We start from the raw sequence: 57,671 nt of genomic DNA, 5'->3' as shown, positions 1-57,671 counted from the left end.
CGCTGTTGCTGGGCATGGATCAATATACATTCCACACTCCATTAACGACTTTTGTCCCGGTTACGACAGCAGCTGTATCCCACATCAATTTCCATTGGTCTCCAGCACGAGAGTCTTGATTGGAAGCACATCTTTGCCCGTTGTCTCAAACTATCGATATGGCGACGGCCGCTTCCATCGCGGTGGTCGAGGATGGCTCGGTTTCTCAGACTTTGGAGTTGAGAATACAGGAACAGGACAAATCTGGGAGTATCATTTCGACAATGATTATTTTGATCAAAGTATTCACGACTTTCCGCATTCTCGTCTGCCTGCTATCGTGACAACGAAAACACAACTTACGCCCACGAAGAAACGAATCCATTCACTTGAGTCTAGCTATGTTTTACATAAAGTAAATAATGGTAAGTCCTATTTTGTGGTACCGAATGTACAAGTAGACTCCGTACGAGAAAGGGATCACGGTGACCAGACTCTCGGCAAACTCTTGAGCAAGACAACCACGCAACTGACTTACGACGATTTCGGAAACATGACTTCATCGTCCATACGATCACAAAGTTCCATAGATATGGGCGTTTCAGGATCTGTGACGGGAGCATGGGTCAATGCCTTACTTCACAACGAGTTCGTGGGGCACGGACTAGTAGTATCAAAAATATATGACGTTGTGGAAAGTGAATGGTTAGTGAGTCGCCTAAAGCAACAGACAGTTCAGGCGACGTCTTCTGTTTGCGAGACAATTCGTACTACGGGAGTTTATCCGGATTGGTTAAGCCGTGGGAGTCCTTGCCCAGCGGGGGGTGACGTATCAAGTAATGTTTTATATGAGTACAACCCCGCTACGGGGAAGCACGACTTAATTGAAAGGATTATCTACGAGCCTGCATCGGCTTTACGAAGGCAAGGACAGTTTGAATATGACCGATACGGTAATGTAACTGCAGTGACATGGTCCGGCATCGCAAACCTCCAAGGACGAACCGAGAGAAGGCGAACAGAATTCCAATATGACTCCGCAGAACGAATATTTCCTGTTCTAAAGATCGACGCCGAGCGTCACGCCACAAGGTTCATTTTTGACCGCGATTTCGGATTACTCACAGGTCTTCAGCAGCCTAATAATGTCATATCTACAATCATCTTGGATGGTCTCGGGCGAGCGTCTGCCGACGTTACATCTGGCCAAGCGTCTATGGCGCGCACGTGGATCTCTGGTCCGACATATGGCCGTCCGGATCTGAGCGCGGTCCTTCGTCTCGCCTCATCGGCGGGACCAAAAGCGGAATTCGACTTCGACCGATTGGGCCAACTGGTAGCGTCACGCCGTTTTAGAAGCTTCAAACCAGTCGTCGTTCGTACGCGCACATATGACGCTCTCGGACGGCTATCGACTGAATCCGTTCCCTACTTCGAAGGAACAACTCCCGCACACACAGTCGCCTATACGTATGACGCCTTGGGGCGGCCACTCTCGGCTAGTAGCATAAACGGTAACTTTGGGTATACGTATGATGCTCTGGACCGAACGACGACGGATCCGCTAGGAAATAAATTTCATGATCTGGTTTTACCTGACGGTACAACGCTAGCGCGAGTTGACCAGCAAGGAGGTGTTACCCGGTACTATCACGATGGCCTAGGCCGACTCTCCGTCATTGCGGATCCGTCAGGTCACGCGACGGGAGGGAACCGAGACTCAGCATTAACTTACAGCACGACAACGGATGGGTATGGACGTATTACTGCGATCACTGGTCCGGATGTCCGGTCCACTACCTTTTCCTATAACGCCTTTGACGATGTGATGCAGATTGTTGACGCAGTATCTTCAGTTGCGTTTGAGTATGACCGATTGGGTCGCTTGCGGAAACGCATCGATGGTGACGGAGTCACGTCATGGACGTGGGACAGCGCTCCTGGAGCCGCTATCGGTAAGCTTGCATCCACTAGCAGTCCCAACGGTACTCAGGAGGCTCTCACATATGACCAGAGCGGACGTGTGGCATCCTACTCGATCGTTTATAACAATCCGGTTGCGCAACTAGAAACCGATTTTGGATACGATACCCAGGGACGTATCAGTTCTGTGACCTATCCGACCGTCGGTCCTGTTGTCCGTCGTGCGTCTGTTTCACACACTTATGCACCTTATGGTGAGCTAGCAAAGGTAAGTCGAGCCGATGTGGGTCATGTCGGCGAGCTAGTCTGGTCTGCCACTGATTTCGATGCGTGGGGACATACCACGCATGAGACGTTCGGAAACGGTGCAACCACAGACAAGACATTTGACGCCAAGAGCGGCCGGTTGACATTAAGCACAACGAACTCTACCAATGGTCTGGTTGATTCCGTCTCATTGTCGCGCGATGCTCTCGGGAATGTGATTACGTTAACGCGCAGCGGTTCGGCTCCCTTTGTAGCAGATTATGCACACGATGAACTCGGCCGACTCACATCGATGACATATCCTGACACCGCAGCGACTCCGGTCACGATTACGTACAGTGGTGCTGGCTCCATCAGTTCTAAGAGCGATGTCGGCAGCTACGGCTATGACGATCCTGTTCATGCCAATGCCATAACGAGAGCCGGCATCTCCGATTTTACCTACGATGCGGGTGGCAAGCAGATCTCCAGATTAAGCTTGGGAATCCGCTATAACGCTTTTTCCGCACCATCGCAAATTTTAGATCCCCAAGGATCCCCGTTGGTTACATTCGGCTATTCGGCATCGCAAGAACGAGTCTCTCGCAAAACTCCAGCGGAGTCTCTGCTGAATGTGCATGAGGTATTTCAGGCGCGCGTCTCGGGGAGCTCCACTCAGACACGAGCGTTCATAGCTGCGCGTGACGGGTTGGTAGCCGAAATTGTTGATGACGACAGCGGAAGCAATTCGCGGGCCTACTATCTGCATGGGGATGCGCTCGGGTCAGTTACTTCCATTACAGATTGGAACGGCGCGATTGCTGGAACTCGGCAGTATGACGCGTTCGGCAAACTTGTCTCTCCCATTTCCAACTATGCTCCCGATGTGAACATCGGCTTTACTGGGCACCGTGATGAGCTGGATTTATCCCTCATTGAGATGGGACCGCGACTGTATGACCCTAAGATTGCGGCGTTTCTGTCACCTGACGAATCGAACTTGGACACAACGGATTCGCAGACACTGAATGGATACTCGTATGCGCGAAATTCGCCGACCATCCTAGTGGATCCCACCGGTCTAAGGACGTGTGAGTGCGGTGGCGGCTGCGGCCATGGAACATCCGGCGGAGGCCACGACTACAGCGGTGGAGGCCAGGGCTACAGCGGTGGAGGCAGCTCGGGTGTGGTTTCTTCTTATAGGTCCGGTAGGGGAGGTACGGCTAGAAGTATCGGCGGAGTTTCCGCACATGACGACGATCGTGGGGGACACGGGGATGCGCGCTACTCAATACCGCATTACAGTGAAAGCGAGCATAGCCCCAGTTCTCCGAAAGGGTTCGCGGGTGCCGGACCTGCGGCTCGACGACATACGAGCGAGCAGTGGGCCGCAGCAGCAGGGTCGAATTCTAAGCCGAAAGATGCCGCTCCTTCCCCGCGTTCGCAGCACACCGATGAGACCGGAATTGAATGTCCCTTTTATATATGTTTCCCTGTGAACGATGATCCGCTCGAGTGGGTACCAGCTCCCTTTGCGCTAATTCATGGGCTGCCTTCGCCTGACGATCCTTGGGGCGCCCTTCTCCCGCACTGGATTCCACCAGGTGTTGACGTGCGCGACAATATTGCGGAAGCGCGAGGAAGATATAACCCGTGGTGGTTTTTTGAGCAGGTTAGGAATAAGGGCCCATGGGATTATAAGCAGAGTGGTAAGGAGCTTCAGGATTTCGGTAACTTCAACTTTGGAGCGACCGGTGGTGCTTTTGGGTTTCCGCTCAACGCATTGCATCGAGGAGCTGGCTGGGCCCAGCAGCAGGCGGGCACAAGCCTACCCGAGTGGGGCAGTCCCTTCGGTGAGTGGCCATATGGCGACGATCCACGCGATTCGTATTGGATTACAGAAGGCTACTATTACTTTCTCTTACAATCGAACTAGGCCGAATAGATGCCTTCGAAGTCGTGCTCACACGCAGGTGGCCAGCACCAATTCATCCCCTATAAAAAATTAAGTCAGACTCGTTGCGTCCGCGCATGCCAAGGCGCAATCGTCCAATGATCCATGTCAGGATCATTGGCGCGCTCGCATTCGAAGAGTTCTTCGCGGGCCGACCGATTGCCTATAGTCGGTATCGCGATCTTCAGCCATTGCGCGCCGCTGATTTTTGACATTCGGCGTTTCGCCCCGCTGCATAGCAAATCGCAAAAATTGTTTTTGAGGTTTTTCCGGAACTCTGACTCTTCTCAAGTGATGAAGGATTCTGCTCGTCGCCTAATCGAAGGTTGCGCCCCCTTCCGATCACTGATCCCAAATTCCGGATTGGTCCGTCAAGCGCTCCTTGCAGCTCCTTCGTCAGGAGTACGGTTCAATGAACAAGGAGAACAATTGCACATGTGTTGTATGTCAGGTTGAGCAGAGTCTGCTCGACTCGCTAAGCACACAAACAGCCCGAACCCACTTCCAGGCGCTTGCCCGCAACTACCCAATTCTGAGCCACTTCGATTCGCCTGCTGACGTGATCGCGCAATTGCACGAGCACGAGGACGTCGAGATCGTGAACCATATTGCTTGGAACGCAATCCTGCACGCATTGGTCGGTTCCATTGCCGACGGGGTTGCCGAAGAAACTGGGCAGCAATTGCTTCTCTTGGCATACGCCCCAGCTATCCACAAGGTTTATCGAGAGGTTTGCCAAAAATTTCCGGGCTTGTGTCATGACGATGTCGCACAACAGGCGGCACTGTGCTTCCTGGAAACCGCGAGATCACCAGAGATTCAAAGCCTCAACGGTCACTTGCCTGCCGCATTGGCGAGAAGATTTCGCCAAAGCCTTTTTCGGTGGGCAATCGGCGAATTGCGGCAGTCTCGTCCCTTGCAGGAAATTCCTCCCGATATTCCGGAACTCCAAGCAAGCAATTTCGAGGAAGGCGTGGTCTTAGAACACTTTCTATCGAAGGCGCAGCGCCTGGGCGTCCTCTCCGCAAGCGAATGCGAACTGGTTCGCAAGTTCCATTGCGAGGGATTTCAGCCGGAAGAACTACGACAGGGCGCTAGTGGGCCTACGGCTATCGCTCTGTACCGCCGTATCCAAAGGGCTGTTCACCGCCTGCGTCGAATTGGCGTTCCTTCCTCACATAACGCCAATAAGACTCAATGCTCACACCAGATCAATCCCACTGAACCAAAAAATATTTTCAGGAACGCGGTCGAATTTTCCGGGGAGATGTGCACTAGGAAGAATGAGAAGGGATTCTCACCGGAGCTACCCAACGTTGTAACGCAGCTCGAACCCGACATCATGCACAGCTCGGCCTGATGTCGTCACCGATGCATTGCGTTATGGAAATCGGACGCTGATCTAACAAACCGGGAGCAGGATTCTCTCAGCACAATGCCGCCTACCTGTTGCTGATCCTGCTCCCAACTTCTTCCGGTCTGGAGAATCCCGATTTGGTTCTGCAAGGAGAACACCGATGTTCCGGATCATCAGCAGCGAGCGACGAATAGCAGCGCGTCGGTCCGCACGCTCAGTGGCAGTAGTTGTCGTGGCCTTGCTGCTTGGTTCGCCGGCATTCGCGCAAGTTGGCGGCGACCGGGTCACGTCATTTCTCTCCAACTCTCTAAGCTATGCCCAGGGCCTTGGCATCTTCGGTGCCGGATTCCTCGTGATCTGGGCAGTAGCGAATATCGCTCGTGAACGGCCGAGCGGAAAGCAGTGGGCTGGTGCAGGTGGCGCTCTGCTTCTGTCGTCAATGTTGCAACTCCTACGCACTTTCGCGGGGTGACTTGTGCCGCTTCGACTTAAACCTGTCGCACGTTCTCTATCAGTTCGAGCTGAGTTCTTTGGCTTGGAATTAGAGGATTGGGGATTGGTAATCGCCTGGGCAATCATGATGCGGCTGATCGGCGATCACATTCACCGCGTGTTGATCGGTTTCCTACCGGTTTCGACAGTGATGACCTATGGTTCCGCTGTCGTTTTGGTCGTGCTGATCCGCTGGGCAAAGCACGGCAAGCCGCGCGGATACCTGGTCGCCTGGATTCAACGCCAGTTCCGTCCAAAGGCTCACTGCGCACGCTTGGGTGCTCAGGCGCAATACCTCTTCGAGGATGAACAATGATCGAGGCTTCGACAATTCATCTCGTCGCCGCACTGGTGGGCGCGTTAGCGGTTCTGACGCTTGCTCTCGCGGTTTTCTTGCCGCAGATCGAAGCACATTCCCGCAGGGGCAGTAATACCGCCAACCAGAGAACGCTTTCCTCATTGGCCGCTCGAATTCCCATTTCTGAAATTCGTGACGACCTAATCGTGCGGCGTGATGGCTCATTCTGCGCTGGATGGGAATGCGCCGGAATTTCAACTCAGTTCGCCGACGCCGAACGGCTTGAGGCACTCTGCAGTTCGCTCGATGCTTTTATCAAGGGAATCCGCCATCCCGAGGTTGAGCTTCAGTTCCGATATGTCATCGACTCTGAGACCCCACAGGTTCTCGAAGAACGAAAGGCTCAGAACAATTCGATCAATTCACCTGCTGCGTGGCTGGAAGAAAACCGCGTCTCTTTCTGGCGTTCAGCAATTGATTCGCGCCAGTTGCGCTCAGTCCGGCTCCTAGCATTTCTCTCTTGGAAGCCAACGCACGCATGGGAGGCGCGCTCCGCGGGTTCGCGGTTTGCAGCGGCTCTCTGGCAGGGACTTGCGCAACATGGATCGGGGAACCTGCCCACCATCTTTCGAAATGCTCTGAATGAGGCGCGAACGAAAGCACTCGTACAGCGCAATCGAGAGGAACACAGCCGTCTGGTTGCCGAATTCAATCGGATTCTCGAAACCTACCGCATCGGCCTTGAAGCCGTCATGCGAATGCGCCGGCTCTCAGAACGCGAGTTGGTCGAGCTGATCTATTGCGCGCTGAACCCGACAGACCTCAACAGCACGAGCGGGAAAACAGATAGCTCGTTGCTTAACACCGACTGGTCAGAAGGTATTCGTTATCTTGATCTCGGCGGCGTCCTGAAGACAGTCGTTACACTGTCGGAACTGCCAGAAGCAACTTTTGCTTCCTTGCTACGCCCTCTAATGGCGCTCGATTTCTCTACAGAGGTCGTTCTGAATGTTCGCGTTCCGAATCAGGCCGCGAAAGTCCGCAAGTTGCGGAGGCTGCTCAAAAAGAGTCTGGCTTTCCAATTGCGGAAAGACGGCAGCCGTCGTCGGGATTTCCAGGCTGCGGCTCTTGAGAAGGACGCGGTTGACACGCTGACCTCAGCGATCACGTCATCTCAGCGGATCGCGGAGATCGAATTGGCAGTTGTTGTTTCGGCTTCAACAGTGGCGCGCACCTCGACCGAGCGCGAGAAAGCGGAACAAGAACTGGCGCAACGCGTCGAGTCTGTTCTGCAGGCGTTTGGACAGATGAACGGCGCCCGAGGATACCGTGAAGACACGGCGCTTCTCCCTACTTTCATTTGCTTCCTGCCCGGCGTGCATGGAGTGCGTAAGACGAACCGTGAGTTCACGCTGCTCTCCGCCCACTCAGCGGATTTTGTTCCGATAGAGGTCCCGTGGAGCGGTACTCGCGACGATACGCCTGCGTTTCTGAGCAGGACTCGCGAAGGCACTTTGCTGCGCTTTAATCCGTTCAGTTCTGATCTGACGAACGGAAACGTTTTGGTGAGTGGCAAGACGGGCTCAGGAAAGTCCTTCCTAATAAGACAACTACTGCTGCAGATGCAGGTGCTGAATCCTCGAATCGCGATTGTCACCAAAGGGCCTGACTATCGCGCCCTAGTTGAGCTGCTCGGCGGCCAGTACCGCGAAATCAGCCTTCGCACCAAGCTCGTAAAGAACCCCTGGGATCTCCGCGACAACAACGAAGAACCTGACTCGACGCAGATCGCTGGCGTCGCATCGCTGGCTTTTCACATGGCGGGGAAGACTGGAACAGATGATGCTGTCATCCTGAACTTTCTCGAGAAGGCGGTTCGCATGACGTATGAGCGCCTTCTCGCCATCGGCAAAACGCCGCGTTTCTCTGATCTGAAATGGACGCTGGAGCACTATCCGTTCGAGAACGCAGTTATCGAACAACTCGCGCACATGTTGGTTCTGAAGCTGAACCGCTGGACTGGCGAGGGAGTCTATTCGCAACTTTTCGATCAAGAGACGAGCCTTGAACTCGACAAGACTGAAGACATCATCTGCTACGACATCGACGGGCTCAAAGATTCCTCTGAACTCCAAACTGCGGTTGCGTTCACGATTGCCCGCGCCATTGACCAGCAGATTGGTCGCAAAGACGCGAATGGCAGCCTGCGTCCGACAATAGCTGTTTTCGATGAAGTCTGGGCGATGCTGGCCGATCCGGTTTTGGGAACTCAGATTCTCAATTCTTTCCGCACCGCTCGGAAACGCTATGGCTCAATTATCGCCGCCAGTCAGGGCATCGAGGATTTTGTAGGCACAGCCGAATCGCCGCACACGGTTGGCCTGGCGATACTGCAAAACACCGAGGCGAAGTTCATTTGTGCTCAATTGGGCGAGCTCTCGCGCTTGCGCGACGTACTCCATCTCTCCGAACCGGCCGTCGAAGCGGTGAAAGAGCTGCGGAACGTAGCAGGGCATTTCGCGGAGAGCTATCTGCTCGTTGCCAACCAGCCTGAATCAAGCACCGTGATTCAACTTACAGCTACGCCGTTTGATTACTGGGCGGCCACGAGTCAGCCGCTCGAAACCGAGTTCCGAGAGAAATTCGCGAGAGAGCATCCCGAATTATCCGCTTTGGAAATTATCTATCGGCTTGGAATGGCGCACCCAAATGGAACGGCGTCCGCTCCAGTAGCAAATCGAAAGGGGATTTATGCGACCGCTTCGTAGAAGGATTGCATTCGCCGGCGTGGTACTGACGGCGACGCTTCTCATTCCCGTCGCAGCGCACGCGATCTTTGCCACTATGCCCGTGATTGACTGGACGGCGATTGCACGCATTGGTGAACAGATTGGCGTTTCGCGCGACACATTGAACACATTGGGCCTCTACGTCCAGCAATACAACCAGATCAATTACGGAGTTCAGGAAGGAGTCGCCTTGGTTCGTGGCCGGCAGCTTCGTGGAGTCCTGAACGAGGTTGTTGGAAGTGAGTTTCCCGAATTCCAGCAACTGCAACGTGATTTCCGCAACGTCGTGGCCGATCCTTCAATGATCCGCCAAGACATTGAAAGCTCTTACGGTGTCACGTCCGGCAATTTCCCGCTGATTCGCAAGAAGAGGATCGATGCCGCTGATGCCACAGCAACACTCGGTCTATTCGATGCTTCGCGCATGGAGCTTGTGTCAGAACAGGAAGAAATGGACGCGAATGACATTGAGGCAAGGGCCTTAGCCGCAAGTCCTGGAGGTGCAGCGAAGTTGTCTGCTGCCGCAAATGGGGCGCTACTGAGATCGCAAGCCTACAACCAAAGACTGTTAGCGCGACTGATGCGAATGCAGGCGCTCTCCATCGCCCGCGAAAGCTCAATTGAAAAAGAACAGGAGCAGAGTCGGCAGGATCAGGTGGCAGCAGTCACAAGCATGGTCGGGAGTATGCAGTTGTCTTACGGGATCGGCGATAGGGTGCGTTAATGCTTGACATTGGCAGCATCGGTCATTTTTTGGCGGCGCTCGGCGGACTGTGGGACCGCTCAGAGCAATACCTGCCTCTCATGATGGGAATTGCCTTTGCTCTTGCGGCCCTTGTCTTCACATTCAGCATGTTGCAGGCGTTTCTCCAAGACAACACCGAAGAAGATTACTTCCGAATAATGGCCCGGTTTGGAATCACGCTGGCAATTCTCGGCGACTACCGAGATATCTTCTCGAAATTCAACATCATGAGTTCCGATCTGGCACATCGCTTTGCCGATCCGAACAGCTTTCAGAGTTTCTTCCAACAGATCCAGGCACAATTCAACAGCCTTAGCGGGATTTTGTTAGCGGCGGCAAATTTTACTGGGAGCATTGTTGCGTTGCTGACTCTAGTCTCTGCCGTGATTCTCGTCATCGGGTACCTGGCGCTGGTAACCGCGCAAGCATTGGCTGTCATTCTTTTGTATGTCTTCGGGCCGCTGCTGCTTGCCCTATTGCCGAGTCGCCAACTCAGCACGGTTACCTATGGCTACTTCCGAGCACTTCTCCAGGTGTTGCTGTGGCCGGCGATGTGGAGTCTGGTCTTTGCACTGTTCACAGGCGCTCTAGTGCAAGCGTTCACGTCTGGCCCAATCGTGAACCTCATTCCGGCAATCTTTCTAGTTCTGCTATCGGTATTGCTGACTCAAATTCCGCGGCTCACTGGGTACCTGACCACAGGCGCTTTGAGTGCAACCGGCGCCGCGCTGTCAGCATTGATGACTGCGGCTATGGCCTACGTGAGCTATCGCGTTGTGGAGACTGGCGCGTCGGCTGCCCTTGCGTATGCGACTGGCGGCGCTGCTGTAACTGTTCCGCAGGCCATCGGATATATGGCCCGAAGCCGGAGCACCGAAACAAGCTCCGTACCACCGCAGACGAATTTTGCGCCGCTACCTCCACCGGCAGCGGTATGAAAGGAATCGACACATGAGCACTGAAACTCTGATGTCGGACGAACTCGAACAGGCCAAATTCGAGCTGGGGGATTATCCAGAGTTCTACAGTCACTTGGCTATTCAAGCGCGCCGTGCTTCGAGAGTTGCGCTGGTCGCTTGCGGCGTCGCGCTCATCGCCATTGTCTCGGCGATCCTTGCGCAATTGCGGCCGCCGATACTTCTCCGAGTACAAGACGGCACAGTTTCGGCGCTGAACGGTTCCGGCGTCGAAGTAGCCGCGACCGCAGTGCAGCAGCAGCCAGACGAATCCGAAAAGCTTGCGTTCGTCAGCGCCTTTCTCGATCACTTCGTGAACATTGATCCGGTGACCGTGAAGAGAAACACAACTCTCGCGCTCAATCAGATGACGAACACGCTGCGTCAGCAGATTCTCGCCCAATTGAACGAGCAGCATTTCGTGGACACCGTGCGTGACAACAATGTCACCGCGACCCTAATAGTCAAATCTGCAGAACTGGTCAGCGGCGATCCGTACACGGCTGTTGTCTTTGGTCAGAAGCGACTGACAACCCTAATCAATGGTCAGGAAAACAAAAAAGAACTGCTGGTGAAATACGTGATCCGCACAGCGCCGGTGCCGCGTTCTGCCAGCAACGGCTGGAGTGGCCTTCAAGTCGCGGATTACAAGGAGGAGGTGCTTCAGCAATGAGGAAGATCATCTATTTCATCATCCTGCTCGTTTTCGCTCTTAGCTGCATGGCACAGTCCCAGGTTGGCACAGGACAGCGGAGTGCCCCGGATACCGGTCTCGTGCCCTTGTCTGCACCCTACACAATCTCAACTGCCCCCCATTTTGCGGTCTTGGTTGAGTTCCCTCGGGCAGACACGATTCGTCGAATCGCCTTGGGTGACAGCAATTACTTCTTAGCGGAAGCCGATAAAGACGATCCGCATTACGCGATCGTGAAGCAGATTCGGGTGACAACGGCAAAATCCGCACCCCCAATAGAAACCAACATGCTGGTGTACATGGCTTCAGGGCGGGTCGTGAACATCATGCTCAAGGCCGGAAAGCTCGCTGACACTGCGTATTCGGTGGATTACCCGGTTCCGAATGCGCAACCAGCTACACCGGCGAACGATCCACCTCCTGCTCCGGCTGAAAGCGTGAAGCGCGAGAGTGCCCGGGCGGAACTCGCAGACAAAATGCTTGCTGATGTGAAGCATGAACCGAAAAAGGACGCGGGCGTTGCGGCAGGTGGCATCGTGCTGCGCTTCTATCGCACTGAACGACTCGGCGAAATCGCCATCGTTTCTTTCGATATTGAAAACACCACGAAGAACGTGATCGACCTTGAAGACCCGCGGCTGAATCTCGTTACCGTTGCCGAAAAAAGCAAGGACCGCAAGAAGGGTGCAGCCTCCAAGATTGAACCAATTGAGCTGGCCCAATCAGAGGTATCAGCGAAGCAACTTCGACCTGGCGAACGGGCCGTATGCGTGATCGCATTCAAACCCCCCGTTCACGACAGTGATCAGCAGATCCTGCTCTCAGTTGCCAATCGAGCAATGGCGGATCACGCTGCGACATACCGCGTTGAATGACCGGCGGAGCATGCACATGAACAACAACGGATCTAAGCCGACATACGTTGAGCCTGAAGGACAGAACGCTGCGACGGCTCTCGACGAAGTGCCTGATGAGACGTTGACAGCACAGGCGTTCGAAAATATTCACAACACCGAGCGGCTCAGCGGCTTTGGGCGGTTCGCAGCGAAGATGCAGGACTTCTTTCAAGCCTCAAAGCCGTCGCAGTCAAAACAGCAATCTTCGCATCTGAAGGCCGCTCCAATCATGATGTCTGCGGGCCTGTTGCTGCTCCTCGCGACCGGGCTGCTATTCCTGCTCTCAAAACCGGAGAGTTCAGTCCACAGTCACTTTCGCCAGCCAACCGGTCTCAGTGGCGCAGATGACCACAAGCCTCTTAATTCACCGAGCACCGATTCTGCTGTGACTGAGAACCAGCTCGTCGGCAGCGAGAATAGAGATATGCAAGCAGCCAGCCGCGTCAAGTCGGCTGCTCGTGCAGGTGACGACGCCGCGACTCGCCGGTTCACGTTCGCGGATGGCAGCGGATCTGACAACAATCCATCGATCTCGCCAAATCCGACCGGAGTATCCGAACTGCAAAATCCAGCGACGGTATTCGTGGCAAATCCCACGCCGAGTCCCGTTTTGAATTTAGGTTCTACATTTCGCGAGACGCGCTCATCCGACCTTCAGCTTCCTTCGGGTACGGAAATCATCGCGCATACGACCAATGCGATCAGCAGCGGGCTTGAATCTCCCGTCATCGCGGTTGTAGATCGGACTGTTCAGCTCGGCAATTCTGTTGTAATCCCCCAAGGCGCGCGAGTGATCGGGTACACAGCCGGAGCGGTTAAGGACCGCATCAACGTTCGTTTCACATCCCTAATTCTCCCTAGCAACCGTGAAGTCACCATCTCTGGCTTGGCGTTGATGAAAGACGGTAGCGCCGGCCTGGTTGGAAGGGTTCAGGGAAGTGGTCACCCGATTCTTTCAACTGCCACACGGATCGGAACTGGCGCCGCCGTTGTTGCCACTGAGTTCGCCGGTGCGGGCTCGTTGAATCAGCCTTTCTCCCAAGCTGATTACCTCCGCAATCAAATGGGTTACGAAATCGCGTCGGAAGGCAACCGTTATTCCAATCGCTTGCAGCAGCCCACCAACGTGCCGATCGTTAACGTGAACACAAATCAGTCAATCCGAATTTTTCTGCTGAATGCGTTGGGTGTTTCTGACAGTCGCATTCCCAGCAGCAAGTCAGCACAGCAGATTGACACCGCCCCTACGCTCACTGCAGATCAGAATCAATCACCTGAGCAAGCGCTCGCGGTGGCACAGACGGCATACATCCAGGCGCTCGAGGCGCAGTTAGCTGACACGCGCGCTGCGCTCGATGCAAGGAAATCCAATGGTCATAACTAGTGACATCGATTCCGTCGTTCGCTCGGCTGACGAGCTGCAAGGATTACTCGCGAAGCGCGGCTATGTCGCAAAGGCTGAAGTTGCGACAGTGCTGTACATTGCGCTCCGTTTGCAGAAACCGTTGTTGCTGGAAGGCCCCGCGGGAGCCGGAAAAACGCAAATCGCAAAAGTTCTGTCTGAAACGTTCGGCATGGAGTTGATCCGACTACAGTGCTACGAGGGAATCGATGAAGCCAAGGCGCTCTATCACTGGAACGAACACTTGCAACGGATGGCTCTCGAATTTGTCCGGCAGAAGGAGCGCGAGGACACTTGGGCTGAACTGAAGCAGCAGCTTTACAGTCCCGACTTCTTGATTCCCGGTCCGATCTTGAGAGCACTGCAATCGGAATCAAGATCGGTTCTGCTCATCGATGAGGTGGATAAGACAGGGCCGGAGTTTGAGGCGTTCCTGTTGGAAATCCTTTCCGACTTCCAGGTTTCGATTCCACAATTGGGAACTGTTACAGCGATTAGAAAGCCGGTCGTTGTCTTGACCTCCAATGCGCAGCGCAAGCTGACCGATGCGCTCCGCGGGCGTTGCTTCCTGCTTTGGATGGACTACCCCGGTGCCGAACTGGAAGCCGAAATCATCGTTCGCTCTCGCAACACCGAATCGCGGCTGAGCGCACAGGTCGCACGATTCACCGCCGCCGTTCGTCACCTGGGCATGACCAAACCACCGGCCATCCGTGAATCCCTCGACTGGATTGACGCCTTGCGCCTTTTGGGAGCTGACGAGTTAACCGCCGATGTCGTTTCAGAGACGCTGCCCGTCCTGCTGAAGACGCGAGATGACATCGATCGCGCCGCTGGAAATGTGGCTCTGCTTTTACAGCGCGCTTGTTGAGAACTTTATGCTGCCTTCGATTGCAATTCGGGTTCAGCGATTTCCGTACCTGGTGATCGGGTGGGTGTCGCTGGCTGCTATGTGTACGGCGGCTCCCGACCGCCTGTTCCTGACGCATCGGCAGGGCGTCTACTTAGGGCTTGCGTTCCTCGGAGTAGCACTGATGCGCGGATCGCAGCAGATCGGTCATAGGTTACCGCTAAGCCTCGGCGCACTGACCTTGAGCCATCTGCCGCAACGAACTGAAATGCAGTACATCGGACACGGGTTCGCATGGACGTCCGAATGCGCTAATGAGTTACTCGCTGCTGAACGGAACAGTGCTTTGACGACTAGTCGCGACAGAACTCCAGGTGACAGCGGGGGCGTCGGCGCTCTTCATGCCGTTGGTCTGAAAAATGAAGAGCCTGTCTTTACTCCTCTAACCGATCTCGAAGGACACATGCTCGTATCCGGCGCCACGCGTACTGGTAAAACGCACTACTTACAGCTCGATCTCCTGCAGGCGATTGAGCGCGGTCGCGAGGCAGTCATTTTCATTGATCCAAAGGGTGACCTGAACGTGCTGCATCGCGCTTACGATGCTGCTGTTCGCGCCGGGCGGGGAAAGGATTTCAAATTCTTCTCGCTTGCGCTCCCGCGTATCTCTTGCACATATAACCCGCTGTCCAACTACGTGCTGGGGATGGAGATTCCCGATCGGCTCGCCGGACTATTGCCTGGTGGAGGGCAGTCGGAACCATTCAAGGCTTTCGCGTGGGAGGTTATCAACGTAATCGCCCAGGCGATGCTGCTTGCTGGCGAACAGCCTCTTCTTTCAAAGATCGCCCGGTACGCAAAGGTCAACAGCACGCTCGAAGAACTACTCCCACGTGTTCCGGACAATACGCCGGAATTCCAATACTTGCAGGGTCTAATCAAACATCCACCAGATCATTACGACAAGATGGTCTCCTCTCTGAAGCCGATGCTGTCGAAACTCGACGGGCCTGACTTTCGCAATCTGATGTCGGTGAAAGACCCAGATCTGGATTGGGACACGGCCATCCGCAACAAGCAAATCGTGTACATGTTCATGGGTTCGATGATCGTTAAGGAAACGGCTTATGCAATTGGCATGTTGGCTCTCCAAGACCTGTTGAACTTCATTGGCCGCGCTTACGCGTATGAACGTCGGAAGACGCCAGTTCGCTTGATTGTCGATGAAGTCGGCAGGCTTGTGTTCCCCGGTTTTGTTGATCTGTTGTCGCAAGCCGGAGGGCAGGGTGTCATGGCGGTTCTGGCATTTCAGAGCGTGGCCGATTTGGTGAGCGTGCTTGGCACCGCGGGAGCGCAGCAGATTCTCGACAATACCAATACGAAACTCTGGTTCAGAGCAACGGATCATGCGACTGCAAAGACATTCTCCGATATCGCTGGTCAAGGGCCGCTGCTGACAAGGCGCGAGTCCGCCGCATATCGCCCGGTCCTGCAAGGTAGGCCCAAGGTCCACAGCCGTTTGGCGTTTGATGCGACCTTTGCGCAGCAGTCCACGGAGCTTATCGACAATCTGGTTCGCGAAGACTGGCTGATGAAGCTGCCGCGCGGCCAGGCATTTCTCTACGCGAGCGGCCACACGTATAAGACCCGCTTTCCGCTGGTACCTGAACCGGTACATCACTTCCCGCTGGAGGATTGATGAGGCTGCTGTGGATTGGCATCTTGATTTTGCTGTTCGTTTCTCTGGCGTCGCTCATCAGTGACGGTCGGAGCGCGAACCTTATCCAGCGGAGCTGGGTAGCAGCATCGAGCGTCATTCCCGAAACAATACTCACGGACTTCCAGCACGCAAGCGCGCGTTACACGGCTCGGCTATTCGCGTCTCTTCCAGAGCCGTTCCGTGAAAAGATGAGCCAGAAGATGTGGAGTGCCGTCGAGTTAGTGACATTCCGATCTCTCGTTCTGCTGCATCTTGTCCCGGCATTGCTCCTTCCGCTCTTGATTGGATTCCTTGAGGGCTGGTGGACCCGTGCGAGCCAAAGGAGCTTAATCAAAATTCATTCGCCGATGCGGTTCAGCCTCGCGCTGACGGGACTTGAACTGATTCCCATAATGGCGTTGCTGTGGGTGACTGCGCCTATAGCAATACCGGCAATGATGCTGGTTCTCCTGATCGCTGTTTTTGCAATGTTCAATACTCGAAATCTCATTCTCCATGCGCCGACACAGTTTTAGCCGTCCCATCGCTCGCGTCCCACAACGGTTCGTTAGGACCGCAATCCACCACGACTATGTTGATGGAGTGTGGATATTCGTGAGTATTCGTTTTTCGAAACGACTCTTGTTGCTGGACGAGTGTAGAGGGGCGTTCTTGAGAACGCTTGTATATCTGGGCGGTTACTGCACGCCAGAGCAGGCGCAGAAGCTCGGGCTTGCCAATTCGCCGACGCGTGTTGCCGCCCAGTTGCAGGTGCTCAAGAATGCGGGCTTCCTGCGGCAAATCGCAAATTATCCCGTAATCCATCAGGTCACAATGTCCGCCACGCGCCTGGTGGGCGCCGACCTGATGGCACGCAGGCGGCATACGCCCCCGACAATTCGTTGCAAGCTGTTAGGCGTCAATTTCTATCTAGAGGCCAGAACCTGGCCAGCCGAGTTCACCTTTGCTCATTCGGAAAAGATCACGGTCCTAAATGCTGCTGGCTGCCCGACCGACGCGCTTCCGCACGTCGCCGGGCATCCTTATCTGTGGCAGGAATTCTTACTCCGGCGAGCTGACGGCAAGCTATGCATCGCTGCCGTGGATCGACCGGACAATACGCCGAAGTATCAGACCCGCACGCTCACCGAGCGCTATGGCCGGGTTTTGGAGCACACTGCTTCGGATTTCCGTCTGATTGTGGTGGTCAGTTCCGAGGGCCGTGCCCGGCTCTACCGGAAATGGGCTGCCCAACCCATCGCAGGTAGGTTTACCCAAGACACGCTGAAGCCATACCAGGTGAGAACACCGATTCCACAAGTCAATATCTCGTTTGAGGAGAAACAGCGATGAAGTTAACGGGCACGGTATTGCGGTGTTCGTCGCGAAGGGTCAATGCCAGCGGGTTAAAAGAGACACATGTGACCAACCTGTTGGTGCTGGACTCGGACAATACTGCGGGCGCGAACTACGCGGTTGAAATCTGGGACGAGAAACCGCACAAGCTGCCGGTCGGAGAGGAGTCCACGCTGACCGTCAGCGGCGTGGTCAGCCGCAACACCTCGATCCCAACGTTTCGCGGTCAGCCTTTGCAGCAGGAAGCGTTGGTCGGCGCGTAGCGCCGAGTCGTCACCGACCGCGTTGCGGTCGGCGGTAAATCTCAGCCGAGATTTACCGGTTAAAGGCGTCGCGGCGCGACGCCTTTAACCATTCCATTGACGACCCACCCGCGCGGGTGGGTCTCGCGGGTGGGTCTTGCGGGTGGCACAGCCACCCGCAATGGAGGTGTCATGGCAATGCAACAGACGAAATCGATTGACGAGCAGATTCTGTACCGGCTGTCGCTCGACTTTCGCTCGCACGAGCTCGCTGAGGCTTTGCTGAATCGATTTCGCTGTTTGATCGGAGATCTCCCGGCCAGCGAAAACCATCACCACAGCCGCCCAGGCGGTCTTTACCAGCATTCGCTTGAAGTAGCGTTGCGAGCGCTGGAGGAGTTCGCCGGCACGACCATCACGGAACGACGGCCAGATGGCACCCGAGACAGCTTCCAAACGGCCCGCAACAAACCTCGCTGGCAGTACGCCGCGTTCATCGCGGCGCTCTGTCATGACATCGGCAAGCTCTTCGAGATGGACTTGCGAATCGGCGACACACGCTGGCGTCCGTTCGCCGAACCTTACGTGGAGTTCGTCAAGCGCAACCGGAAATCGCCGACGCTGACATGGAAGCCGGAGCGCGAACACGGCGATCATGCTCTGCTTTCTCCTTCTCTGCTATTCCGCCAGCTCCTTACGCCCGATGACATTGATTACCTCGGAGCGTCGCGAATTAAGAAGATCACTGCGACACTCGTGGGCAGTCACGACACGCTTGATAGCGACGATCCAGTATCACGAGCTGTCTCCAAAGCCGACCAAGCGAGTGTCGAGCGTGCTCATCCCGCAATAGCCGACCACCCTGACAGCAAAGTCGGATGGTTTTTGCGCATCCTGCAGGAGATGATCGTCAACGGTGAGATCAACGTGAATATGCTCGGCGGCCAAGTCTTTGTCTCTGGAAGCAGAACGGCGGTTGTAATGCCGGCGGTCCTCTTTTTGGTGCGTGAACGCCTTCGGACGCTGCACAACATTACCCTGCCGGAAAACTGTCACGTTTATAACTTGCTGCGAAACTCCAACCTTGTGGACGCCGATGCCGCAGGAAAGTGCGTACGAGCGATCAAAGCGACGACTGACGGCCACACTGTTTCGCTCAAAGCACTCATATTTCCGACCGATAAGGTCATACCCAAATCAATCCTTCCCACGCTCCCCAAAACCACCCAATTTGAAATTGACACTCAGCCTCAACCGGAACCCGTGGAAGGGCAGGAGTGAGGCTACCGGAGAACTTCTATGAACACTCTGATCGCAAATCAATACGGCCGAGTTCAGGGGGAGGTGGGTGGCACTGGCTTAACGTTAACGGTAGCTGCTCAGACTCCACGCCGAGAGTCGGTCGAAGTCCAAACCCGCATTGACTCAATTGAGCAATTACTCCATCTGCTCGCAATCATGCGAGCGGTCGAGCGTCGCGTTGAGCAGTTCCAGTTGCGCGATTCGAAAAAACCGGATGGCGGCGAACAGGAGAGCCCGTTTGATGACACCATCTGCTCGGAGGGAGACTTGTTCAGCTCGAACGGCGGTGTCTCGAAGAACAAGATCTACGGACGCTTTGCCCAGTTCCTGATTTACGAGCAGGTCGATGAGGGCCGGCTGCGGGTCTTCTTTGCCGTCCGTGATGATGGGAAACGGGTCGCTCGGTTCGACCTGCATCCCGGTGAGGTTCAGGCAATGCACGCGCTAGCAAAGCGTGCTCTGTTTGCCTATGAGCAGGTTGATCTGCTGCTCCGTGACGAACTTTCGCTTAGCGTCGGACTGAACGTCTGCGGTCACGGTGTGCGATTCGACGTGCAGACTCCACTCTGGCGCTCACAGTTCTGCGTCAATAAAGCCAATGATCTTGCGACACTGGCTGTCTTCACCCGTCGCGCTGTTAATCAGGAGAGAGCTATTCCTATCCGCTTTGGCGATCCAGCAAATCAGTTCAGTTTGCGGAAACGAAACGACGGACAGGTGATCGCCGAATTTGAGCACCAGCGCACGATGGAAAAGATTGTGCTCTCGACTCTGCAGCTTTACGAGCTCGAAATCTTGTCGCAGTACGCGCTGCACCGCGCATTCGAGCCGACGCCTGTTTCAATGCAGAGTCATTTGCCGCCTCCGACAGTAATGGCGGCCCAAATCGCGTAGTTTCGTATTTCCAAGTTTTCACTTCCACAAATCCTTTCCGTATCCCACAAAAACTCCGATATCAACCCACAACTGCATCACGCGATCAATCGCGAGGATGCCCTCATCCACAAAAGGAGCTTTAGCTATGAACGTAATCGACACTAATCAACTCAAAACGGCACTCGAACGGCTTTGTCTCGTAGTGCCGAAACGAGGAACCTTGCCGGTGCTGGAAAACTTGCGATGGCGAGTTGTGAAAGGCCGTCTCGATTTGACCGCAACTGACTTGGATAACAGCCTCATTGTTTCTGTTCCTTCGCCTAGCGCGCCGACATTGAACGTCGATGTACTGGTTCCGGCGAAGGATCTCTACCAAGCCGTAAAAACCGAAACTGCCCCGACCGTCGAGATCAAGATTCACGACAGCAAGTTTGAAGTACAAGCGAACAGACGCGTGGTCGAATTGCCCTTTATTGAGCCGAAGAATTTTCCTCGAATTCCCGATGGGGAACTCTGCTTTCGGGGGCAGATTCTTGCTTCGGCACTCGAAGCGGCACTGAACAAGGCGGCGTTTTGCCTCTCCGCAGAATCGACTCGGTACTGCACCGACACGATCAAACTTGAAATGCGTGAATCGAAGTTTCGCGTCGTGGGCACAGACGGACACCGTTTGTCAGTCGTTGAAGGAGCAGCAAAGCATGGAACGAACTCGGAGTTCTCCACTCTGCTTCTCCGCTCAACAGCAGCCATACTCAGCAAGCTCTCGGGCGAATCTTCCTGGGTCAAGTTATCGACTTGCCGGGAGGAAACTGAGCACAACCTGTTTTTGGTCTCAGATGGTTCCATGCTCATCGCCCGACCGAGCCAAGGGCAGTTCCCAAACTATGAGAACGTCATTCCCAAAACTCCACTTGAAAGCCGAGTGGTGTTTCAGCGTGATGAGCTGTTGGATGGACTGACGAAACTAGCACCCACTGCGAAAAAGGCCCCCAACTCTATGGTGAAACTCGAATTGTCGAAATCACCAGCTTGCATCAAGGCCGAAAACGATGGCACGGCCAACCGTGTCGCCTTGGAGCACGCACGCGTTTTGGGAAAGTCCCGAGACATCGGCCTCAATCATCAGTACCTCACGCAATACGTGAAGAGCATTGAGACCGAGACCGTCTCGATGAAGCTGTTCCCGAAAACGATCTCCGAAGTGGTCGTCTTTGACGCGTTCCGCTATCAGCACCTGCTTATGCCATTGCGGGACTGAACAAGCTTTATCCACAAACCCCTTACCCAAAAAGAACCCAATCCACGAAGTTCGGCGGTACTCCCACGCTGACCCACAACGGCTGGCGTCACGGGAGAGCTGGCCCCGCGGACGAGCGGGAACGGCGATTCCAGCCACCCAATCCACAAAAAGGAGAACCACAAATGTCTTTCGCAACACAAGCTGTCGATCCACAATCGGCCTCCCTGGCGCTCACTTTCCTTCAATCGAAGGCGGGTAATCGCTGGGCTCGGGCAGTGGAAGAAATGAAAACGAATCGCCTGCACGTTTCGGGTGATTTCCCGGAGTTCATCGTGACCAACAAGAGCGGAGTCGCTTACAAGGTGAAACTCGACCTCCACGGCACTGGCTCATGCACCTGTCCCGATTTCCAAGTGCGCATTGCGCAGGAAGGGCGGATTTGCAAGCACATTGCTGCGGCGGCGATCACTGCGTTAGCACCGCAAGTCGGAGTCTCATCGCCTGCGAACGGAAACGGGTCCGTCAAGGCGAATGGGAATTCGAATGCGGAGGTGTCTCCGCTCATTTTTCGCATCCGGCGCAGCGTCCAGACGGACGGAAAGGCTGCCGTACAGGTTGAGGTTCAGGCGCGCGTGACCAACGACGAGGCGCAGGATAGCCAAACGGCCTCCTACGCCTACGAGTTGCTCGAACGCCTGGCCTCGCAGGCGGCCAAGAACGGCGCACCCTCAGACAATAATGCTCGTCGCGAATTCGATTCGCCGAGCGCGGCAACAGCAACGCCGATCAAGCCTCGTCGCGTCACGGCTGCTTCCAAGACAAGCCCTGTTCCTGCGGTCATCACCAAGATCGACCGTATGAAGACTCGTCAGGGCGAGTCATTGTTCTTGAAGGTGGACGTGAACGGCGAGACGGTGCGCGTGTTCGGCCGCCCGGAAGAACTGGCGGAGCGTCTGGAAGCGAGCGGTTACGACATTCCGGCAAGCGAGATCGAAGCCGGAATGGAACTCCATCTTCCTTGCTCGGTAAAAGTCGGTCAGAACAATGGCGGATACAAGACTATCGAAGAGTTCTTGCCCGAAGCCGCTGCCTGACTGATGCCGTACCCACCTGTTCCGAGTCAGAGAGACAAAGACATTCTCCGACTCGGATTCTTCCTGCTCTCCCACCCCGCAATACCCAAAATGGCAATTCGCTGACGTGACCGTCCGAGTCGCGTTGCGGTTTGGCGATCTCGTGGAACCACTCCGCACGCGCACCACGTCAGATCGCCATTTCCCCGCCCACACTGCGCGTGCTCTCGGAGCACCAATGAACCCACAAGAAATATCCAGCTCGTTCCTGATTGCGACAGGCCACATTCGCGCCATGAGAGGAGGAGCACAGTCGCACATGCTCATCGCAAGTGACGGTAACGCTTATGTGGTCAAGTTCGCGAACAACCCACAGTCGCTCCGCGTGCTCGCCAATGAGTGGCTCGCCTGCTCAATTGGTCGCGCAATCGGACTCACGATTCCAGAACCGGCCATTCTCTACGTGCCTCCTAAACTCGTGGAGAGCGCGCCGTCGCTGGTGATCCAGCTTTCCAATTCGACACTGAAATGTTCGCACGGCATGGCATTTGGCTCGCGCTTCATTTCAGAGGGCGAAGTGTTCGACTACTTGCCCGAGTCGGTGCTTCCACGAATCGAAAACGTGGAGGAATTTGCCGGCGCGTGTGCTCTGGACAAATGGCTGTGCAACTGTGACGGTCGGCAAGCCGTGTTCTGCCGCCCACGATCAAAACAGAAATTCCGCGCTCATTTTATTGACTTCGGCTACTGCTTCAATGCCGGAGAGTGGAATTTCCCGGACAGCCCATTACGCGGGATCTATGCGAAAAGGGAGGTCTATAGCAACATCACCGGCTGGCATTCATTCGAGCCTTGGCTGAGTCGCATCGAGACCTTCTCTCGACTGAAACTCGGAGACATGGCAGGAGATCTGCCGCCTGAATGGATCGATCCAGACGCAATCAACGAACTGATTGACCGCATCGATAGCCGTCGTAGTCGCGTTCGGGAATTGATCGCGGAAGTTCGCAAATCCACACACAACCCATTCAGCGCCTGGACCGAGGAAAAGCCATGACGCTGAAATTCTGGAAGTACCTCATCACCAACTGCAACGGCTCGGCAATGTGCTTTGTTGCCGAGTCCGACCGTGAGTGGGCTGAGAAGGAATTCGAATGTGATCCGCGCCTTCTCGGCTACATAGCAAGCCCACATTTTGAATGCCCGGTATTCCACTGTCCTGCTGAACGAGTTTTGCAGCAACTTCAGCGAGCACGGCAAGACCTACAAAGAATGGAGGTGAACCAAATGCACGATTCTGTTGTGACCATCAACAGCACGCATTGGCCAGCGTACCGAAAAGAAAACGGCACGTTGGTTGACATGCGAATCCTTGATCCAGAAGATCGCAGCCCGAAGCCTAAACTGGTGTTCCGGCCTGATGCACTCCGCGAATCCGGAATCCCCGAGGCGCTCATTGAGGCAGCAGCCCAATCCAATCCGCAAGGGCTGATCCTGTTTGAAGACCTGCCGCAATTCAAAGGCTGCGACGAACAACCCACCTCAATCGAATCCACACGCTGAATCAGACCGAACGCAAGTTCTTCTGATCCCTTCCTGATCCAATTCCCAAATCCACAAACCAAGTCTCGGAGGTGCGCGATGCGCCAGACGAATCAGAACACGTCCGTCAACCTGAAACTGGTGATGCTCTTTGATTGGCGAAAACAGATTTACTGCATCTGCAGTCACAATCTGTCGCCTGAAGACGCGTCCGCAGAAGTCACTGAGCTGCGTCGCGACGGCCTTCCCGCGTTCTCCGTGGACCAGCGCTCACGGCATTTGCACGACGATGCCGAGGAGTGCGAAGTCTGCCGAGCCGATGTTCAGCAGTGCGTCAATCCGCCTGCTCTTGAACGCAGGAAACGGGAATTCCGCCGCTAATCGCCACCCCAGAACCACAAACGGAATCACGACCTGATTCCAAATCCATCCACAAGCAAAAAACCAAAACACCTTGGAGGTGCGCTATGTCGAAAGACGGCGACAGCTTCACTCATTATCTTGTCGTGGGCGAGCGCATTCTCGGCGAAGCCGTGATCGTTGAAAAACTGACTGACTGGGTCTCTCTGGCGCTGGTCAAGCTGGCGCTCAGTGGCCCAAAAACGTCCACCTGTTTCGCATTCGTCGAGAATCAAGCCCTCGTTCCCAAAATCCTGAACTGAACCCACAAACTTCCGGCCACAAAAGCAAAACCCACCTTCACAATCCCCCCCACCTCTGCACAACGGGCGATCTCCGCCCGTTGTGCTCCCACCCACAATCGCGCATTGAATCGAACGAAACTCACAAAAATCACAAAGCTCAACGTTGAGGATTGTGAGTTTTGTGAGTTTGAGGGCCATCGATGCTTCCAGAGCCGAATTTTCCTGTAAAACCCGATGAATTCATTGGCCGGCAAGTTCACCTGGATACGTTTGCAGATTCGCTCCAATCCATCGCCAGAACAGGCCGAATGGCATCCTTCGCAATTCTCGGTGACTGGGGAATTGGAAAGAGCAGTCTTTTGCTCAAGTTGGCGTCCACATGTTCCGATTGGACACCTCGTGTGCTGCCGGTCACATTCTCTATTTCCAAAGACATTTCTGATTACATGAGATTTGCTGAGGCGTTATGCGACCGTCTTGCAGATACTTTGCTCGCGTCCGAATCGGTCGCAACGAAGATCCGCGCGGAGATCGAAAACTGGAAATTGACGAGAGTCAGCGTCGGCGCGGTCGTGGTTGACCGCAAACCAAGGCAGTATTTCCTGAGTTCGGGAAGCGCTCTGCTTCGTCATGCCCTGTCCGAAGCATGGGAGCACTTCATTCAACCGGCCTATTCGGGTGCGGTATTCTTCCTCGATGATCTCCACAATCTGGCGACGCCGACAGTGCAGGACACCGCACTCATCATCAGAGATCAGTTCCAGAGCTTTGGAATAGAAGGCGTCAACCTCAGTGTGTGCTTCTCCGCAAAGCGTGATTACTTCTCGGGCATCCGCAGCTTTGCAGAGCCAGCGGTACGCTTCTATAACAAATGCTTCCTTGAGCCGTTCACGCCTGAGGAGACCCGTGAATATACGCGTGCTGTTTTCCGTAGCACGCAGGTGGACACATTAAACATGTCTGAATGGCTGTACGAAAAAACCTATGGGCATCCGTATTTTCTGGCATTCATCTGTCGCGATCTTTGGAGTCAGTATCACGCTCGCCCATTCAGAAATCCAGCGCATCTGTGGCACGGCGTCTTCAACCGTTTGGAACGAGGCAAATTCAACAGCGATTTAGCGCAGCTCTCCGAAAAGGAAATTGCGCTCTTACATGCAATTGCAGCAAGCGATGAGGACGAGTTCAACCCCGCTCCGTTCGCGCAGAGGTTTCACCCGCAATATTTCAGGCGATTAAGTGATAAAGGATTGCTGATACGCGCAGGACGCGGGCGTTACAAACTCTATCACCCGCTCTTTCGACAATTCTTGCAACAGCACAAATGAGCAAGCACGCAAAACCGAACCAACGGCGAGCTTGCAGCAGCTTGCCGGGCCGCAGGCCCGGCACAGCGTTAACCCACAGGGCGGACTCCTTTCCCTTAACCCATTGTCCGTTATCCATTCCCTTTTAACCCATTCCGTTCCATTCGCATTTTGACAACAGGAGTCCGCATATGGAGAGCAACGCAATTTCGCACCCCGTCTTTGGGTCAGTCCCGCAGGATGCAATTCTTCTGGATGCAAGCGAGGTTGCCCAAATTCTTCGCGTTCCTCGCAGTTGGATTTACAGCCATCTCAGTGAGCTACCCGTGATTCGTCTCGGTCGCTATGTGCGCTTCCGGCGTTCCGAAATTGAACGTTTCCTCGAAAAACGCGCAGGCGCTTGCCAATGAGTTCCGTTGGTGTTAATCGTAGATCACGGTTGAAGCACCACGGAAAGGAAATCGTGGTGCGAGAACGACACCAGAGACCCCGAGTGAAGGACTTGGGGAGCAAGTGGAAGATTTTCTATTGGGACTACAGTTCCGGCAAGCGTTGCCCGCATACAAAGAGCTGGGCGAAAAGTAAGTTTCCCACGCGATCTGAAGCTCAACGGGAAGCAGACCAGTTCATTGAAGGCGTCAACGAACGGAACAATCAACCTCAACAATTTCCCTTCGGGGAAGGAACACTCGCAGCACTTGTGGCAATGTGTCGTGAAAGAATCTGGCCGCTGCTGAAGAACTCAACGAGACTCAGTTACGACTTTTTTCTGGACACGTACATCTTGCCCGAATTGGGTTCGATCAAACTCACGAAAATGAGAACAATCGGACTACAAGATTTTTTCAACTCGTTTTCTCCGCGCTTGGCCTCGAAAACGATTCGCAATATGCACGCATGTCTCAGAACGGTTCTGAACCAAGGCAAAACTTGGGGAATCATTCGAGTGAATCCTGCTCAGGGAGTTCGCCTGCCGCGCAAGAAGGCACGCAAACCTCCCGTGTTGCTCGCAAAGCAGGATATTCGCAGCGTGATCGATGCGTTGCCGGAGCCGACCAAGTCCATCGTTGCGCTGATGGTGGTTGGTTCAATGCGAATTGGCGAGGTTGCCGCTTTGCGTTGGGAGCGAATTCACCCGGATCGAATCGAAATCGTAGAGCGTTTCTACGAAGGCGAGTTCGATGACACGAAAACCGATGCAGGTCGCCGGAGCATTCCTCTTGATTCTCACGGAATCCTGAAGGCGGTTCTGGAAGCAACTTGGCAAAGATCGAAGTATCGGAAGCCGGATGATCTCGTTTTCACCAATGCAAAGGGTGGCCCGGTAAACCGGCGCAACTTGCTGCGTCGGCACTTGAAGCCCACGGTCAAGAAGTTAGGTTTGCCTGCGACCGTGGATTTTCGGAGCTTCCGCACGATGCATTCGAGCCTGATGAGCAGTGTTGGCGTCCGGCCCGAAGTAACGCGCGACAACATGGGACACGCTACGGTGGATGTGACGCAGAACGTTTACAACCGCACGTGGTGGGAAGAACGAGTGGAAGCTGTGAGTTTAGCCGCCGCCAGCGTTTGGCGGGAGTTTACACCGGGCCAGCAGCCTGCCCGGACAATGTAAACCCTTTTGTGTAAACCCTCATGACCCGGCGAATTTGCAAGTTGTTGAAAGGAATTGGTCGGGGAGAGAGGATTTGAACCTCCGACCCCCTGGTCCCGAACCAGGTGCTCTACCAGGCTGAGCCACTCCCCGACGTAACCAAGGCAGGAGAATCGCAAAGCATGCAGCGATTCCTTGGTTCGAGTATAGCAGGTGGCGGAAGTGGGACTTCGCATCGCTTCGTCGTCCGCGAGTAACTTCTACTTCGCCGGACGAGGGCGTCCGGCGCTCCGTTGTGCTAGCGGGACAAAGGCAGTTGCGTTTTAGCGATGCTTGATAAACGCGCCGGTATGCAATTCGCCAATGGCTTGCCGGATCTGCTCCTGCGTGTTCATCACGATTGGACCGTACCAGGCTACCGGCTCCTCGATTGGCTTCCCGGAAACCAGCAGGAAACGGATGCCTTCATCTCCAGCTTGCGCTACGATCTCATCGCCGCGATCGAAGAGCACCAACGAGTGATTGTTGACGTCGTACACGGGAGTGGCATTTGGATCCACGCCAGATTCAGTAAGAACCGCGCGCGGATTTGAGGCATCGCGGAATGTGCCGGAACCTGCAAACACGTATGCGAAGGCATTGCGTGTGGTTTCGACTTTGAGCCGCTTGCGTTGACCAGGCGGAACAGAGATATCGAGATAGTTCGGATCGGCAGCCACGCCTTCTACCGGTCCGCGCTTCCCTCCAAATTCTCCGCAGATAACCCGTACACGGGTCCCATCATCTTCCGCGACTTCGGGGATCGCGCTTGAAGGTATGTCCTGGTAGCGCGGGTCGGTCATCTTCAATGATGAGGGCAGGTTGGCCCAAAGCTGGAAGCCGTGCATGCGGCCCTGCGCATCTCCTTTGGGCATCTCCTGATGCAGGATGCCGCTGCCGGCGGTCATCCATTGCACGTCGCCCGCTGACATCTTTCCTTTGTTGCCCAGGCTATCACCGTGCTCGACAGAGCCGGCGAGGACATACGTAATCGTCTCGATGCCGCGATGCGGATGCCAGGGAAATCCCGCGAGATAGTCCTGCGGATTGTCGTTGCGGAAGTCATCCAGCAGCAGGAAAGGATCGAATTCCTTCGTCTTGCCAAAACCGAATGCCCGCTGTAGCTTCACTCCGGCACCTTCAATTGTGGGCGTCGTTTGAATGATCTGTCTGACTGGACGTAGTGACATAACTTTCCTTCCCCGAAATCCGAATGCATAGGTTTGATGCCTGAAGCCAGCGAACGATTCAAGCGACGGATTCCGCCTAATTCGGCTACTCCATTTGTCGATGGAGCGACCTCGGACTGCCCGGACTTGGGGGTGGAGCTGAGCGTTTACCAAATAATGTGTGCTCCATGAGCGCGGTTAACTACAGGCAGGCTTCCCAATCTGATATTCCGGCTATGGCACGGATGCGGTCGGCGGAATGGGGCGAGGAGAATTACTGGAGAAATCGAATTGCCGGCTATATGGATTGTGAACTACATCCGCAGCATGCCTTGAAACCTCGCGTAGTTTATGTCGCGCTTCAGACTGATTTAATGCTTGGCTTCATTGCTGGACATCTTACGCGCAGGTACGGCTGCGACGGGGAACTGGAGTGGATCAATGTCATTCGCACCAACAGAGGCAGTGCGGTCGCGTTTGAACTGCTTCGGATGGTGGCTGCCTGGTTTGCCGAGCACAAGGCACAACGGATTTGCGTAGATGTGGACCCGGAAAATGCGGCGGCTCGACGCTTTTATACAAAGCATGGCGCCCATGAACTAAACGCGCACTGGCTGGTATGGGATGACATCAGTGTGGTACTCGCGCACTGACGTTCAGCATTGAATCGTCGCGAGTTGCCAATTGCCGCTTTTCTGTTACTCTTTGCCTTCAATTTCTGGAGCAGACACTCTTGAAGAACTTTTCGACTTTTTCCTTCCGTGTGACGTTTTTCACCGTTGTGATTGCGATCGCTACTCTCGCGCAAGCCCAACAGAGCGCGTCACCAGCATCGGGCTCGTCCGCTGCGGAGCCCACGTTGCCGTATTCGCCGAGCCTGGATCTGACGTCGATGGATAAATCGGCGGATCCATGCGCGGACTTTTATCAGTACTCGTGTGGCGGCTGGCAGAAGAACAATCCAATTCCCCCGGACCAGACCTCCTGGGGTGTTTACGGAAAGCTCTATCAGGACAATCTCGGGTTCTTGCGTGGCATCCTCGACGAAGCGCAGACAGCCAAACAGCGGGACGCCGTCACTCAGAAGATCGGTGACTATTACTCAGCTTGCATGGATGAAGCGACAGTGAATAAACGCGGCGTGCAAGCTATTAAACCCGAGCTGGATGCGATTGGTGCGCTGAAGTCCGTACACGAGCTTGCTCCGCTTGTAGCCCGGCTTCAGCTCGAAGCTGCGGGGACGACAATGTTTGGATCGTCCTCGATTCAGGATCCGGATAACTCAGAGGAGCAGATCGCCGGCATCAATCAGGGTGGCCTGGGGCTGCCCGATCGTGATTACTACACGAAGGATGATGCCAAATCCAAGGAAACACGCGAGCGCTATCTGCAGCACGTGCAGAAGATGTTCGAGCTTCTAGGCGATTCGCCGGACAAAGCAAAAACCGAGGCGCAGGACATTATGCGCATGGAAACTAGGTTGGCTGAGGCGTCCCTCACCCGCGTGGAACGCCGCGATCCGTACAAGCGCAAGAACAAGATGAAGGTGGCTGACCTGCAAGCAGTCGCTCCTAACTTCGATTGGCCGGCTTTTTTCAAAGCTGCGAACACGCCTCCGTTCGAGATCATGAACGTCACAGCGCCGCCGTTTTTCAAGGCTCTTAGTTCTGAACTGGGAAGTGAGTCCCTGGACAACTGGAAGAACTACTTGCGCTTCCACGTCGCCAACGCCTACTCACCTTATCTCTCACAGCCGTTCGTGGATGAGAACTTTGCTTTCTATCGCCAGTATTTGCGCGGCGCAAAGGAGCAACAACCGCGATGGAAGCGCTGCGTGCAATACGTGGACGATGACCTCGGTGAGGCCCTGGGGCAGGCGTACGTTCGTAGAGTTTTCTCTCCTGAACTCAAGGCCAGCACGTTGGACATGGTTCGTCGCATCGAAGATGCGATGGGACAACGCATTCAGCAGCTCGACTGGATGAGTCCGGAAACGAAGCGGCAGGCCGTACTGAAACTGCAGGGCATGCGCAACAAGATTGGATACCCCGACAAGTGGCGCGACTACAGTTCCGTGAAGATTACTGCAACAGACTTCGTTGGCGACGTACGCAATGCGAATCTGTTTGAATCACGGAGGCGCATCAACAAGATCGGGCAACCGGTCGATCATGCCGAATGGGGAATGACGCCTCCGACCGTAAATGCTTATTACAACCCGGCGATGAACGACATCAACTTCCCTGCCGGGGTGCTGCAACCACCGCTCTATGATTCAAAAATGGACGATGCTCCCAATTACGGAAACACCGGCGGCACGATTGGCCATGAGTTGACACACGGCTTCGACGATCAGGGGCGCAAGTACGACGCAAAAGGTAATCTGCGCGACTGGTGGACAAAAGAAGACGCAGAGAAGTTCACGCAGCGCACCCAATGCGTCGAAGACCAGTATTCGAAGTATGTAGTCGTTGACGATGTACACATCAATGGCAAGCTCACACTAGGCGAAGACGTCGCCGATCTGGGAGGGGAGATCCTCGCTTACAACGCGTGGAAAGACGCAACGAAAGACAAGAATCTCCAGGCAGCCGATGACCTAACTCCCGACCAGCGATTCTTTGTCGGCTTTGCACAATGGGCATGCGAGAACACGCGTCCGGAAGACGCGCGGCTGCGCGCGCTCACTGATCCGCACTCGCCAGCCAGGTATCGCATCAACGGCGTCGTCGTGAATATGCCTGACTTTACGCAGGCATTCTCTTGTAAGGCCGGGCAGCCAATGACTAAGGCAGCGGCTCAGGTGTGCAGAGTTTGGTAGACATCGGTGGTGCGATCATGGGCCTTTGCTAGATTTTCGAAATCGCCTCTGTGAGTTGATCGAGGGATTCAATTCTCGGCTCGTTCCTCATCGCGTACACTCCCGCGATGTCCATTAGGATCGCGCGCATACCGGCCTTTTGCGCTCCCAGATAGTCGATCGAATATATGTCCCCAAGGTACAGCGCACGGTCGGCCGCAACAGACATAGCTGCGAGTGCTGCCTGAAAGATTTGCGGCGCGGGTTTCTCGTATCCAACGTTGCCGGAATCGATCACATGCTCGAAGTATTTTCCGAGGCCAACCGTTGCAAGCCTTTCGGCCATGTGTCCGTCAGAATTGGAGATCACGCCCAAGCGATATTTCCGCTTCATCGACTCTAGTACTTCGATCGTTCCCGGAGGCATGCGCCTCCAGTTCGACGAAGTGCGGGCGAGGTTAACCAACTCCAAGCGCAACGAAATGTCGGTCACGTTGAGCGTGCGCAGCAGATGCGCGTAGTAGGTTTCCCAGTATTGCAGATCGACCTTACGCGTCTGCGAGACAATCAAATCCATATCCTGGCGTGCGACACGTTCGGCGGCGAAGAGCTGCGCCTCGGTGGGACGGATCCCGCGATTCCACAGCGGAGCTAATGTCTTTTCGTGATCGGGAAACAGAAGGGTGTTGCCTACGTCGAAGAAGACGACCTCGATGGGCATACTCTAAAGCTTATCGTGTTGCCGCCTCTTCTCTTCGTCCGGTGAGGTAGAAGTGCACGGCAGGCGTGACCAATAGCGAGAGCACCATCGAAATAAGGATGCCGCCGATTACGGCAATGGCCAGCGGCTGAAGCATTTCCGATCCTGCGCCGAGGGCGAAGGCGAGGGGTAGCATGCCCGCGATGGCCGCAATGGCAGTCATGGCGATCGGACGCAAACGTCGCCTACCGGCGCGCATCATGGCATCTTCCGGCGAGAATCCCGCGCGTCGAAATTCGTGTTCGGCATCGAGCAGGAGGATTCCGTTCTTGGCCACGATGCCGATGACCATAATCAGCCCCATGAACGCGGAAACGCTAAACGTTGTGCCGGTGATTAGCAGCGCAAGGAAGACTCCGGCGGTTGAGAGCAGCGCGGAAGCGAGGATGGCGGTGGGGGCGGAGAAGCTCCGGAACTCGAACAGCAACACGGCAAAAACGAAGGCGAACGCCATCACGAAGACAAAGACGAAGTCGTGGAAGGTCTGCTGCTGCTCGGCGTAAAGCCCGCCGTACTCGATGCGAATCGAAGATGGAAGGTGAAGCTTGGCGATTTCGGCTTGCACTTTGTTAATACCGGTTCCCAGATCGATCCCTTCAAATCGAGCAGTGACCTCCAAATCGCGCTGCAGGTTCTCACGGCGAATTTCTGTCTGCCCGGGAATTTGCGTTACCGTAGCCAATGAACCAAGCGTTGCGGTGCGACCTGCGGAGCTTGCGAGCAGCGTATTCTTCATCGCTTCGATATTCGCTCGATTCGCGTCCGGGAACCGAACCCGTACCGTGTAGGCGCGGTTGTTCACAACCACAGGAGTCGTGGCGGGCTCACCTTCGAGAATGGCAGAAGCATCGATGGCTACTTCGTCGGGACTAAAGCCGGCGCGCGCTGTCACCGCAGGATCGATCTGGTAATTCAATGCCGGGCCGCTGGTGGTGTTCTCGACGCCGTCCTTGACGTCGACGACGCCCTTGATTTTGGAGATTGCATCGGCGACCTGCGGCCCGGTCTTCGCCAACAGAGCCGCGTCGTTGTTAAATAACTTGATCACCACCGGCTCGGGCGCGCTGGTGAGATCTCCGATCATGTCCTGCAAAAGTTGCGGGAACTCCGTATCCAGTTGCGGCTCTTCCTGTTTGATCTTGACGCGAAGGTCCGCAATCACTTCGTCAGAAGAGCGTTCGTGTTTCGCCTTCAGCTTCACGGAGATGTCACCGGTATTCGCTTCCGTCACCGCCGCGAGTCCAAGTTGCAAGCCGGTACGCCGCGAAGTGCTTTGCACGTCCTTGTCGGCACGTATGATCTGCTCTACATGGTTGACGACGCGGTTAGTCTCGGCGAGCGAGCTTCCCGGCGGCATGATGTAATCGACGATAAAGCCGCCTTCGTCCATCGCCGGCAGCAGGTCCGATCCAAGAGCTTGAAAGCAGAAGTAGGCAACAACGATCAGGACTACGCTTAGGCCGGCGAGCAACAACGGACGCTCCAGCGCCCGGCGCAGCCAACGCTCATAGAAATTAACGACGGCATGAAACCGCTTGCCATATGAGGCCTCTTCGGCCTCAATCATACGTTCGAGGCGTTCACGATCGGTCCACTCCGCAGCCGCCACTTCGTCGGTTTTGTGCTGCGATTTCCGCTTCACAAAGTATTGGCTCAGGTTCGGTGTCCATGTGAGCGCCAGCGCGAGCGATGTGAACAATGACACGCCCATCGTGACTGCAAGCGCGCGAAAGAACGTGCCATATACGCCATGAATCGCGACGAGAGGCAAAAATACGACAATTGGCGTGACCGTGGATCCAATCAACGGCGCTGTGACTTCTTTGAGAGCGCTATAGATTGCCTGGAGTCTTCCTTGCCCGAGATCTCGATGCAGGACGATGTTCTCGATTACAACGATTGCATCGTCGATAACCAGTCCGACGGCGGCTGCCAGTCCACCAAGCGTCATCAAATTGAAACTCTCGCCGATGGCCTTCAGCACGATGAAAGTAATCACGATGGTGATCGGAATCACCATTCCTGCGACGGCGGAGCTGCCCCAGTCACGCAGGAACACGACAATGACAATCGACGCCAGCACCAACCCAATCAGGATCGCGTCTCGCACGCTACCGATAGAGTCCCTTACCAGTCCTGATTGATCGTAGTACGGAGTCAGCTTGATGCCCGGCGGCAACGTCTTCTTGAGCTCCGCCACCCTGGCGTTCACTTCGTCCGCTACTACCACGGTGTTGCTGTCGGGCTGACGGTTGATCGAGAGCAGTACGGCTGGCTTGCCATTCGCTGTCACTACCGTGTACTTCGGCTTTGTGCCGTGGGTGACCGTAGCCACATCGCCAATGTGAATCGGGATCCCGGCCGGGTTGGTCTTCACAACGATTTGGCCCAGCTCCTCGGGGCTGCGAACCTGGCCGTTGATCAACCCCAACACGAGCTGGTGATTGTCCTCGATCAGGCCGGGCGAATCGACAAGGTTGGTCTTCGCGACTGCGTTGGTGATGTCCGGCACTGTAACCGAGGCGCTCAAGAGCTTCGAAGGATCAGGCGTGATTAAGTATTCCGGCTCCTGTCCCCCCTGGACGACAACCGTTGCTACTCCATCGAGACGGTTTATCTGCGGCTTAAGCTCGTAGGTCGCCAACTCCCAGAGCTGCGTTTGCGGAACCGTATCCGACGTCAGACTGTAGCCCAGAATGGGAAAGCTGGCGAAGGTGAGACGGTGAGTATCGAACTTCGCCGTATTCGGCAGCGAGGTTTGCACCTGCGCCACCGCAGAGTTCACTAACTGCAACGTCTGCACCATATCGACGTTCCAGTTGAAGAAGAGGTCGATTTCCGCAGAGCCACGACTGGTTATGGAGTTTACCCGCTGCAATCCGGGAACGCTGTTCACCGCATCCTCTACCGGGCGTGTGATCGTGACCATCATCTGATCGATCGGCATCACACCGTTGTCGATGCCGATAATGATGCGGGGAAAGTTCACTTCCGGGAAAACAGCGACGGGGATGGTGAACGCGAGATACGCTCCCATGATCGCCAACGCGATGATTAGAAAGATAAGCGGCTTCGAAAAACGCGAGAACCAATAGTCGGGCAACGGAACAGGAAGGCGTTGCACTTCGTCAATTGGCGTGATCTTCGTCGCCATGCTTACGGCTCGCTCCCGCCTTCGCCTTTGTCTTTGCCCTCGTCGCCGCCTTCCTTGCCAGGAGCGGCGGGCGCCTCAACCTTTACTTTGGTCTTGTCTGGCAAGCCGTACGCGCCCGTGCTCACTACCTGCTCCCCCGGCTTCACTCCGCTCACGATCTGCACGGAGTCGGCGGTTTGTACACCGGTCTCGACTTCCCGTTTGTTGGCGACGCCGTCGCCGCCGATAACCATAACGGACTTCTTGCCTCCCTCATCGGTAACCAACGCTTCAGCCGGGACAACGAGTGCATCGGGCACGGTATGCGCGACCATCGAGAGTGAGGCTGACGACCCCGCTTTCAGTGCGCCCTTCGGATTAGCAGCTTGTACCCAGACTTCGACGGTGGTACTACCAGGATCGAGGGCTGGGCTGACCAGAATGACTTTACCTTTGATTTCGTCCTCAAGGCCCACCATCTTGACGGTCGCATCATCGCCCTTCTTCAGTAACGATGCCTGATTCTGGGGAATATGCGCCTTCGCGATCATTTGCGACAGGTTCATCACGGTGATGAGAGGCGCGCCCACCGTCGGCAGCATTCCTGGATACAGCGGTCCATCCGTGACCACACCATCGATGGGACTGCGGATTTGGGAATATTGAAGTTGAGCCTGCGCCCCCTTGTATTTCCCCTCTGCGGCGACGAGTTGCCCGCCAGCGGAGTTGAGCGCATATTGATTTCCACCGGCTTTCAATCCGTCGAAATGCTTCTGCGCCTGTTCATACTGAGCGCGAGCCTGCACCAGAGTGACTGCCGCCGCATCGAGATCCTTGCGCGGAATTGCGCCCTGATTGAACAGATTTTGACGGCTATCAAAGAGCTTTTGCTGGACGTCGAGGCTTTCTTTTGCTGCCTTCGTGTCTGACTCTGCTTTCGTCAGTTCTTCAGGTATGGAGTTCTGCTTCGCTATTGCAGTTTGCGCCTGCACGGTCTCGAAGTTTCCCCGATTCTCCTCTTGTGCCGCCGTCAGATCTCTGTTTTCGAGGGTCACCAGCAACTGGCCCTGACGAACCTTCGATCCGCGGGTGACGTAAGTCTTGAGCACAGGCGCGGCGATCTTAGGCGTGATCGTCGCCTGATTGATCGGGTATAAGACCGCATCGGCTGTCACGGTTTGTGAAATGCTTCCCTGTTTCACCGGCGCAGCCTGCACCGACACGATCGGCTGCGGTTCGGCCTGCTGCTTTGAGCAGGCGGCGAGCGGAAGGAAACTAAGGACAGCAAACCCTAGAATTGAATGCACAAGCCGTCGAGTTGCCATTGAATTAGAAGATCCCGGTCAAAGTCTGCAGATTAGCGATGGCCAGCCTATATCGAGCTTCGCCGTCGTCGTAATTGTTGCGTGCCGAAACGAGTGAATTCTGCGCATCGACGACTTCCAGGGCCGTGGCTTCGCCAGCCTGATATCGCAGGCTCGTAAGCCGCACACTTTCGGCTGCCAGATCGGCCGATTGTTGCAGGACATCCAGTTGGATCTTTGCACCCTCGGCTTCTGCATAAAAGCTTTTCAGGTCGGCTATCAGCTTACGATGTGCGGCTGATAGTTCGATCTGCACCTGTTCTCGCCGCAATTCGCTCTGGCGGACCTTGCTCCGCGTTGCACCCCAGTTCCATATTGGAATGTTCAGCGTTGCGCTCGCCGAATATCCCAGATTTGGAATAAGCCCTTCGGCGCTTGGACTGTGGAGCGCGAAATGATTCGCGTCGATGCCGTAGAAATAATCGAGTGTAAGCGTTGGGAGGTAGGCCGCTTTGGCGGCCAATACCTCAAGTCCTGCGGCTCGTGCGCTCTGCATGGCCGCATAGAGTTGCGGGTTCTTAGCCTTGGCTTGCTGCTCGATTTCCTGCATCGGGGGCAAGGGAGGCGGCAAACGGAGATCGTCCACCGTCGAGAAGTTCTGATTAAAGTTGGGGAAGACCAGGACGGCAAGTTCGAGATGGGTTGAATCCATCGCAAGTTGTGCCTCACGCAGAGCGCGCTGCGCGTCATTGGCTGTCAACTGCGCCTTGATGACGTCCGAATGGGCTACTTCGCCGCCTTGCTCGAGTTTCTGCGTTAGTTCGAAAAACCGTTTTGCTTCATCGGTTGCTGATTGCGCATTTGCGTACTTCCGTCGGGCCACTACTTCCGCGTAATAGATCTTCACCACTGTCGTCACGAGGCCTCTGGCAGCCACTTCCGCGTTGGCTCGCGCGGCGGCTGCCGCAGCGGATGTCCGATTGAAGTCGGCAAATTGAAAGCCGCTGATCACTTCGTGAGCGTTGCCCTGGCTTATGTATTCGTGGACACCATTATTGGCGATGTAGCGCGTGTCCGCGGTAATCGCAACCGGCAATCCCGTACCTTGTGTGTAGAGGTACTGATTGTTGTAGATGAGACTGGGCAAGAGCGCTGCGCGCGATTGCGCGTGATCTTCTCGCGCTACGCCTGCTGCAGTAAGCGCCATACGGTACGTCGGATCAAGATTGCGGGCCCGCTGCAAAGCGTCTTGCAGAGTTACGACGATCGGAGCTTGAGAATCGGGAGATGAAGTCTGCACAGCGCCGGAACTACTGAGTTGCTGCGCTGGAACAGCGTTGCGAGACATGCTAACGGCGAACAAAAGAATTCCCGTTCTCACTGTGAATCTGCGATTTATCCTCACGGCGACAAAGAACTCCTCAGATTGCGTATCGAATCCTGCTCACGCAGGCCCTCCAGTTCCAGATCGGAAATGACACGCAGTGCCTTCGCTGAACGGCAGCAATGAAGCATCGCAGAGACAGGCGGAGCCTGCAAAAGGGTTTCAATCTTGGGCTTCATATACCCATACTTCTGCGCCCTGATTAGCGCGGCCGGGCACGGCTAAATACAGCCGATCCCGTTTCCCATACCACACACCAGTTCTGGCTCCAATAGCGCTCGCTATCTTGGCCATTTGGTCATAGTGATCAGCATCTTTCTGTTCGAAAACGCTTATGAATCCCTCGCCGCCGGGTACGTAGACACGCTTGCGAGAATCGTCGTAATAGAGATCGTCCATGTCACCGGCCGACGTCAGGTTCGCAACTATCTTTCCCGTATCGGTGTCGAACACGGCCAGACGGGAGGGTTTGCGCGTTCCGATGAATAAGCGATGCTCCGCTTGATCCAGAGCCATAGGAAAGTTCGCCTTGAGCCCAGTCAGGCGCCAGTCCTTCACTTGGTGCGTCTTACGGTCGATGACGGCGATCTTCTCTTTAGAGGCGATATTTACGTAAATCTTCGACCCCGGACTCTCCAATTGGAAGGACTCTGGATGAGCATCGAGCTTGCCTGCATCCTCCAGCCGTTGGTTTGTTGCTGCGTCAACCACTCCGATCGCTGACTTCTCATCTTCACCGTACCCTACATATACGCGCTTCTCTGCAGGGTCATACCGCAGATTGTCGGTGTTTTCCTCGAAATCGAGCGTTGTGATCGGCGCATAGGACTTGCCGTCGTAGATTCTTAGCTTTCCATCTTCAGCGCTTGCAACGTAGAGCTTGTTGATGGGATCGGGAACGTACAGCACTCCCTGGGGTTCAGGAATTCCAGGAATCGTGTGGACCACTCGACCAGCAAATACGTCGATCACCTCTACCGTGTTATTCCCTAGAGCGGAACCGATGACAAGCTTCCGCTTTTGATCCACAGTGAAGTGGTCAATCCGACCGACTACGTTGGGCAACGGAATCTCTTGTACTAACCGTAGCGGTGGACTCTCACGATTGCTATTCGTCGAAGTGGAAGTGGCATCGGACTGCCCTAATGCAGAGGCCAGCATGATGAGTACTGCTGCGATTGTCTGCGTGAATTTTGCTTTCACTGTCATCCAGGTCTGTGCTCCTTCGGCATTACCTGATGGTGCCGTTTGTTTTCAGTAAGTATTGAATTGCCGAGAACTGACCGCAGAGTATAGACGAGGGAGTCGATATGAAGGCTGAAAACTAGATTAAATACCGTTTAGATGGAAGTAGCTGACCGCTTGCTTCAGTTTCAGCTATTGGAAAGCACTTGCTGTACGCTGTTCCAGTTCGTCGGCAAGATGATCGTGAAAATCGAACCTGAGCCAGGTTGAGTCTTGCATTCGATCGTTCCACTTTGGGCGCGAACAATGGCCTGGGCAATCGAAAGACCTAAGCCGCCGCTGCGTGCCTCACTCGTCTCAGGGCCTGCCGCACGATAGAACCTCTCATAGATGTGAGGAAGATGCTCATGGGGAATGCCGATGCCCTGATCTGTGAAAGCAATGCGTACTCGACCGTTATTTCTTTCGAGGCCGACACTAATCGTTGTCTGTTGCGGGGAATACTTGATGGCATTGTCAAGAAAGATCAGAAATAGTTGACGGAGGAATACCTCGTCACCTTCATAAGGAATGTCTGCTTCAACCTTCCGCTCGATCGCAATAGACTTCACACGGGCTAGAGGAACCGCCATTTCGCATGCTTCTTCGAGCACTTCATCCAGATGCAGAGGGTCTCTCGCTAAGCGAAGCTGGCCCGCATCGGCCATAGACAGCGTGAAGAGCCCCTCAACAATCCGACTGAGTTTGATCAATTCACTGTCGATCACCCTCAGTGCGGACTGATACTCTTCAGGCGCTCTCGGTTGAGAGAGAACGAGCTCTGCTTCTCCTCGCAGAATTGCGAGTGGAGTGCGGAGCTCGTGAGAGGCGTCCGATACGAATTGACGCAACTGCGCCAGGGCCGAATTCACTTGCAAGAACAGCACATTAATCATGGACGACAAACGACCCAGCTCATCGTGAGGATTAGAAATCGGAAGAGGCGCGGGTGCAGAACCTTTCGAAGGATTCGTAAGACTTTGAGTGAGTTGAACGGCGTGTTCGGTTAGGCCGACAACGGGCCGCAGGCTCTTTCCCACATACCAGGCGGAGATTATCGCCGTCACTGCCAAGCTCAGAGGAAACAAGGCAAGCAACATTCTTCTGAAATTGGCGATCATCTCGTCTGTGTCACGAGTAGGAACCGCCAATAACAAGAACAGGGTTGTGCGTCCAACCTGAAACGGGATAGTGGTAATGCGGAGGCGACCTAGAGTGTTGTCTTCGAGTGTGCGGAAGGCCGGAACATCCGAATTCAGATCCGCCGTGGCAAATGGCAGATGATGGGCGGCGAGATTCTTGGAATATTGAAGAATGCGGCCATTCCTGTCCGCGAGCTCCAGATATTGATTTGCCAAATCGAACGTAAAGACATCTTCTTCGCTTGGATTCGCAGCGAGATCGGCAACAATAGGATTGGCGGTATCGACCAATCTTCGATCTAGTTGACGTGCAGCATCCCCCACGAATATGGAATAAATGACGAAATATGAACTGGCCAGCAGCACGCTAACGATGATGCAGAACAGCATCATCATGCGGAAGCGCAATGAATAATTTCTGAACACGCCCACTACCCTAGTCGATAACCGACTCCACGTACGGTGTGGATCAGCTTGACGCTGTGATCTGCATCAATCTTTTGGCGAAGACGGTTGATGTATACCTCGACAAGATTGGTTTCTGTATCAAATCCGTAAGACCACACTTGCTCGACAATTTCAGTGCGGCCGACCACTTCAGGCGACCGCAACAGGAGAAGTTCGAGAAGAGAGAGTTCCTTCGAGGTGAGCTGGATCTCGACGTTTGCACGCGTAACCCGCCTTCTCTGGCGATCGAACTCCAAATCCTCACGCTGCAGCTTGGCTCCGCCTTTATGAAAGCCACGCCGCGTCAGAGCCCTGACCCGAGCATGAAGTTCCGCGATAGCAAACGGCTTCGTCAGATAGTCATCGGCACCGGCATCTAGCCCTTCCACACGCTGCTCAACTAGACTTCGCGCCGTCAGCATGAGAATCGGACTTTCATTTCCCGCGTCCCGCAACTCTCGACAAACTTGAAGGCCAGTCATACGGGGCAGGCGAAGGTCTAGGAGGATGGCGTCGTAATTGATCCGCCCTGCCATTTCAAGCCCCTTTTCACCAGTTTCCGTTACGTCCACTGTATAGCCGTTCTCGCGCAGCGACCGCGCAATGAAGCTCGCCACCTTACGTTCATCTTCGATGAGAAGGAGATGCATCGCCAAATGATGGGTGAGCCGCGGTTCTCTGTCAACGTGGTTGCCTAGTTCCAAAGACATCATTTCTGTCCGTAGCTATTCGCATGGGCAAGATAATCGCGATGCGTTCCAGGCACTATCACCGCATCGTACGCATCGGAGATTGCCCTGCTTTCTTCCGCGTTGCGCTTACTTCCTCTCGCCTGGAATGCCGCATTGATTTTGTCGAGAGCCTCGGCACTTGGAGCAACATACGCTAGATAAACCCAGCTCGGATCCATCGTATGGATCTCCCCAGCCTCGATCTCATACATACTCACAAGGCCATCGGCCAAAAATTGTTCATACATCGGCTTTTGGTACTTGTCCCACCATTGGCGCCATTGATCGCGCTTGGTAGGCTGCAGGAGCGTTGAATTGAAATAGTAGTAGCCATCTTTCCCGCTGCCCTCTTTACTACGGCGCAAAGTGGTCCTGAGCAACATGTCGTGGTGTTTCACGTCAGCGGTTATGAGCTGACTCTCTTTCAGCCTCCCTAACTGGGCCAGAACCTTGTCAATACCAGCCATAGTGGCGGCTTCAAACCAGTAACCATTGCTGAAACCGTTCTCGTCGTACACAGCAGTCGTGTAGATTCCCCAGTTAAGCACCGTGCTGTCGACAGAGAGCTTCTCAAACACTGGTCTAACGTTTTGGTCCAAGTAGCTGATGTAAGCGGTACGTTGCGCAGGAGGGATGGTCCATTCGGAGACAAAGCGTAGCGTATAAGGAATCTCTTGCGCCGAAACAGAAATGGACGCACAGAGAAAAACCACAAATTTGAGCGAGCGACTTAGCATGCACAGTTCCTCATCGTTTTTCAGGGTTTCAGTCGTCTGACCGCCACACAACAGCTCCGTTATGATCGACGTATGCGTCGTGATGTTGTACGTGCACCTCGCCCAGTCCGTCGGCGAAGGTTTTAGCGTCGTCGAATTGAGGCTCAATCACAAATTTACCGGTCTTGTCTATGTAGCCCCATTTGCCGTTGATTCTTACTGGAGCAACACCTTCGCCAAATTCCCCAGCTTCTTCGTATTTGAAGTCGATAGCGGTTTGTCCGGTTTTGTCGATAAAGCCCCATCGTTGGTCTAGTTTCACGAGCGCCAAACCTTCTCCGAAACCCAGCGCCTTTTCATATTTGAACTCGATTATCGAGTGCCCATCCTTATCGATGTAACCCCATTTATCTTTGACTCTCACTGGAGCCAAGCCTTCCTCGAGAGGACCTAACTCATCGACGTGAGGCTTCAACACTGGCTTGCCTTTCGTATCAATCAACATCCATTGGTTCCCGCTTTTCACCCTGGCAAACGTGAGCTCAGCACCGGAAACTCCAGAATCTACGAAGCTCTTCGCAACGTCGTATCGAAGAGGGATCACCCACTTTCCTTCGCGATTTATGTATCCCCACTTGCTACCCAGCCTGACGGTTCCCAATCCTTGATAAAAGGTCCGAGCTTCATCGTAGCGAGGTGGGATGACCCATTTTCCACTTGGATCTATGTACCCCCATTTCCCGCCAGCTTTGACAGAAGCAACGCCGTCCTGAAAGTGGATTGCGTCCTCAAACTGAGGCTCGATGACCATTTTGCCGTCGCGATCAATAAAACCGATCTTGCCGCCCGTATGAACAGCGTAGCGTGCAACGTCATCCGTCCAAAGCATGGGTGCAATCAATCCACAAAGGACAACCGTCAGAATTCGTGTCGCCTTTTTGCTCACCATCATCGGCTCTCCTCGTGCGTGTGTCGCAAGACACAATAAATCCGCCAAACGCCAATTGCTGATTAATTTCCTTTTAGGTTCGGTGCCGACGTGCGGTCTTGTCTGGAACTGCTCAATGTATCCGCGACGGTCAAAAAGTCCACTAAACAGAAAATTAATGTCGGTTCTATGTCCCTGTGCGCCTGCCTGTTGTTAAGCTTGCCGACCGATGAAGTATGTTGTAGCCGGCTCTTGCAAATGACTAGACTGCTACACGAAGGAGAAGTTGAGCCTACAGCAGCGGTGCATTCACAGTAACTGCGAAATCTCCGCCGTGTTGAGATTAGAACAAGGAGATCCAATGGGATCGCATTTGTCGATGGAGAACACAGGAGAGGTTCATGCTACGGCGTGATTTCGGCAAGGCTTCCCTCAGCGTGTTCATTGCAAGTGCTGTAGGAAGCTCTGCTGAACGGACTCCGGCGGGAGGTTCTGCTTGCAGTGATAATTTCCCCAAGATTTCAGGCCTAACCGACTATGTGGCAAAGTTTGTCACCAATACCAAATACGCCGACATTCCCGAAGGTGTCCTCGATTTAGGCAAGAAATCGATCTTGGACGGATTGGGACTAGCGCTCGCCGGTTCCATGGCAGACACGGGTGATATCTCACGGCGATACGTCGAGAGCTTCGCGAATGGCGATAAGCGAGCCGTCGTAATTGGATCAAATTTACGAACGGCTCCGCGTTTCGCCGCTTTTGTAAATGGAGTTTCAATTCATGCCGACGATTTTGACGACACGCAATTGTCGGCAGCCAAGGATCGTGTGTATGGCTTGTTGGTACATCCTACTGTCCCAGTCTTGCCTGCGATCCTGGCACTCTCCGCACGTGCAGGAGTTTCAGGTAGAGACTTTCTCACCGCTTATCAGGTCGGCGTGGAGGTTGAGTGTAAGGTTGCTGAGGCCATCTCGCCGCGCCACTACCAGGACGGCTTCCATTCCACAGGAACTTGTGGAGCATTCGGTTCAGCCGCCGCAGCTGGCAAACTAATGCGCCTCGATCACCAGGGCACGCTAAGCGCCTTCGGTATTGCCGGAAGCGAATCCGGAGGACTTCGCGAAAACTTTGGAACAATGACAAAGCCTTTTCAAGCCGGACGTGCAGCAGAGAGCGGAGTCATCGCGGCTGAGTTGGCAGGATTGGGCTGGACGGCAGCAAGGAACATCTTCGAGGCCGAACGAGGGTTCTTCCACGCCGCGGGAGGAACCTTCGATCCAGATGCGATCGTCAATCGCCTCGGAAATCCATGGACGTTCGCTTCGCCCGGCATATCGCTGAAACCCTATCCTTCTGGTTCATTGACGCACCCGGCTATGACTGAGCTCATTCGCCTGATCGAAACCAATGACCTCAGAGCACCGCAAGTGGAGAAGGTGGATATAGGCGCTAACCACAATATGACGACCACTCTGCTGCATCATCAACCGCAGACTGGATTGCAGGCAAAATTCAGCATGGAGTTTTGCCTCGCAATTCTTTTGCTGGAACGAAAGGCTGGACTGGGCGAATTTACCGATGAAGTAGCTCGTCGCCCCGATGTGCAGGCCATGATTCAGCGCATAAACTTTTACGTTGATCCCGAAGCTGAGGCCGCTGGCTTCGACAAAATGACCTCTCTACTGAGGATCCATCTAAAGGATGGCCGAGTCATTTCCGGCAGGGCAGAATTTGCGAAAGGCAGTCCGTCGAACCCAATGTCGTTTGCAGACGCTGAAGCGAAATTCAGAGGGTGCGCAGAGTATGCAGAATGGCCCCGACAGAAAACTGATCAGCTTGTTACTTTCGTGAAGACTATCGACACTGCTGCTCGAGTGGATGAGCTAGCTTTATTGCTGAGTAAACAATAAAGCCAAACGTTCAGCGCCTTTGTTCGCAGGGAGTGATTTTGAAGAAATACAACATCGCGGTCATTGAAGGTGATGGCATAGGACATGAAGTCGTGCCTGAAGGCCTACGCGTATTGGAGGCAGCCGGCCGTAAGTTCGATGTCAGCTTTGCGTGGAAGCACTTCGATTGGAGTTGCGAACGCTTCCTGAAGACAGGCCGAATGATGCCGGAGGATGGGCTCGACCGGTTGCGAACCTTCGACGCTATCTTTCTCGGAGCCGTAGGCTTTGCCGGAGTCCCCGATCACGTTTCATTGTGGGGTCTTTTGATCCCGATTCGGCGCGGCTTTAAGCAGTACGTAAATTTGCGCCCGGCGAAGCTTCTGCATGGCATTCAGTCACCGATCAAAAACTTCAAACCGGGTGAGATCGACTTTTGCGTAGTTCGCGAGAACAACGAAGGCGAGTATTCCCAAATCGGAGGTCGGCTGTATTCTGGAACTGAAGAGGAATTGGCTGTTCAGCAGACCGTCTTTACCAAGCGTGGGTGCGACAGAGTCATCCGCTATGCATTTGAACTGGCGAGAACCCGTAAGAAGCACGTCACCTCGGCGACGAAGTCAAACGGAATTGTCTTCACCATGCCATTTTGGGATGAGCGTTTTGCCGAGATCCGGTCTCAGTTCCCGGACGTCACCGCAGACCAATTTCACATCGACATTCTTACCGCCCATTTTGTTCAGCATCCGGATCGATTCGATGTAGTAGTGGGCTCAAATCTCTTCGGCGACATCCTTTCCGATCTAGGTGCGGCAGTTGTGGGCTCGATTGGCATTGCACCGTCCGCGAATCTGAATCCCGAAGGTGAGTGTCCCTCCATGTTCGAACCAGTGCACGGATCCGCTCCTGATATTGCTGGAAGGGGAATCGCCAATCCCATTGCTCAGATTTGTTCGGGAGCCATGATGCTCGACCATCTGGGACAGCGAGAAGCGGCTAAAGAGATCGACCGGGCGGTAGCAAAGGTGCTCGCTCAGGGCGGTCCAAAGACTCCCGATCTGGGCGGAACCGCGACCACAGCGGAAGTCGGGGAGACGATAGCAGCAGAAATCTCGCTTCCGCAGCGCATTGAAGTGACTCGCTGACCTGGAGCACCAAACATGAACTCGGATTCGGCCGTAGCAAGGCGCACCACGGCTAGAGTAGCGCGCCGGATCCTGCCTTTTCTTCTTATCCTTTATATTGTCGGTTTTCTCGATCGAGTTAACGTTGCCTACGCCGGTCTCGAGATGACTCAAGATCTTGGGTTCAGCGATCAGGTATTCGGTTTCGGCGCTGGCGTGTTCTTTTTGGGATATGTGCTACTCGCCATTCCGGGTGCACTACTCGTTGAACGCTGGAGTGCGCGCATTTTGATCTCTGGACTTCTGGCGTGCTGGGGCTTCGTGACCACACTCACGAGTCTTGTGCATACGCCAACTCAGTTTATTACGCTCCGATTACTTCTCGGGGTGGCGGAGGCCGGGTTCTTTCCTGGCGTGATCGTCTATCTCACGCATTGGTTTCCCGCCCGAGATCGGGCAAAGGCAATTGCAGGTTTCATGATTGGGATACCGATCGCCAGCATCGTTGGTTCGCCGTTAGCTGGGTTGATCCTTCGCGTGCACTGGTTCGGACTCAATGGTTGGCGGTGGCTCTTTATCCTGGAAGGCGTACCGGCAATCCTGCTTGGCACCGCTACCTATTTCTATCTAACAGATCGTCCGCAAGAGGCTCGTTGGCTAAGGGAAGACGAGCGCGAATGGCTTGCCGATACCCTCAACGAGGAGGCAAGAATTAAGAGAACCTCGGCTCCAGCGTCAATTGGACGTGTGCTCCTCGATGCACGCGTGATCATGCTCGGAGGCGTGTACCTCTTCGGCGACGTGGGACTCTATGGCTTTACGATTTGGTTTCCAACCATCCTAAAACGGGTCTCCGGCTACTCGACTTTCACAGTTACGCTCGTTGCGATATTCCCTTATCTGGTCGCTCTTCTCTCCGATCTTGCAGTCGGATGGCACTCAGATAAAACCGGTGAGCGGCGGTGGCACACGGCTTTGCCGCTGTTTGTTGGAGCTGGAATTCTGTTTGTCGGATTGGCGTTCAATCTCTCCTTGCCTGTGCAGATCATTTTTTTTTTGCGCTTTGGCAGGATGCCTACACAGCTGGCAACCTTGCTTTTGGTCGTTGCCGACGGCTCTGCTCGGCGAAACCGCAGCCGCAGCGTCCGTAGGCTTCATAAATTCAGTTGGTCACCTTGGTGCATTCACCGGTCCTTTTTTGATCGGCTATTTGCGCACGCACTATCACGCGTTTGCTCCGGGCTTGGCGGTACTGCTGATCAGCTTGCTTTCTGCCGGTCTACTGGTGCTCTTGATCAAGAACACGGTGGCAACGCCAGTCTTCGAAATTAAGGAGCATGAGTTTGTTAATAGAGCAAAAGTTGCAGTCGATTAGTTGCGGCTCGCAAGTCATAAAGCAATGTGATTTGGAGACAATAACTTGTGAAAAGATTTGTTAAGCTATTGGCTCTTTAGTGCTGCGGGGTATTCCCATTCGGGGACACCACGATCAACCCTGGCAGTTGACCGAGATTCGAGTGAGCTAGATAGACCGTGCCGTCCTTCGTCACGACTGCACTGCGAGCGCCTTCGTGAGTCGGTACTTGTGCAATCAAGCTCAGCTTTCCTCCGGCGTCAACTCGCGCGACCGTGAGCCGCGCGTCTCGGGCAGCGCCCACATAGAGGGTGTGAGTGGCAGGCGAGTAGCTCAGGTCATCGACGCCGTTGCCGGTGTCGATCGACGATAACTTCTCTCCATTGTGTCCCGCATCCAGAACCTCGGCCTGCGTGCTGCAGGCAACGAACAGGAAGCCTGTGTCCTGATCTAGTGATATACCGTGGGGGCCGTCCGCGCCGCATGATGACGGCCACTTCGCGACGGTCTTATGCGTCTTAAGATCGATGGCGGTCGTCAGGTCCTTGTCCTCGTAATTCATGTAGAGCCGGCCACGCTTGGCATCGACTGCGTATCCCTCAGGCTGACCGTCGAAGGTCAGTTTTTCTTTCTGATTCAAAGTCTGACTATCCAGAATGCGCACAGACTTGTCGCGCGGCACGGTGACCCAGACTTCCTTCGTGGGCGCCACGTAGACTACGCCATCGGGCGTGGAATCGATGTGTCCACAGCTCTTGCGCGCAAGTGTCTTTTCATCGACGGCGCACACGCTCGAGTCGGCCCGGTCGCTGATGTACACCACGCCGTCCCCAATCGACACTCCACTGGGTCCCTGAACGCGCTTTCGCCCTCCCCATTCCGCTTCGTTGGTGGGAAAGCCCGAGATCTCACGGACGGAGTCGTTGCTGGTGTCCACCACATCCACCGAACCAATGTTGATCGCCGGAACCCACACGTATCCCGTTTTGGGATCATAGGCGATGTAATCCATGGTGATGGTTCCCTTGCCGTGATCGGGAAGGGCCAGAGTACGAGTGGTATAAGTTGCGCTTGGGTCGCTGGCATGCAGCGCAATCGCGATTGCGCCCACGCCCACCGTAACTGCTATCAGAAGAGAGATGCGCTGTTTCATGGCTGGCATACTAACATCCTGGGCGTCAGGCCAAGGCGGGTGGGATTTCGCAACGATTACTGCCGGTGGCCAAATTCACTATTTTTCACTGTTAGGGCTCAGATCAGTGAATTTAACAGTGAAAGGAACAGCGATTCTTCTTCTGAATCGCGAACCCGCATGGATACTGGGGAAAACGAGTGAGGCCAGTTGCGTGTATCGTTTTCGGTTGCGAATCCTTGGCCCGATGGCAATAATGTGAATCCGAGCAATGCGATGAAAGCACCGCGAGGCACAACAGTAGTCCTTTGCAACCTCGCCATTAACGCATTGCCTCGGATCTGCTCAATGTATTCGCAACGCTCGCTCAAAGACCCTACTAAAACGAAATTAATGTCGGTTTTATGTCGCTGCGTGTCTGCCTATTGCTAAGCTTTCCAACCGTGAAGTATGTCGTAGCCGCTTCTTGCGATGAGTAGATTGCGATATAAGAAAAAGCTGGCGCTGCAGTCGCGCATGTTCAGGCGCGCTCTGCCTTTAACTATCTTAAGTTCTGTAATTGCAGCGTTCACTGTAAGCCTCGTCGCGGAGAACGATAACAGCGTCGTCGTTTACTCGAGCGAAGACCAAGTTTGTTCCGAGCCAATCCTGCACGACTTCGAACACGATAGCGGTATTCGCGTCAATGCCGTTTACGACAAAGAGGCCGCTGAGCAGGTGATGAAGCGGTTGCTGGCAGAAAAGGATAATCCCCAAGCAGATGTTTATTGGGCGAATGAGCCGATTCATCCTGACCTCCTTAAAGAAAAAGGAATCTCGACTCCATACTTCTCTGCCAACGCGCAGAAGTTGCCCGCTATTTTCAAGGACTCTGACGGATATTGGACAGCATTTTCGGCACGAGCTAGGGTGCTGCTCGCGAACAATCCGGAACCGCTGCAACCCACATCACTTGAGGCGTATGCGGATGCTCAGTGGAAGAATCGAGCCGTTTTGGCTAACCCATTGCTCAATACCACCGGCTTCACACTGACCGCATTGTTTCAACTCTGGGGGGACGAACGAGCTCAGAAGTTTATGGCGCGCATGAAGAATAACGGTGTGAAGTTTTCTCCCGGCAACGGCGATAGCGCCGATGCAGTTGCCGCTGGCAAGGCAAGCTTCAGTCTCGTGGATATCGATGACGCATTTGCGGCCAATGCCAAAAGCCCCAACGTTCAAATCATCTACCCTGACCAGCAGAAGAATCAGATCGGATTATTTCTTGTTGCAAACGCGGTCACGCTGATCCGGGGAGGACATCATCCAGACAATGGCAGGAAGCTCATAGATTACTTGCTCACGCCAGAGGTCCAACGGAAACTCGCCTACTCGCCTTGCGCTCAGACACCTTTGCTAGCCGGTGTCGAGACACCAGAACGGGTGAAGCGGATTGAAAATATCAAATACATGAACGTCAACTATTCCGCAATCCGGAAGAAATTCGACACTCTCAAACCGACGTTTGCATCGTGGGCGTCAAGCCTAGCGAGATAATTCAGGAGCTGAATATGCGTAGTACAAGAAAGCAGCTGTTCGCCGTCCTTATCGGTGGGATTTGTTTCTCAGTGTTCTTGCTGGCTGATGCGAGCGGATATCACCTGCTCAAGAAGATTCCGGTTGTGAATAGTGAAGGCACGTGGGATTTTGCAAGCATCGACGATTCTGCACGGCGGCTGTATGTGGCTCACGAAACTCAGGTAGACGTGTTGGATGTCGACAAGGAGACGGTAGTTGGCAAAATACCGGGCGCACAGGCCGCACATGGAATTGCAATCGCTCCAGATCTTGGTACTGGATTCATCACAAATGGCGACGGCGCTTTCGTTACGCAATTTGATCTGAAGACTCTTCGTGTATTGAAGACCATTCCGACTGGCAACCTGCCAGACGCCATTGTGTATGAACCGGCAACCCGCCGCGTGCTGTCATTCAACACAGTCAGCAGAAATTCGACGGTCATCGATGCTTCAACGGGAAATGTTGTTGAAACTATCCCCTTGGATGGCAAACCCGAATTTGCGGTGAGTGACTACGCTGGTCACGTCTTTGTAGATCTTGTAGACAAAGCCATCGTCGCACGAATTGACGCGGACAAGCTGAAGATCACCGATCGTTGGCCGGTCGAGGGTTGCGATCGACCAACTAGCATGGCGATGGATCGGAAAAATCACAGACTATTTGTGGGGTGCCGAAACTTTCTCCTGGCGGTTCTGAATTCCGATGATGGAAAGAAACTCACCACACTCCCGATCGGAGACAATGTCGATACAACTGCTTTCGATCCTGAAACCGGTCTGATCTTCAGTTCCACCGAAGACGGAATTATTACGGTGATGCATGAAGATGGCCCGGACTCTTTTCGTGCTTTGGATACGATTAAGACCCAGAATGGCTCAAAGACGATGGCGCTTGACCTGAAGACGCATCGGCTATTCGTTCCTTCTGGGGAGGTCGCAAAACTGCCGCCAGCGACTCCGGGTGGCAAGGTGCGAAAGAAAGTGGCCGAGAAGACTTTCGCAATCCTGGTCTTAGGGAGAGAACAGTGATGAGAGTGTTTCGTTGTCTTCTTCTTTCAAGCACGGTGTTCCTGTTGACTGCGCTGTTTGCCGGCACGAGCTATCGCGTTCTCAAGAGCATCCCTCTCGGACCGAGTGATGACACCTGGGACTTTCAGACGATTGATGACAGCGCTCGGCGCATGTACGTCTCTCATTTTTCCGAAGTGATCGTGCTGGACATAGACAGCGGCAAAATCGTTGGCACGATTCCGGACACGCCTGGCGTCCACGGCGTCGCGGTCGCTGCGAATGTTGGGAAGGGATTTGTTTCGGTCGGTAAGAGATCTTCCGCCGTGATTTTCGACCTCAGGGATCTTCATAAAATCCAGGAGGTCAGCGTTGGGGCTAATCCCGACGCCATCATCTACGACTCTGCATCCGGACGCGTCTTCTCGTTCAATGGAGATAGCAATGACGCTACGGCGATCGAATCGGCTACCGGTAAGGTAGCGGGAACCGTGCCCATTGGCGGAAAGCCCGAGTTTGCGATTGCTGACGGCAAGGGCCACGTCTACGTAGATTTGGTCGACAAGAACGCGATTCTTCCCATTAACTCGCAAACGCTCACGAGTGAGCGCCCTTGGCCCACCGCGCCATGCGATCGCCCCACCAGCATGGCCGCTGACTTGGCATCACAACGACTCTTTGTGGGCTGCCGCAATCTCATGCTCGCAGTTTTCGACTTAAATACAGGGCGTTACATAACGCAGAGTCCAATCGGTGACAACGTTGATACGAGTTCATTTGATCCAGATTCAAAGTTGATATTCAGTTCGACTGGGGATGGCTGGGTGACTATAACGCACGAAGATACTCCAGACACCTACACTCTTGTAGAGAAAATCCCGACACACGACTTGTCTAAAACCATGGCTTTAGATCCAAAGACTCACAAGCTATTCGTGCCCGCTGGCGATGTGAAGTGGTTGCCGCCTGCTCAGCCTGGAGGAAGGCCAGTGAAGCGCATAGCACCCGGCACATTTCGCATGCTGGTGATCGGAAAATAGTTAGCTTGGACAGATTTCCTGCGATCGTCAGCGGAGATACACAGATGAAAACAAAGATCGCAATCATCGTCGCGCTGGTATGCATTACCAGCGTGCAAGCGCAGCAAAATGAACCGCTTCGTCTTGTTGGAACAATCGTGCTGTCGGGAGTCACTGGACGGTTCGATCATTCGACGGTCGACTTGGATGGTCAGCGCCTATTCATTACCGGTAGGGATGCCAATACCATCGAAGTAGTGGACCTACGAGCGGGCCGACATATCCGGACGCTGCCCGGTTTTCCCCAGCCTCAAGGGGCTTACTACGTTCCCGTCGCCAAAAAGCTGTTTGTAAGCACGAGAGATGATGGGAGCTGCAAAGTCCTCAATGGGGACTCGCTTGAGGTCATTGACTCGATCAAGCTTTCGATCGGGGCGAATGTCATCGCGTATGATCCAGCGACGAAGTACCTATACATCGGCCATGGTGGCAGACAGGTTGGCGATGCGCCGGGGCAGAAGCGGGATCCAGGTCAGATCGCGATCATTGATTCAGCCAAGAGCAAGCTTATCGGAAACATCGAGACTGATCCGGAACTGCGGCCTGGCGCAATCGTACTCGAGCAACACGGGCCAAGATTGTTCACGACCAATGCGCTTGGCAGTCAAATTATCGTTATCGATCGAACAAAACGGAAGATCCTCGCGAAATGGCCTCTTCCCAATGCCGAGAGAAGCGGCACGGTTGCCTTGGATGAAGCCAGCCATCGGCTGTTTGTTGGCATGCGGAACCCCTCGCGGGTGATCGCGCTCGATTCCGATACAGGGAAAGAAATCGCGAGCTTCACGACCGTCTCCGGTATTGATCGCCTGCTCTACGATCCCGATAAGAAGCGGATCTATGCAACAGGCTCGGCTAAGACGGGCGAGCACGAAGGATCGATTCAAGCTTATCGGCAGGTTGATGCGGATCACTACGAGCCCATTGCGAGAATCCCCACGGGTCCTGATGGCGGTACCTCGTTACTGGTTCAGCAGACCGGAACGCTGTACGTAGCTCTGCCGCGATTTGGCGACAAGGATGCCGAGATACGCGTTTATTCGACTGTCCCTGACGCAGCCAAAATTGCCACTGGGGTCGGGTCTCCCAGGCTCCGCAATTAACGGTTCGAGCCAGCGCATTTCGAGGGACGCCATATGTGCGCGACTCTAAAGTTTCAGCGTGCTCCAGCTTGCTTTCTCTAATTGCCTTCTGGTGGCTTCGCCAAACCTTAAAAGAAATTAATTGGATTGTTCGAGACCTTCGGCACTATCATGCCGCCCGTTTGCATTCTGCTGCAGAAGGCGCGGAAACAATTTCATAAACTCTGAAACGGAAAGCAGCCGGCCTAATCCGTTCCGCAAATCGCTGTGGCAGAAAGAAGACAAATGAGACTTCCACATTGCTGTGTTTTCGTCACATGTGCATGCGCGTTGTTGCTGCTCTGCGGTTCAATTCCGATAGCTGCGCAAGTCACTGGCGGCACCATCCTCGGCACTATCACTGACACCAGTGGCGCGGTCGTTCCAAAAGCAACTGTCACCGTCAAGAACCAAGCTACCGGCCTTACCCGTATCGTCTCGACCAATCAGGATGGCCTCTATCGCGCACCCAACCTAATTCCCGGGAAGTACCAAGTCAATGTTTCAGCCACTGGCTTTGCAACCGATGTTCGCAACGAAGTAACAGTTGATGTCGGCCAAGAGCTGCAGATTGATCTGCAGCTGCGCGTGGGCCACGCCACCGAGACTGTTGAGGTAACTGGAGAGCAGTCTGGGGTCACGACAACCACTGCAACTATTAGCGCAGTAGTGAGCGGCACTGAAATGCGTGAACTCCCGCTTAATGGTCGTGACTGGGCTTCGCTCGCAACACTCGAGCCCGGAGTTGCGCCCGTGCGAACTCAGATGGCGCTCGCGTCAGGAGCGAACGATCGGACCATCCGAGGCATTGGTTCCCAGCTCACAGTCGGTGGTACGCGCCCACAGCAGAACAACTATCGTCTGGACGGTATAAGCATTAATGACTCTTCAAACGGAGCGCCGGGCAGTGTGCTTGGTGCGAACCTCGGTGTAGACGCCATTCAGGAGTTCTCAGTTATTACCAACAATCCTTCAGCCGAATACGGCCGCAGCTCGGGCGGGATTGTGAACGCAATCACGCGATCTGGCAGCAATGCACTTCACGGATCTGCTTTTGAATTTTTTAGGAACAGCGCATTGGATGCGCGTAACTATTTTGATGGCCCTCGCGTTCCCCCTTTCAAGAGAAATCAGTTCGGCGGCAGCCTCGGAGGTCCGATTCTTAAAGACCGGACATTCTTCTTCGGTTCGTACGAGGGTTTGCGTCAAAGCTTGAGCATCACACAAGTCGACTCCGTTCCATCGCCGAATGCCCGAAATGGACAACTCACGGGTGGAAATGTTGTTGTCGATCCGAATGTGAAACCATACCTAGCTCTGTACCCGCTGCCTAATGGTGCGATCAACGGAAATTTCGGCACTTTCACGCTTGTCACTGCTCAGGTTGCGAACGAGGATTTTGCGACTGGGCGAGTCGATCACAAGCTTTCGAGTAAGGATTCCCTCGCCGGCACCTATATGTTTGACACGAGCACAAATTCGTCGCCAGATCCTTTCGATGCTGTGGTGATGGCTGCCGAATCGCGTCGTCAGCTCGTGAGTCTGGAGGAAACACACACCTTCAGTGCAAACTTTGTTAATGCCCTGCGCTTTGGATTTAGCCGCGTTCTGTCGGACGGCCCGAAGACACTGAGCGCCATCAACGCCGCAGCGAAGGATCCCTCGCTCGGTTTCTTGCCCGGAGCGAATGTTGGCAAGATTCAGGTCCCAGGATTAACTCAGTATCCAGGCGGCTTTGGGGCGACGGGTGAATATGATTTTCACTTTAATTCTTTCCAAGTGTATGACGATGCTTTCGTCACCAAAGGTGCACACAGTCTAAAGTTCGGCGTCGTGATCGAACATATCCTTGCTAATCAGGAAGGCAGAGCAAATCCCGCAGGTTTCTTTCAGTTCGGCTCGTTAGCCAACTTTCTAACCAACAAGCCAACTAGCTTTACCGCTGCAATTCCAGGACTGATTTCGCCGCGTGATTTGCGACAGACAATTTTCGGTACCTACGCAGCAGATGACATCCACTTTCGTCAGAACCTGACTTTTAACCTCGGGCTCAGGTACGAAATGGCGACCGTGCCGACCGAAGTAGGAGGAAAACTATCGAATCTTCGCAATCTGACGGATGCTGCACCTCACCTTGGTTCGCCATACTTTTCCAATCCAACATTGCTCAATTTCGAACCGCGCGTCGGCTTTTCCTGGGATCCTTTCAGTACCGGCAAGACTGCGATACGCGGCGCGCTTGGGATGTATGACGTCTTACCGCTCACCTATATGTTTGAAACCTTGACGATCTTGCCAGCTCCGTTTTTTGCTCAAGGGCGGGTGACGGGACTGGCGCAGGGAAGTTTTCCAACCGGAGCCTTTCCGCGCTTAGGAGCAACGACTTTCCGCTACGCGCATGTCGACCCAGACCCTTCACGCGCGTACGTCTTCCAGTGGAACTTCAATATTCAGCGCGAGCTTGCTCCGAACCTTACTGCGCTGGTCGGGTACATAGGTTCAAGAGGCGTTCACCTGCCGTATCGTAGCGAAGACGTCAATATGGTGCTCCCTACGCTAACCCCGCAAGGATACGTATGGCCTTCCCCTGTCGGCAGTGGCAAAGTGCTTAATCCCAGTTTGGGACAGATCAGCGCGCTGTTTTGGAATAACAATTCTATTTACCATTCTCTGCAAGTCCGTCTCTCCAAGCGAATGGCACACGGCTTCCAAATTGGTGGGTCCTACACTTGGTCAAAGAGCATCGATGACGGGTCCTCAACGCTCGCAGGAGACGCGTTAGCGAATGCCATTGGAAGTCCGCCCTTCTTTGACGTGAGACTGACTCGCGGTGTCTCGGATTTCGACATCACCCACAATGCGGTGATTAACTACACTTGGATTATTCCCGCTCCGTCAGCTTTTTCTGGCCTGGCGCACTGGCTCACCGACGGGTGGCAGTTAGGCGGAATTTATCAAGCGAGCACTGGAGAGCCGTTCAGCGCGCTGGTAGGCGGAGATCCGCTCGGCGTGAACAACGGGATCATCTTTGATTATCCTGACAGGATTCGGGGATCTGGTTGCGACTCGCTCACCAACTCCGGTGATCCGATTAATTATGTTCGAACTCAGTGCTTCCAGTTCCCCAATCCCACTAACCGCCTCGGGAACGCGGGCCGCAATATTCTCAGAGGTCCTGGCTTATCTGCCTTTGATTTTTCGGTTTTCAAGAACAACCACATTCGCAGGATTTCAGAACAGTTCAATGTTCAGTTCCGTGTCGAAGCGTTTAACATTTTGAACCATAGCAATTTTGCGCCACCATTAAAGAACAATGCTCAAAACTCAGCATGCTGCGTGTTTTTTGATCAAAGTGGAAACGTGATTTCAAGCGGAAAGCTTGATTCGACGTCTACGACATCGCGACAGCTTCAGTTCGCATTAAAGCTCACATGGTGAGCGGCAGAAAACGTGCAGAGCTCAGTTTCGCAATTGCCCTCGCAAGCGTAGCTCTTTTCGCTTCCGTGCCCTCAGCCACAGCGCGTCCACTCGTGCCGGAGGACCGTGGCTCCGCCGCCCTGGCTCAATCTTTGCGCAAGCTGCAGACCACCGGCCGCGTTGCATACATGATTGCGCATCCCGACGATGAAGATGGTGGCACCGTCACCATGCTGAGCCGAGGCAAGGGCTATCAGGTGACGTTTCTTGCTCTGAGTCGCGGCGAAGCTGCAGGTGATGCTGTCAGCGGCGACTTCGGTCCTCCGCTCGGAATTCGTCGCACCCTGGAGATGGTGCGGTCCTCTGAGTACTACGGCGCTCGGCTTCGTATGTCACGCTTCCTCGACTTCGGCCTATCCAAGACTCTGGCCAAGACCTTGCGCTATTGGAATGAAGAAGACGCGCTGCGCGACATGGTCCGCTTCATCCGTCAGGAACGCCCTCAGGTCATGCTTTCGCGTTGGCAGGGCAATCCGGGAGACAGATTGGGAAATCACGAGATCGACGGACTCGTTTCGCGGCAAGCATTCGATGCTGCCGGGGATCCGACACGCTTTCCCGAGCAGATTGCGGAAGGACTGGAACCCTGGCAGCCCTTGAAGTTCTACAACGACAATCGCAGCGAAGCTGACGACTGGACCATACGCGTGGATTCGGGGGTTTACGATCCGGTTCTGGGACGCACGTATGGGCAG

Annotated in this window: 49 protein-coding genes and 1 tRNA gene (1 of these 50 running past the window's edge); 36 read left to right on the top strand and 14 right to left on the bottom strand. The window is 54.4% G+C overall.

Annotated features, from left to right (window positions below; genetic code table 11):
- Nucleotides 1-4,084: the 3' portion of an FG-GAP-like repeat-containing protein gene (locus VNX88_16715; protein HWY70313.1), read on the top strand. Its footprint begins 2,093 nt before the window's first position; only the last 4,084 of its 6,177 coding nucleotides appear in the window; the start codon falls outside the window, past its left edge; its stop codon occupies nucleotides 4,082-4,084.
- Between the two features lie 74 nt (nucleotides 4,085-4,158).
- On the opposite strand, the gene VNX88_16710 is transcribed toward VNX88_16715, so the two are convergent.
- Nucleotides 4,159-4,317 (bottom strand): hypothetical protein, encoded by a 159-nt coding sequence (locus tag VNX88_16710; protein ID HWY70312.1) that lies wholly within the window; start codon nucleotides 4,315-4,317, stop codon nucleotides 4,159-4,161.
- A 197-nt stretch (nucleotides 4,318-4,514) separates the two neighbouring features.
- On the opposite strand from VNX88_16710, the gene VNX88_16705 reads away from it, so the two are divergent.
- The 16 genes from VNX88_16705 to VNX88_16630 all read left to right on the top strand — a co-directional run bounded on the left by VNX88_16705 (nucleotide 4,515) and on the right by VNX88_16630 (nucleotide 20,074).
- Nucleotides 4,515-5,462, top strand: a complete 948-nt coding sequence (locus VNX88_16705) for a hypothetical protein (GenBank protein ID HWY70311.1) — start codon at nucleotides 4,515-4,517, stop codon at nucleotides 5,460-5,462.
- A 157-nt stretch (nucleotides 5,463-5,619) separates the two neighbouring features.
- A complete protein-coding gene (locus tag VNX88_16700) occupies nucleotides 5,620-5,931 on the top strand; it encodes a TrbC/VirB2 family protein (GenBank protein ID HWY70310.1) in 312 nt (103 codons plus the stop codon).
- A gap of 63 nt (nucleotides 5,932-5,994) precedes the next feature.
- Entirely contained in the window at nucleotides 5,995-6,267 is a 273-nt protein-coding gene (locus VNX88_16695) for a hypothetical protein (protein ID HWY70309.1), read from the top strand.
- Entirely contained in the window at nucleotides 6,264-9,017 is a 2,754-nt protein-coding gene (locus VNX88_16690) for a hypothetical protein (GenBank protein ID HWY70308.1), read from the top strand. The genes VNX88_16695 and VNX88_16690 overlap by 4 nt, the downstream gene beginning before the upstream one ends.
- Entirely contained in the window at nucleotides 9,001-9,762 is a 762-nt protein-coding gene (locus tag VNX88_16685) for a hypothetical protein (protein HWY70307.1), read from the top strand. Before VNX88_16690 ends, VNX88_16685 begins: the two co-directional genes overlap by 17 nt.
- Nucleotides 9,762-10,721: a hypothetical protein gene (locus tag VNX88_16680; protein ID HWY70306.1), complete on the top strand. Its 960-nt coding sequence runs from the start codon at nucleotides 9,762-9,764 to the stop codon at nucleotides 10,719-10,721. Before VNX88_16685 ends, VNX88_16680 begins: the two co-directional genes overlap by 1 nt.
- A 13-nt stretch (nucleotides 10,722-10,734) precedes the next feature.
- Nucleotides 10,735-11,412, top strand: a complete 678-nt coding sequence (locus tag VNX88_16675; GenBank protein HWY70305.1) for a VirB8/TrbF family protein — start codon at nucleotides 10,735-10,737, stop codon at nucleotides 11,410-11,412.
- Nucleotides 11,409-12,308 (top strand): hypothetical protein, encoded by a 900-nt coding sequence (locus VNX88_16670; GenBank protein ID HWY70304.1) that lies wholly within the window; start codon nucleotides 11,409-11,411, stop codon nucleotides 12,306-12,308. The genes VNX88_16675 and VNX88_16670 overlap by 4 nt, the downstream gene beginning before the upstream one ends.
- 16 nt (nucleotides 12,309-12,324) lie before the next feature.
- Nucleotides 12,325-13,713, top strand: a complete 1,389-nt coding sequence (locus VNX88_16665; protein HWY70303.1) for a TrbI/VirB10 family protein — start codon at nucleotides 12,325-12,327, stop codon at nucleotides 13,711-13,713.
- Nucleotides 13,700-14,602: a MoxR family ATPase gene (locus VNX88_16660; protein HWY70302.1), complete on the top strand. Its 903-nt coding sequence runs from the start codon at nucleotides 13,700-13,702 to the stop codon at nucleotides 14,600-14,602. Before VNX88_16665 ends, VNX88_16660 begins: the two co-directional genes overlap by 14 nt.
- Nucleotides 14,547-16,280, top strand: coding sequence for a TraM recognition domain-containing protein (locus tag VNX88_16655; GenBank protein ID HWY70301.1), 1,734 nt, complete (start codon nucleotides 14,547-14,549; stop codon nucleotides 16,278-16,280). The genes VNX88_16660 and VNX88_16655 overlap by 56 nt, the downstream gene beginning before the upstream one ends.
- Nucleotides 16,280-16,816 carry a DUF4400 domain-containing protein gene (locus VNX88_16650; GenBank protein ID HWY70300.1) on the top strand — a complete coding sequence of 179 codons (537 nt, stop codon included), beginning with the start codon at nucleotides 16,280-16,282 and terminating at the stop codon, nucleotides 16,814-16,816. Before VNX88_16655 ends, VNX88_16650 begins: the two co-directional genes overlap by 1 nt.
- A 136-nt stretch (nucleotides 16,817-16,952) precedes the next feature.
- Entirely contained in the window at nucleotides 16,953-17,633 is a 681-nt protein-coding gene (locus VNX88_16645; protein HWY70299.1) for a hypothetical protein, read from the top strand.
- Entirely contained in the window at nucleotides 17,630-17,899 is a 270-nt protein-coding gene (locus tag VNX88_16640) for a hypothetical protein (protein HWY70298.1), read from the top strand. The genes VNX88_16645 and VNX88_16640 overlap by 4 nt, the downstream gene beginning before the upstream one ends.
- A gap of 171 nt (nucleotides 17,900-18,070) precedes the next feature.
- Nucleotides 18,071-19,159 (top strand): TraI domain-containing protein, encoded by a 1,089-nt coding sequence (locus tag VNX88_16635; protein ID HWY70297.1) that lies wholly within the window; start codon nucleotides 18,071-18,073, stop codon nucleotides 19,157-19,159.
- Nucleotides 19,160-19,177: 18 nt separating this feature from the next.
- The gene (locus VNX88_16630) at nucleotides 19,178-20,074 is read left to right on the top strand and encodes a hypothetical protein (protein HWY70296.1); all 897 of its coding nucleotides are present in this window, start codon (nucleotides 19,178-19,180) and stop codon (nucleotides 20,072-20,074) included.
- An 18-nt stretch (nucleotides 20,075-20,092) separates the two neighbouring features.
- Here the strand turns inward: VNX88_16630 and VNX88_16625 are convergent, their stop codons facing one another.
- The gene (locus tag VNX88_16625) at nucleotides 20,093-20,218 is read right to left on the bottom strand and encodes a hypothetical protein (protein ID HWY70295.1); all 126 of its coding nucleotides are present in this window, start codon (nucleotides 20,216-20,218) and stop codon (nucleotides 20,093-20,095) included.
- Between VNX88_16625 and dnaN the strand changes: the two genes are divergently transcribed.
- The 8 genes from dnaN to VNX88_16585 all read left to right on the top strand — a co-directional run bounded on the left by dnaN (nucleotide 20,202) and on the right by VNX88_16585 (nucleotide 27,477).
- A complete protein-coding gene (gene dnaN, locus VNX88_16620; protein HWY70294.1) occupies nucleotides 20,202-21,314 on the top strand; it encodes a DNA polymerase III subunit beta in 1,113 nt (370 codons plus the stop codon). The two genes, VNX88_16625 and dnaN, sit on opposite strands and share 17 nt — an antisense overlap.
- A 164-nt stretch (nucleotides 21,315-21,478) precedes the next feature.
- A complete protein-coding gene (locus VNX88_16615) occupies nucleotides 21,479-22,390 on the top strand; it encodes an SWIM zinc finger family protein (protein ID HWY70293.1) in 912 nt (303 codons plus the stop codon).
- A 217-nt stretch (nucleotides 22,391-22,607) separates the two neighbouring features.
- On the top strand, nucleotides 22,608-23,426 hold the full coding sequence (locus VNX88_16610) for a HipA family kinase (protein ID HWY70292.1): 819 nt from the start codon (nucleotides 22,608-22,610) through the stop codon (nucleotides 23,424-23,426).
- A complete protein-coding gene (locus tag VNX88_16605; protein HWY70291.1) occupies nucleotides 23,423-23,932 on the top strand; it encodes a hypothetical protein in 510 nt (169 codons plus the stop codon). The genes VNX88_16610 and VNX88_16605 overlap by 4 nt, the downstream gene beginning before the upstream one ends.
- A gap of 78 nt (nucleotides 23,933-24,010) precedes the next feature.
- Nucleotides 24,011-24,292: a hypothetical protein gene (locus VNX88_16600; GenBank protein ID HWY70290.1), complete on the top strand. Its 282-nt coding sequence runs from the start codon at nucleotides 24,011-24,013 to the stop codon at nucleotides 24,290-24,292.
- Between the two features lie 86 nt (nucleotides 24,293-24,378).
- Nucleotides 24,379-24,573 (top strand): hypothetical protein, encoded by a 195-nt coding sequence (locus VNX88_16595; GenBank protein HWY70289.1) that lies wholly within the window; start codon nucleotides 24,379-24,381, stop codon nucleotides 24,571-24,573.
- Between the two features lie 182 nt (nucleotides 24,574-24,755).
- The gene (locus VNX88_16590; GenBank protein ID HWY70288.1) at nucleotides 24,756-25,883 is read left to right on the top strand and encodes an ATP-binding protein; all 1,128 of its coding nucleotides are present in this window, start codon (nucleotides 24,756-24,758) and stop codon (nucleotides 25,881-25,883) included.
- 472 nt (nucleotides 25,884-26,355) lie between these two features.
- Nucleotides 26,356-27,477, top strand: coding sequence for a tyrosine-type recombinase/integrase (locus VNX88_16585; GenBank protein ID HWY70287.1), 1,122 nt, complete (start codon nucleotides 26,356-26,358; stop codon nucleotides 27,475-27,477).
- A gap of 55 nt (nucleotides 27,478-27,532) precedes the next feature.
- Here the strand turns inward: VNX88_16585 and VNX88_16580 are convergent.
- Nucleotides 27,533-27,609: transfer RNA gene (locus VNX88_16580), tRNA-Pro, on the bottom strand.
- Between the two features lie 170 nt (nucleotides 27,610-27,779).
- Nucleotides 27,780-28,685, bottom strand: coding sequence for a pirin family protein (locus VNX88_16575; GenBank protein ID HWY70286.1), 906 nt, complete (start codon nucleotides 28,683-28,685; stop codon nucleotides 27,780-27,782).
- A 167-nt stretch (nucleotides 28,686-28,852) separates the two neighbouring features.
- Here VNX88_16575 and VNX88_16570 point away from each other — a divergent pair, with 167 nt between their 5' ends.
- Both VNX88_16570 and VNX88_16565 read left to right on the top strand, forming a co-directional pair.
- The gene (locus VNX88_16570; protein ID HWY70285.1) at nucleotides 28,853-29,317 is read left to right on the top strand and encodes a GNAT family N-acetyltransferase; all 465 of its coding nucleotides are present in this window, start codon (nucleotides 28,853-28,855) and stop codon (nucleotides 29,315-29,317) included.
- Nucleotides 29,318-29,397: 80 nt separating this feature from the next.
- Nucleotides 29,398-31,485 (top strand): M13 family metallopeptidase, encoded by a 2,088-nt coding sequence (locus VNX88_16565; protein ID HWY70284.1) that lies wholly within the window; start codon nucleotides 29,398-29,400, stop codon nucleotides 31,483-31,485.
- Between the two features lie 28 nt (nucleotides 31,486-31,513).
- On the opposite strand, the gene VNX88_16560 is transcribed toward VNX88_16565, so the two are convergent.
- The 9 genes from VNX88_16560 to VNX88_16520 all read right to left on the bottom strand — a co-directional run bounded on the left by VNX88_16560 (nucleotide 31,514) and on the right by VNX88_16520 (nucleotide 43,257).
- A complete protein-coding gene (locus VNX88_16560) occupies nucleotides 31,514-32,185 on the bottom strand; it encodes an HAD family hydrolase (protein HWY70283.1) in 672 nt (223 codons plus the stop codon).
- A gap of 10 nt (nucleotides 32,186-32,195) precedes the next feature.
- The gene (locus VNX88_16555) at nucleotides 32,196-35,378 is read right to left on the bottom strand and encodes an efflux RND transporter permease subunit (GenBank protein ID HWY70282.1); all 3,183 of its coding nucleotides are present in this window, start codon (nucleotides 35,376-35,378) and stop codon (nucleotides 32,196-32,198) included.
- 2 nt (nucleotides 35,379-35,380) lie between these two features.
- Complete coding sequence (locus tag VNX88_16550) at nucleotides 35,381-36,682, bottom strand: efflux RND transporter periplasmic adaptor subunit (GenBank protein HWY70281.1); 1,302 nt, start codon at nucleotides 36,680-36,682, stop codon at nucleotides 35,381-35,383.
- Between the two features lie 4 nt (nucleotides 36,683-36,686).
- On the bottom strand, nucleotides 36,687-38,009 hold the full coding sequence (locus VNX88_16545; GenBank protein ID HWY70280.1) for a TolC family protein: 1,323 nt from the start codon (nucleotides 38,007-38,009) through the stop codon (nucleotides 36,687-36,689).
- 198 nt (nucleotides 38,010-38,207) lie between these two features.
- Nucleotides 38,208-39,254, bottom strand: coding sequence for a hypothetical protein (locus tag VNX88_16540; protein HWY70279.1), 1,047 nt, complete (start codon nucleotides 39,252-39,254; stop codon nucleotides 38,208-38,210).
- A 164-nt stretch (nucleotides 39,255-39,418) separates the two neighbouring features.
- Nucleotides 39,419-40,807, bottom strand: coding sequence for an ATP-binding protein (locus VNX88_16535; protein ID HWY70278.1), 1,389 nt, complete (start codon nucleotides 40,805-40,807; stop codon nucleotides 39,419-39,421).
- A gap of 35 nt (nucleotides 40,808-40,842) precedes the next feature.
- On the bottom strand, nucleotides 40,843-41,508 hold the full coding sequence (locus tag VNX88_16530; protein ID HWY70277.1) for a response regulator transcription factor: 666 nt from the start codon (nucleotides 41,506-41,508) through the stop codon (nucleotides 40,843-40,845).
- 59 nt (nucleotides 41,509-41,567) lie between these two features.
- Entirely contained in the window at nucleotides 41,568-42,326 is a 759-nt protein-coding gene (locus VNX88_16525) for a hypothetical protein (GenBank protein HWY70276.1), read from the bottom strand.
- 28 nt (nucleotides 42,327-42,354) lie between these two features.
- Nucleotides 42,355-43,257 carry a WG repeat-containing protein gene (locus VNX88_16520; GenBank protein ID HWY70275.1) on the bottom strand — a complete coding sequence of 301 codons (903 nt, stop codon included), beginning with the start codon at nucleotides 43,255-43,257 and terminating at the stop codon, nucleotides 42,355-42,357.
- A gap of 377 nt (nucleotides 43,258-43,634) precedes the next feature.
- Here VNX88_16520 and VNX88_16515 point away from each other — a divergent pair, with 377 nt between their 5' ends.
- The 3 genes from VNX88_16515 to VNX88_16505 are packed head-to-tail and all read left to right on the top strand — an operon-like array spanning nucleotide 43,635 to nucleotide 47,578.
- Entirely contained in the window at nucleotides 43,635-45,143 is a 1,509-nt protein-coding gene (locus VNX88_16515; protein ID HWY70274.1) for an MmgE/PrpD family protein, read from the top strand.
- A 38-nt stretch (nucleotides 45,144-45,181) separates the two neighbouring features.
- Nucleotides 45,182-46,267, top strand: a complete 1,086-nt coding sequence (locus VNX88_16510) for a tartrate dehydrogenase (protein HWY70273.1) — start codon at nucleotides 45,182-45,184, stop codon at nucleotides 46,265-46,267.
- Between the two features lie 15 nt (nucleotides 46,268-46,282).
- The gene (locus VNX88_16505) at nucleotides 46,283-47,578 is read left to right on the top strand and encodes an MFS transporter (protein HWY70272.1); all 1,296 of its coding nucleotides are present in this window, start codon (nucleotides 46,283-46,285) and stop codon (nucleotides 47,576-47,578) included.
- Between the two features lie 119 nt (nucleotides 47,579-47,697).
- On the opposite strand, the gene VNX88_16500 is transcribed toward VNX88_16505, so the two are convergent.
- Nucleotides 47,698-48,762, bottom strand: a complete 1,065-nt coding sequence (locus VNX88_16500; protein ID HWY70271.1) for a hypothetical protein — start codon at nucleotides 48,760-48,762, stop codon at nucleotides 47,698-47,700.
- A gap of 450 nt (nucleotides 48,763-49,212) precedes the next feature.
- Here VNX88_16500 and VNX88_16495 point away from each other — a divergent pair, with 450 nt between their 5' ends.
- From VNX88_16495 to VNX88_16470, 6 genes are all read left to right on the top strand, one after another.
- On the top strand, nucleotides 49,213-50,268 hold the full coding sequence (locus VNX88_16495) for an extracellular solute-binding protein (GenBank protein HWY70270.1): 1,056 nt from the start codon (nucleotides 49,213-49,215) through the stop codon (nucleotides 50,266-50,268).
- Between the two features lie 14 nt (nucleotides 50,269-50,282).
- Nucleotides 50,283-51,320: a hypothetical protein gene (locus VNX88_16490; GenBank protein HWY70269.1), complete on the top strand. Its 1,038-nt coding sequence runs from the start codon at nucleotides 50,283-50,285 to the stop codon at nucleotides 51,318-51,320.
- A complete protein-coding gene (locus VNX88_16485) occupies nucleotides 51,320-52,339 on the top strand; it encodes a hypothetical protein (GenBank protein ID HWY70268.1) in 1,020 nt (339 codons plus the stop codon). The genes VNX88_16490 and VNX88_16485 overlap by 1 nt, the downstream gene beginning before the upstream one ends.
- Before the next feature lie 44 nt (nucleotides 52,340-52,383).
- On the top strand, nucleotides 52,384-53,481 hold the full coding sequence (locus VNX88_16480) for a hypothetical protein (protein ID HWY70267.1): 1,098 nt from the start codon (nucleotides 52,384-52,386) through the stop codon (nucleotides 53,479-53,481).
- A 264-nt stretch (nucleotides 53,482-53,745) separates the two neighbouring features.
- On the top strand, nucleotides 53,746-56,937 hold the full coding sequence (locus VNX88_16475) for a carboxypeptidase regulatory-like domain-containing protein (GenBank protein ID HWY70266.1): 3,192 nt from the start codon (nucleotides 53,746-53,748) through the stop codon (nucleotides 56,935-56,937).
- A 65-nt stretch (nucleotides 56,938-57,002) separates the two neighbouring features.
- The coding region (locus VNX88_16470; protein HWY70265.1) for a PIG-L family deacetylase at nucleotides 57,003-57,671 on the top strand (669 nt) is incomplete at its 3' end.

The sequence above is a fragment of the Terriglobales bacterium genome (genome assembly GCA_035567895.1).
Taxonomy (GTDB): Bacteria; Acidobacteriota; Terriglobia; order Terriglobales; family Acidobacteriaceae; genus Gp1-AA112.
The sequence above is the reverse complement of the archived record's forward strand: the minus strand, read 5'-3'. Positions and strand labels throughout refer to the sequence as shown.

Coding starts and splice junctions, on each gene's coding strand:
- VNX88_16675 (HWY70305.1), top strand. CDS start 10,735: ATGAGCACTGAAACTCTGATGTCGGACGAACTCGAACAGGCCAAATTC.
- VNX88_16650 (HWY70300.1), top strand. CDS start 16,280: ATGAGGCTGCTGTGGATTGGCATCTTGATTTTGCTGTTCGTTTCTCTG.
- VNX88_16655 (HWY70301.1), top strand. CDS start 14,547: ATGACATCGATCGCGCCGCTGGAAATGTGGCTCTGCTTTTACAGCGCG.
- VNX88_16540 (HWY70279.1), bottom strand. CDS start 39,254: ATGACAGTGAAAGCAAAATTCACGCAGACAATCGCAGCAGTACTCATC.
- VNX88_16525 (HWY70276.1), bottom strand. CDS start 42,326: ATGCTAAGTCGCTCGCTCAAATTTGTGGTTTTTCTCTGTGCGTCCATT.
- VNX88_16700 (HWY70310.1), top strand. CDS start 5,620: ATGTTCCGGATCATCAGCAGCGAGCGACGAATAGCAGCGCGTCGGTCC.
- VNX88_16490 (HWY70269.1), top strand. CDS start 50,283: ATGCGTAGTACAAGAAAGCAGCTGTTCGCCGTCCTTATCGGTGGGATT.
- VNX88_16555 (HWY70282.1), bottom strand. CDS start 35,378: ATGGCGACGAAGATCACGCCAATTGACGAAGTGCAACGCCTTCCTGTT.
- VNX88_16680 (HWY70306.1), top strand. CDS start 9,762: ATGCTTGACATTGGCAGCATCGGTCATTTTTTGGCGGCGCTCGGCGGA.
- VNX88_16615 (HWY70293.1), top strand. CDS start 21,479: ATGTCTTTCGCAACACAAGCTGTCGATCCACAATCGGCCTCCCTGGCG.
- VNX88_16710 (HWY70312.1), bottom strand. CDS start 4,317: ATGTCAAAAATCAGCGGCGCGCAATGGCTGAAGATCGCGATACCGACT.
- VNX88_16600 (HWY70290.1), top strand. CDS start 24,011: ATGCGCCAGACGAATCAGAACACGTCCGTCAACCTGAAACTGGTGATG.
- VNX88_16500 (HWY70271.1), bottom strand. CDS start 48,762: ATGCCAGCCATGAAACAGCGCATCTCTCTTCTGATAGCAGTTACGGTG.
- VNX88_16630 (HWY70296.1), top strand. CDS start 19,178: ATGAACACTCTGATCGCAAATCAATACGGCCGAGTTCAGGGGGAGGTG.
- VNX88_16635 (HWY70297.1), top strand. CDS start 18,071: ATGGCAATGCAACAGACGAAATCGATTGACGAGCAGATTCTGTACCGG.
- VNX88_16480 (HWY70267.1), top strand. CDS start 52,384: ATGAAAACAAAGATCGCAATCATCGTCGCGCTGGTATGCATTACCAGC.
- VNX88_16590 (HWY70288.1), top strand. CDS start 24,756: ATGCTTCCAGAGCCGAATTTTCCTGTAAAACCCGATGAATTCATTGGC.
- VNX88_16610 (HWY70292.1), top strand. CDS start 22,608: ATGAACCCACAAGAAATATCCAGCTCGTTCCTGATTGCGACAGGCCAC.
- VNX88_16690 (HWY70308.1), top strand. CDS start 6,264: ATGATCGAGGCTTCGACAATTCATCTCGTCGCCGCACTGGTGGGCGCG.
- dnaN (HWY70294.1), top strand. CDS start 20,202: ATGAACGTAATCGACACTAATCAACTCAAAACGGCACTCGAACGGCTT.
- VNX88_16475 (HWY70266.1), top strand. CDS start 53,746: ATGAGACTTCCACATTGCTGTGTTTTCGTCACATGTGCATGCGCGTTG.
- VNX88_16570 (HWY70285.1), top strand. CDS start 28,853: ATGAGCGCGGTTAACTACAGGCAGGCTTCCCAATCTGATATTCCGGCT.
- VNX88_16560 (HWY70283.1), bottom strand. CDS start 32,185: ATGCCCATCGAGGTCGTCTTCTTCGACGTAGGCAACACCCTTCTGTTT.
- VNX88_16505 (HWY70272.1), top strand. CDS start 46,283: ATGAACTCGGATTCGGCCGTAGCAAGGCGCACCACGGCTAGAGTAGCG.
- VNX88_16640 (HWY70298.1), top strand. CDS start 17,630: ATGAAGTTAACGGGCACGGTATTGCGGTGTTCGTCGCGAAGGGTCAAT.
- VNX88_16660 (HWY70302.1), top strand. CDS start 13,700: ATGGTCATAACTAGTGACATCGATTCCGTCGTTCGCTCGGCTGACGAG.
- VNX88_16485 (HWY70268.1), top strand. CDS start 51,320: ATGAGAGTGTTTCGTTGTCTTCTTCTTTCAAGCACGGTGTTCCTGTTG.
- VNX88_16575 (HWY70286.1), bottom strand. CDS start 28,685: ATGTCACTACGTCCAGTCAGACAGATCATTCAAACGACGCCCACAATT.
- VNX88_16670 (HWY70304.1), top strand. CDS start 11,409: ATGAGGAAGATCATCTATTTCATCATCCTGCTCGTTTTCGCTCTTAGC.
- VNX88_16705 (HWY70311.1), top strand. CDS start 4,515: ATGAACAAGGAGAACAATTGCACATGTGTTGTATGTCAGGTTGAGCAG.
- VNX88_16685 (HWY70307.1), top strand. CDS start 9,001: ATGCGACCGCTTCGTAGAAGGATTGCATTCGCCGGCGTGGTACTGACG.
- VNX88_16515 (HWY70274.1), top strand. CDS start 43,635: ATGCTACGGCGTGATTTCGGCAAGGCTTCCCTCAGCGTGTTCATTGCA.
- VNX88_16550 (HWY70281.1), bottom strand. CDS start 36,682: ATGGCAACTCGACGGCTTGTGCATTCAATTCTAGGGTTTGCTGTCCTT.
- VNX88_16605 (HWY70291.1), top strand. CDS start 23,423: ATGACGCTGAAATTCTGGAAGTACCTCATCACCAACTGCAACGGCTCG.
- VNX88_16520 (HWY70275.1), bottom strand. CDS start 43,257: ATGATGGTGAGCAAAAAGGCGACACGAATTCTGACGGTTGTCCTTTGT.
- VNX88_16545 (HWY70280.1), bottom strand. CDS start 38,009: ATGTCTCGCAACGCTGTTCCAGCGCAGCAACTCAGTAGTTCCGGCGCT.
- VNX88_16595 (HWY70289.1), top strand. CDS start 24,379: ATGTCGAAAGACGGCGACAGCTTCACTCATTATCTTGTCGTGGGCGAG.
- VNX88_16530 (HWY70277.1), bottom strand. CDS start 41,508: ATGCATCTCCTTCTCATCGAAGATGAACGTAAGGTGGCGAGCTTCATT.
- VNX88_16535 (HWY70278.1), bottom strand. CDS start 40,807: ATGATGATGCTGTTCTGCATCATCGTTAGCGTGCTGCTGGCCAGTTCA.
- VNX88_16665 (HWY70303.1), top strand. CDS start 12,325: ATGAACAACAACGGATCTAAGCCGACATACGTTGAGCCTGAAGGACAG.